Raw genomic sequence first — 56057 nt, 5'->3', positions numbered from 1 at the left:
AGTTGATCTTCGGTCTGGCCACCGGGGTGTCGCGGTTCACGCCGGTCGACCAGATCGTCAGCCTGCTGCCGATCTTGGTTCTGGTGTTCGCGATGCAGTCCGTGTTCGCGATCGGTGAGGAGTTCGGCTGGCGCGGCTGGTTGGTCGACCGCGCCGCGCACTGGGGGTTCTGGCGCCTCTCGTTGATCTTCATCCCGGTGTGGATGATCTGGCACCTGCCGGTCCTCGGGACCCTGACCGACGAGACCGTGGGCGAGAAGTTGATCTACTTCCTGGGCATGGGGGCCTGGGCGCCGTTGCTGTTCGCGCTGCGACTGCGCTCCGGCTCGGTCTGGCCGGCGGTGCTGGCCCACGGCGCGATCAACAGCGTCCGGGTCTATCTGCTGCAGTCGGTGCCGCAGAGTCCCGTCAATCAACTGGCGGGCGAGATCCTCAGCTGGGTGCTGCTCATCGCCGCCGCCGCGTGGCTGATGCGGCCGTCGGTCCGCGGGACGATTCCCGAGCTGCGCCCGGCAGTCACGACTTAACGGTTCGCGGTGACTCGGCGGGCGTACCAGAATGGGCGAATGCCTGAGTTGATCGCGCCCCTGACCAGGGTCCACCGTTCATTCCTCGAAGCCATGGCCGAGTTCCAGTCCGAGGGTCGCGGTGGGACGGATGACAACACCATGGTCGGCAGCGAGATCCGTACCTACTCGGACCGTTGGGCCACCCCCGAGGCGTTCGAGCAGTACGTCACCGAACTCCGCGCCGACGCCGAGGAGGACTCGCCGCGGCCGGTCGGCTACGTCCCCGGGACGACCCTCTGGTACGTCGACGGCGATCACTACCTGGGCCGGCTGGCGATCCGGCACCGGCTGACGCCGAAGCTGCTCGAGTGGGGCGGTCACATCGGCTACGACGTACGACCGAGTGCCCGGCGGCGCGGACACGCCACCGCGATGCTGCTGGCCGCGCTGCCGATCGCGTTCCGGCTCGGCATCGATCCGGTGTTGATCACCTGCGACGAGGACAACGTCGCCTCGGAGAAGGTGATCAGGAAGGGTGGCGGTGTCTACGAGGACACCCGGAAGGGCAAGAAGCGGTTCTGGGCGCCGACCCGGCCGCTGTCATGATCACGACGCTGGCCGTCGAGGGCTACCGGTCGCTGCGCGACGTGGTGGTCGGACTGGGCCGGCTGACCGTGATCACCGGGGCCAACGGCACCGGGAAATCCAACCTGTACCGGGCGATCCGGCTGCTTGCCGACGCCGGGCACGGCCAGCTGATCGGCAGTCTGGCCCGGTCCGGCGGGCTCGATTCGGTGCGCTGGGCCGGGCCGGAGAAGATCTCGAAGGGGATGCGGTCCGGTGAGGTGCCGGTGCAGGGCACCGTCCGCACCGGGCCGGTCCGGTTGCGGCTCGGCGTGGCCGGCGACAGCTTCGGGTACGGAATCGATCTTGGTCTGCCGACTCCGGCCGAGGCAGGCGTGTTCCCGTACGACCCGAAGATCAAGGCCGAGGCGATCTGGTCCGGACCGATCCTGCGGCCGGCGGCGACCTTGATCGACCGGGCCGGACCGCTGGTCCGGATGCGGGACGGCCGGTCCTGGGCCGAACTGAGCCGGACCCTGGCTGGCTCGGAGTCGCTGCTCACCGAATACGCCGGCGCCTCGCCCGAGATCGCCGCGGTACGGGAGCGGCTGCGCGGCTGGCGCTGTTACGACCAGCTGCGGACCGACCCGGAGGCGCCGGCCCGGGCGGCCCGGATTCCGACCCGGACCCCGGTGCTGGGCCACGACGGCGGCGACGTCGCGGCGGCACTGGCGACGATCCAGGAGGTCGGCGACTCCCGGCTGCTGGCCGCGACGATCGCCGAGGCGTTCGACGGGTCGAGCCTGGTCTTCGGTGGTGCCGACCTGGCGCTGGCCCTGCGGCAGCCCGGGATGCTGCGGCCGATCGGGGTCGCCGAGCTGTCCGACGGCACGTTGCGCTACCTGATGCTGGTCGCCGCGCTGCTGTCGCCGCGGCCGCCGGAGCTGCTGGTGCTGAACGAGCCGGAGGTCAGCCTGCACCCGGACCTCTACCCGAGCCTGGCCCGGCTGGTCGTCGCCGCGGCCGAGCGGTCGCAGGTGATCATCGTCAGTCACGCGCCGGGGTTGGTGGACAAGATCATCGCGGAGCATGCGGATGATCTGGTCCGGATCGAGTTGATCAAGGAGCTCGGCGAGACCATGATCGCGGGCCAGGGCCGGTTCGAGCGCCCGTCCTGGCAGTGGCCGAGCCGCTAGTGTCGTGCGTCCCTAGTTCCTTAACAGTTGGCGACGCCCAGGCACGCACCTCGCGGCGTTCTCCTCGGTCGATATATGACCCGATATGTCTTCCTCGTCGGCCTGGCGATGCACGCACCTGGACGCCGCCACCTGTCAAGGAACTAGGGACGCACGACACTAGCGCTTCCGGCCGACCACCATCCGGAACAGATTGGCCTTGATCACCCGGCCGTCGTAGCGATCGTCGATCAAGTCACGGATGCAGCCGAGCAAGCCGTCGAGGCGCTCGGGCGGCAGGGCCAGGTGGCCGGAGAAGGTCTGCAGCAGGTCGAGATAGCTCTCGGTGTCGTACGGGACCTCGACCACCTCGCGCGCCGTGCCGACCCGCTCGAAGAATCCGCCCGGCGTGACGTCGAAGTCGTCCTTGATCGACTCCGCCTTCGCCAGCCGGAGATCGGGCCTGGTGTGCTCGGGATCCCAACGCTCGTAGCATTTCTGGACCTCGACGAAGAACTCGCTGCTGCCGCCGTCGACGTGTGCGGTGCCGATGATCGCCAGGGCGCCGCCCGGCCGAAGCGCCGCGGCCGTCTTGGTGAACTGGACCGCCGGGTCGATCCAGTGGAACGACGTCGCGGCGGCCACCGCGGCGAACGGTTCGTCCGGCAACGGCCACTGCTCGAAGTCGCCGGTGATCACCTCGGCCTCGGGAACGTTACGCCGGGCCACCGCGGCCAGGTCCTCGGACAGCTCGACCGCGGTGACCCGGTAACCGCGGGCGACCAGCGACCGGGTCAGCTGGCCGGTCCCGCAGCCGATCTCCAGCACCCGGTCTCCGGGCGCCAGCCCGCCGAGCTCGGCCAGCCGGTCCAGCATCACGCCGGGATAGGAGGGCCGAGTCCGGTCGTACCGCTCGGCCGCCGCGCCGAAGGTCTGCCGGAGCCGCTCACGCTCATCGTCCGATCGCATTCCCCCGACCTTAACGACCCCTAACCCCCCACCCCCAAGAAACGCCGACCAGTCACCAAAGCAGGCGTTTCTACGGCGTGTCGCTGCAGAGTTGACCGGTCGGCGGGGCGCGGATGGGGATGGTCACCGTGCGGGAAGGTACGGGCCGGCAGCGGTGGGCGACGATGGGGCAGGCCGGGGACGGCGAAGGTGCCGGTCGGCAGCGCCGGGTCGGTCGGCAGGCCGGGGGTTGGTGTCGGTCGGCGGTGCCGGGGAGGGTGCGGGCCGGGTCCGGGGAGGGTGGTGCGGGTCGGCGGTGCCGGGGGATGGTGCGGGCCGGGTCGGGGAGGATGGTGCGGGTCGGCGGTCCCGGGGGATGGTGCGGGTCGGCAGAGCGGGGGTTGGTGTCGGTCGGCGGCGCCGGGGATGGTGCGGGCCGGATCCGGGGAGGATGGTGCGGATCGGCGGCGCGGGGGATGGTGCGGGCCGGCGGCTGCGGGGATGGTGCGTGCCGGGGTCCGGGGAGAATGGTGTGGATCGGCGGCGCGGGGAGATGATGTCGGTCGGCAGCGCGGGGATGGCGCGGGCCGCGCAGGGTTGGAGAAGACACGTGCGGGGACAGCAATGGTTGCGATCTCCGGCATAAGACCGAACCCGAACCCGAGATCCTGACGACCCGTTACAAGCGCAGCGACACGTCGCAGCGGTCTCACGCCCGTGAGTCCTCACGGTGGATCTGTTTGGGCTCGACAGCCGTTGGCGTTGTCCGGTGAGGGGCAGCCCGATGGCCCGACCGGAGGAGTCGTGCTGGGCGGACCTACACGCCCGTTGTTGACCGGCCTTGCCCTGCGCGACCCGGACCCGCCGGTTCAGGATCGACGGCACGGCGAAGCCGCTTCCGAGCCAGCGCCGCACCGGTACGGAGCTGATTACCGACTCGGCGCCGATCGATCCCACCGGCTACGGCCCGGGCTCGGATCCGCGGGCCCGGCTTGGCCGCCCGGACAGTGGCGGTAACTCTGTTGGTCTTGCCCGTTCTCCGGCCCGCAGGCGACGTCGTCGCGATCAGGTGACGACGCGGGCTGCGTCCGCGCGCCTGGTGCGGCTTCGTCGTTGTTCCCGGGCTCGATGTCGCGATTTCTCTTCACATCAGAGGGTGCAACGTTGAAATCGGCTCGAGCCCTTCATCAGCAGTGATTTCGCGACAGGTACCGGCCCACGCGTGGACGGTACGGCGAGGGTGCATCTCACACTGGGCCGAGGCCGGCTGGGTCGAGCGATCTGGCTGCAGGGCGGCGGCGGATTCGGTCGCCCGTCGATCGGGCCCGCGCCGCTCGGGGCCGGACGCCCACCTCGTTCGCGCCAGACCGGATCGAGGATCTTGGTCAGCCAGGGGTCGGGGCGGGAGGACCCGCGGGTCTTCGGTCAGCCCGGTGGGGCGTGAGGTTCGTGGATCTTCGGTCAGCTGCGGATCGGACGGGAAGCATCGCGGGGAGTTCGGGCCGCCCGGGCGGGTCGGGTGGGTCGGCTGTGGGTCTTCGGTCAGCTCGGGTGGGGCGTGAGGGTTCGTGGATCTTCGGTCAGTTACGGATCGGACGGGAAGCATCGCGGGGAGTTCGGGCCGCCCGGGCGGGTCGGGTGGGTCGGCTGTGGGTCTTCGGTCAGCTCGGGTGGGGCGTGAGGGTTCGTGGATCTTCGGTCAGCTGCGGATCGGACGGGAAGCATCGCGGGGAGTTCGGGCCGCCCAGGCGGGTCGGGTGGGTCGGCTGCGGGTCTTCGGTCAGCTCGGGTTTGGCGGACGTGATCGCACGTGATCATCGGTCAACTCGGGTGGAGATCCCGAGGTCTTTGGTCGGCGGGGGCGGGCGAGAAGGATCCCGGTCCGCTGCCAGCCCGATCGGACGACGCCCAGCCCTTCCGCACACCGACCAGTCACTAACGCAGCGACACGCCGCCAAAACGCCTGCTTTTGTGACCGGTCGGCGGGTCTTTAGCGGGCGAAGGGGAAGATGGCGGGGGTCCAGCCGAGGTAGCGGCCGAGGGTGTCGTGGGCGATCACGCCGATCCGGCCGTCGACGCCGGGGCCGATCACCTGGCCGTCGCCGAGGCTGCCGCGGACGGTCACCCTGCCGCCGACCTCGAACCAGGCGAGGGCGCCGCGCGGGGGCGTTCCGTCGGAGACCAGATCATGCTCGGTGAACCAGGCGAGTCCCTCGGAGCAGTGCCGCCAGCCCGCCTCGGACGCGTAGCCGAAGGCCAACCGCTGGAACCGCAACGCCCAGCCCTCCCAGGCCGAGCTGCCGATCCGGCGCAGCTGCCAGCGCAGGGCCTCCTCGGCCGAGCGTGGTGTGGCATCGGTGATCATCACCGCAACCCCCGACGTGTGCTGTGAGTCCTGACGTGGAAGGTCCATGGACTGCTCGGCACGTGGCGCACCCGCTGATTCCCCCTGGATCTCCCGCATGGGCTCAATCTGGACCGGCGTCGTACATTTCTGGCACATCCCGCCCGCTACCGAACCGCCTCGCGATCGCCCGCGGCGATGTCCTGGCCGCGCCGCTCGGCCCGCTCGGCCTCGGCCTGCAGGCCGCAGACCTGCCACTGGCGGGCCGCCCGCCGATACAGCCGGATCGCCTCGTTGCGCCGACCGGCGAGCAGGCTGACCTCGCCGAGCGACTCGAGGATGAGCGCTTGATCGTCCAGCTCACCGGCCCGCTCGGCCGAGCCGAGGGCCCGGTTCAGCTCCCGCCGGGCCGTCGCCAGGTCACCGGTCTTGGTCAGCACGATGCCGAACGTGACCCGCGTCTGGGTGGCGCAGCGGTCGTCGCTCAACGCGTCGAAGATCGCCAGCGCCTCGGTCATCGCCGCCCGCCCGGCCGGGTAGTCCTCCCGCGCGTGATGCAGCGCGGCGAGCCGGCGGAGCACGGTCGCGACGCGATGTTGATCACCGATCCGGGCCGCCAGGTCGCGGGCCCGGAGCAGCCAGGATTCGGCCTGGTCCTTGCGATCCGCGGCGATGTGGATCGCAGCCATCGCGCTCATCGCGGTCGCCTTGAGATGGTTCTCCGCGGGCGTACGGAAGCAGTCGAGCGCCGCCTTGGCGTGTTGTTCGGCGATGTCGAACCGGCGCATCATCCGGTGCGTCGTGGCCAGGCCGATCTCGGTGACGCCGACCCCGGGCAGGTGCTCCAGCTGCTGGAACAGGGCCCGGCTGCGACGGAACTTGTCCGCGGCCAGATCAAGATCAGCGCGGTACAGATCGATCTGGGCCAGGTCGCGCAGCACTGTCGCCTCACCCAGCGGATCGTCCAGGCCGTTCGAGGACGGCAGCACGGCCGTCAGCGCGTGATGCCAGAGCTGGGTGTGCCCGCGCAGGTCGAAGTACGCCGACCAGGTGCAGACCAGCCGCCAGGCCAGGTCGTCCGCCCCGTACCGCCGGGCGGTCGCGACCAGGTCGATCAGCCGGCCCTGCTCGCCGGCGAACCAGTCCTCGGCCGTCGCATCGGGCGGCGGGTCCGGGGCCTCGTCCGGCATCGGGAACGCGACTCCGAGAAACTCGAACGGCAGCGCGGCGGCGGCCTCGCGGGCTCGGACCAGCCAGCCCAGCAGCACCCGCCGTACGCCCTCGACCGTCTCGGCCCGATGCTCGGCGCCCCATTCGCGGGCGTGCCAGCGGAGCAGGTCGTGCATCCGGAACTCGGCCGTCCCGGCCTGGCCGCGGCTGACCAGCTGGAGCAGGTTCTCCTCGAGCAGGTTGTCCGCGGTACGGGAGGAGCCGCTGGCCAGTTCGACCACCCAGCCCGGGAACTCGGTCGCCTCCAGCGCTCCGAGCACCCGGTACGCGGTCGCGTCGGCCGGACCGAGCGAGCGGGCGCTGAGGTCGGCGCTGGACCGGAACGCGGTCTCGCCCAGGGTGAGCTCGTTCAGTGCCTGGTCGGGGTCGGAGAGCCGGCGCACCAGCTCGGCGACGCTGAGGTCTGGTCGCCGGCTGAGCCGGGCCGCCGCGATCCGCAGTGCCAACGGGTGCCGGCCGCAGGCGGCGGCCAGCCGGCGCCGGTCGGCCGCGTCCCGACCGGGGGCGATCTCCTCGATCAGCGCCTCCGCCTCTGCCGGCTCCAGTTCGCCGAGTTCGAGCGACCGGATGCCGGCGATCTCGGTGAGCCGGCGCCGGCTGGTCAGCAGGGTCACCGTGTCCCCGGTGCCGGGCAGCAGCTCCTCGACCTGGCTCGCCGTACCGACGTCGTCGATGATCAACAACACTCGGCGGCTGGCCAGCTCGGACCGGAGCAGGGCGGCGGCCCGGTCCAGGCGTTCCGGCACCGTCTGCACCCCGAGTGCGGTGAGCGCCTCCGCCACCGCGTAGGTGGGGTCGACGTGGCGGTCGCCGTGCAGGCTCAGAAAGATCTGGCCGTCCAGGAACGAGTCGCGGACCAGATGCCCGATCCGGATCGCGAGCGCGGTCTTGCCGATGCCCGGCGGGCCGGAGATCGCGACGACCAGCGGCCGGTCCGCGGTCCGGGTCCGCAGCGACTCGACCAGTTCCGCCAGGTGCACCTCGCGGCCGGTGAAGTCCGCCACGTCCATCGGCAGCTGGGTCGGCACCTCGCGCCGGAACGGCGGATCGCCGGTGTCGCTGCGGTCGGAGACCGGCGGTTCCGCGGCGCGGTCCGGCTTCGCCGGCTCGTCCGGCTGACGGCGGGGGACCGGGGTCAGCGTGCGCCGGGCCGGCATGGCCCGGGCCTCGGCCGCCAGCGCGGCGAAGTCCGGCCCCGGCGCCACGCCGAGCTCCTCGGCGAACAGCTTCTCGCCCTCGTCGGCGGCCTGCCGGGCGAAGGCGGGCTGGTCGGCGGCCAGGAAGCAGCGCAGCAAGAGGCACCAGAGGTCTTCGTTGTACGGGTCCCGGTCCAGCGCCTCCCGGACCAGCTGAGCCGCGCGCCGCGGATCGCCGTGCTCGATCTGCAGCCCGATCGCGTCGTCCAGCATCTCGGCCCGGGCCAGGTCCCAACGGGTCAGCTGCGGCTGCCAGGCCAGGCACACCGGTACGTCCTCGAGCAGTGATCCCCGCCACAGATCCAGCGCCGTGTCCAGCAGCACCAGGGCACTGGCGTAGTCGCCGACCGTGGTCAGATGCCGGACCTCGGACCGCATCGCCTCGACCCGCGAGGTGTCGACGTCGTCGGTGCCCACCATCAGCGCGTACCCGCCGGGCCGGGTCTCGATGGTGGCGCTGACCCCGCGCTCCTGCAGCGTGGTGCGCAGCTTGCGGATGTAGCTGCGCAGGTTGGCGCCGGCCGAGCCAGGCGGTTCGCCGTCCCACAGGCTGTCCGCCATGTGGTCGGTGGAGACGAACCGGTTGGCGTGCAGCAGCAGCAGACCGAGAAGTTGGCGCGGCTTCGTACCCGGAATGAAGCGCGCTGCTGCCTCACCGGTGATCAGCATCGGTCCCAGGATCTGGAAGATCACGCCGTATCGGTCCTTGGTCGGGTTCCGGACTCCTGAGTCCGGCATGCACATTGTGCCCCGGAAGGGGCGAAACGGCGGGAGAATACCCGGCCATATCGCATGCCGAAGGCCGGATGTACGACGGATGTACGCCTGCCTGGAATGGTTCAACACGGCAGCCGCAACGGACCCGATGCTGGGGGCTCCTCGGGATCCGGGCGGCGCCGAAGTGAAGGAGGAACGGCCGAGCCGGTCCTCGCAAGACTTCCGCGGTCGGGGAATGCGGGCCCCGACCGCGGTATTTTTGTCCCGCCCACTGTTGTTTTCGTGCGGTCCTAAATTCTACGGGCGCGTTGACATCCCCGTGACCCCAACCTACGGTGGGGTCTGATCAACCGGCATGCGGGGACGATGCCAGCTGGATCACTCGGGGAGGTGGCTTTGCCACGCCCCGGGCCGACGCGACAGGACGGGGTATGAACCAGGCGCTCTCAGGCGGCAACGCCCGCCTCGCGCTGACGCGAACCCTCCGGCGAGGCTCACTCGCAGTGTTGGCCTCCACCATCCTCTGCTGCGGCGCGACGGCACTGCCGGCCGCCGCCGATCCAGGCGGCGCGGCCGTGATCAAGGGTTACGTGTACGCCGACGCCGGCAACGACGGTTATTTCGACGTCAACGACACTCCGCTCGCCGGAGTCGCGGTCACCCTGGAATCGGGCGGCGTCAAGGTCGCCACGATGACCACGGACGAGTCCGGCCTGTTCGCCTTCGAGGGGCTCGCGTCGGGAACGTACCGACTGCTGGAGCACCAGCCGAAGGCCTACCGCGACGGCGTCGAGGTGGCCGGCAACGGCGCTGTCCTGGTCGACAACGACACCATCGAGGTCGTCGTCGCCGAGGACGAGGTCTCCAGCGGCAACCTGTTCGCCGAGGTGCCAGCCGAGCCCGGCGTGACCAATCCCGACTTCCCGGTCGCGGTCTCGGGCCAGCCGCTGGTCTTCGACCCGCTGGCCAACGACGGCGTCCTGGACGCCGATTCCGGCTTCGATCCGGCCTCGGTACGGCTGCTCGACCCGATGACCGGCCTGCCGGTGTCGGAGTTGATCGTGCCCGGGCAGGCGAGCTATCGGGTGATCGAGGACGGCCGGGTCGAGGTGCTGCCGGCACCCGGGTTCGTCGGCTGGGTGGCCGAGGTCGGCTACGAGGCGAAGACGTTCGACGGCCGGCACTCGACGTCGGTGATCGGCCTCGAGATACGCCAGCGGCTGACGTCGGGCCCCAGCGGACGGCAGCCCGGACCCTCCTGAGCGGCCGAACCGGTTCACCGGTTCTTGATCGAATCTTGAGACGCCACTGAGCCAAAACGTGTCGGCCACTGAATCCTCTGGTCCAAGATGATTCGTGTCGGGCCGGGTGTGGCCGGCGTCGTAGACCCGCAGCTATGACGTGCCTGTTGCCGCCCCGGCCTGACCATGTCTATCAAGGTCGGATGCCTGATCTTCACGGTCAGCGGTTCAGCGAGGGAGAAGGTGTCCCAGACCCCATCGTCACCGCACCGAGCCGGCCGTCACGAACGCGCCGGACTTCAGGACACGACGGGACCATGGCCAGCCGAAAACTACGGGCGACAGGCGATCCGACCATGAGCAGCGTTCCGGAGCCCGAGGTCACCGGGCCCTACGCACCGCCGGCCGTTCCGGCAGCCAAGCCGCGGCGCGCCAGCCAGGACCGCGCCGCCGAGGTGGCCGCCGTGCCGGGTCCCTCGAAGCCGCGCCGGGCCAAGGCCGATGCCGGTTCCGGACCGGCCCTGCTCGAGTTGACCGCCGAGGTCGGCGGCGACACGGCCGTCGTGTGGCAGTTCGTCAGCGACTATCTCGATCTGCTGGAGCACCGGGTCACGGCGGTGACCTCTGCGGTCTCCGCCGGCAACGCCGAACGGGCCGAGGTCGCCCTGCTCAGCTTGGAGAGCACCAGCCTGATGGTGGGTGCCGACGCGATCGTCCGCGCGGTCCGGCCGATCCGGGCCGCCGTCAACGGAGTCGACTTCGGTGCCGCGCGGTCGAAGCTGCCGGCGCTGCGCCGGGCCCAGTCGACCGACCGGGGCCGGTTGGAACGGGCTCGGGCCGCGCACGACTCCGAACATTGATCGCTACGACTGCGGCTGCCGGGTCGCCAGGCGGTAGCCGACGCCGCGCACGGTCTCGATGAACCGTGGGGCGTTGACCGGGTCGTTGAGCTTGCGCCGGACATTGGCCAGATGCACCTCGACGGCGCGGCGGTCGGATTCGCTGACGTAACCGCCGGTGCTGTGGTCGCCGCGCAGTTCCAGGGACAGCGTGTCCTTCGAGACCACCCTGCGCTTGCCGTTCATGATCGCCTGCAGCAGATCGAACTCGCTCCGGGTCAACGTCACCGGCGAGCCGTCCAGCTCGCACAGCCGCATCTCCGGATGGATCCGCAGACCGTTGTGACTCAGCCAGCCGTCGCCGTCACCGGACGCCGTGGCCGGTTCCGCGGCGCCGGGCTCGCCGGCCGGGCGTTCCCCGGGCCCGGTCCCGTCACCGGCGTAGAGGTTGCGGCGCCGCATCATCGCCTCGACCCGGGCCCGCAGTTCGCGCGGCCGGAACGGCTTGGTCAGGTAGTCGTCCGCTCCCGCATCCAGCCCCATCAACGTGTCCACCTCTTCGGTGCGGGCGGACAGGATGATGATGTAGGTGTCGCTGAAGTGCCGGATCTGGCGCGCGACCTCGAAGCCGTCGATGCCGGGCAGGCTGATGTCCAGGGTCGTCAGAATCGGCTGATGGTCCCGTACCGCAGCGACGCCGTCCGCTCCCTCCGACACGGCATGCGTCGTGAATCCCGCCTGGGCAAGGATGGCCTCCAGCAGGTTTCTGATGTCGGCGTCGTCCTCGATGATCACCGCCACGCGATCTGGCATGGCGGTAGCGTACCTAACCGGTTCAGGTCAGGTGCGGCGGCTGACCGTCAGCCCTGGTCGAGGTCGGCGAGAAAGTACGTCTGCTCGTCGATGACCTCGACCTCGGCACGTGCCCGTCGCTTGATGAAGCGGGCCAGATTGTCGGCATAGTTCATCTCGTCCCGGTGGTACGCACTGACGTCGTACCCACAGATTCCGCGAGCCTCGACGATCGTGGCGATCGCCGAGGAGATCATCGCGACATAGGCACCGGACTGTCGTCGGCCCGGCGCCGTCAAGGTGATCCCGAGGTAGAAGATCGCGTTCCGCGCGGCGTGTTCGGGGAACCTGGCCGTGAAGTACTGCGGACTGATCCAGGGCACCGTCTCGAGGTGCCGGGTCAGCGTGCTCAACCCGATCACCTCGTCCCCGTCCCAGGCGAGGTACTTGTCGACCCGAGGATCCGTCATCTCGGCCCGGAATTCCTCGGCGGTCAGCACCTGCCGGGCCGCCGAGCGGGTCAGCAGCGGTTCGAACGCGACTTGGTACAACGCCCAGAACTGATCGACGGTCGCGTCCGATAGCTCGGTCTCGACGGTCACTCGGACGGAATCGGCCATCTCATGCCTCCGCTACGGCTGTGTCAGGGTCTGGATGGAGTAGCTCGCGACGACGATGGCGCAGACCGGGTGGTCGACGCAACGTGCGGAACTCAACATCCGTCCCTGATGCGGGAAGTCACCGACGCGGTTTCGAGTGAGGTCGGCGAGGCTCGCCCGCAGATCGCGCTCGACCAGTGCTTGGGAGATGCCGCTGTGCTCGACGAAGACGCCGGAGCCGGAGAGTTGGTTCTCCGTCTCGTCGCCCGGCGCGGGCTCGACTTCCGCCCGCTGCGCCCAGGCGACTCCGGCCCAGGCCTCCTCGCCGGGTGTGCTGGCGTAGGAGTCCGCGTACACGCAGTAGAGCACGTCCCCGATCCGACCCTGCAGCTGTTCGGAGCCCTGGACCTCGCGGATGACTCCCCTCGGCGGAATCACCGAGGAGAGCCGAACTAAGTTGAAGTCGGCGACGCCGGCGTCGCGTAACGCCGCGTCGAAAGCGGAGAGTCGAGTCAAGCCAATCCCCCGGCCGGCGCTGACTCGGATCTCGAGCGCGCCGACATTGCCCTGCGTCATGTCGTCCCTTCGCGGTTCCGCACGGCCGGATGCTTTCCCTGGCGCAGCACAGCCTGTGAGTGTGCGGTGTTTTCCGGCCACATTCTCCCTTAGACAGTCGTCAAGTACCGCATCGGGAGATCATGATTGGTCATGGATTTGTGGTCGTCACATCAAGCGCCCGGCGCGGGCGCGGTGCCTCCACCTCCTCACCGTCGTCCCGGTCCAGGTCGGAGGGGTCCATCGGCGCCGCCCTGGCGGGCGTACCACTGCCGGCGTCCAGCAACTCGATGACGGAATCCTCGAGTTGCTGCGCCGAAACCGGCACCGTGGTCAGGAAGACGGCTCGGCCGCCGGGCAAGGCGGCGTGGCCGTTGAGTTCGCCTTCGGCCGTGCCGTAGCCGACGACCGAGAGGCCCTGGGCACCTCGCTGCCGCAGCACGGTCAGCAGGTCGCCGCCTGCCCCGTCCCGCAGCTTGAGGTCGATCACGACGACCGACGGGCTGCCGCGCTCGAAGTAGCCGAGCCCGTCCGAGACCGACGGTGCTTGGTGCACCGTCAGCCCACGCCGCTCCAGCAGACTGGTGACGTTCGATGCCAGGTCGTCGTCGTCCTCGACGACCAGCACCGTGTTCTCCGCCGGCTTGTCGGCCAGCACGCTCCGGACGGTGTGGGCCAGCCGTTCCTCGTCGATCGGCTTCACCAGCCAGCCCGCCACCTTCGCGGCGATCTCCGGGCTGCCGGTCGGGCTCAGTCCGGAGACGACGACGACCGGCAGCCTGCGGGTTGCGCTGTGCCGGCCGAGCGCCGCGATCACGTCCGCGCCGGACGTCCCCGGCATCGCCAGGTCGAGGACGACGACGTCCGGAGGGTCGGTCAGGGCGCGCTCGATCGCCGCCTGCCCGTCGGTGACACCGACGGCGTGATAGCCGCGGGCCTCCAGCAGTCGGCACATCACCTCGACCGCGTAGTCGTCGTCGTCGCAGACCAGAACGGTCGGGTGGTCCTCCTGGCCTGCGGGGACCGACCGCTCGGCCCGGGGCAGCGTGAAGGTGAAGATGGTGCCGCGATCGGGGTCGCTGCGGGCCCAGATCCGGCCGCCGAGCCGCTCGACGATGCTGCGGCTGATCGCCAGGCCCAGGCCGCTGCCGCCCTTCTCCCGGGAGTCGGACGAGTCGACCTGCTCGAACCGGTTGAAGATGGAGTCCAGCTTGTCCGGCGGGATCCCGCGGCCGTGGTCGGTGATGCTGAACTCGACGAACCCGCCCCGTGGCACGGCGGCGATCAGCACCTCGTCGCCGGCCTTGGAGAACTTCACCGCGTTGCTGATCAGGTTGATCAGGGCCTGCAGCACCCGGTCGGCATCGGCGACGACGATCCCGTCGGCGCGGCCGATCCGGAGCCGGACCTCGGCATCGGCGGCGACCAGGTCGACCTGGCGAATGGCGGAGGCGATCAGCTCGGGGGCCCGGTGCTCGCCGATCTCCATCGGGATGGTGCCGGACTCGAACCGCTCGATGTCCAGGATGTCGTTGATCAGCCGGGTCAGCCGTTCACAGCTCTGCTGGGCGATGGTGATCAGTTGGTCGGCCCGCTCCGGCAGGTCACCGAGCGCGCCGCCGGCCAGGAGCCCGAGGGATCCGCGGATCGAGGTCAGCGGGGTCCGCAGTTCGTGGCTCACCATCGAGACGAACTCGTTCTTGATCCGGTCGACCTCGCGGCGCTGGGTGATGTCGCGGAACACGACGACGGCGCCGCGGGTGGACGCGGACTGGCCGTTCTGGGTGGCGCCGCCGATGGTCAGCGGGGTCGCGGTCACCTCGACCGGGATGTGGCGGCCGTCGGCCCGGACGTAGGTGTCCTCCTCCGCCATGGCGGCGAAGCCGTCCCGCACCGCCTCGGTGACGTAGCACTGGCTCTCCGACGTCCGGGTGCCGTCGGGATGGGGCGCATGAAAGGTACGGTGAGCGCTGCGGCCGATCAGCTCGGCCGGCGGATAACCGAGCACCCTGGCGGCCGCCGGGTTGAGGAAGGTGATCCGCCCGCTGGTGTCCACGCCGTAGATGCCGTCACCCACCGACTTCAGCAGCAGTTCGCTCTGCTCGGTCAGCCGACGCAGGTCCCGGGTCCGTTCCGCGACCCGCCGTTCCAGGTCTCGACGGAGGGCGTGGTTGTCGATGATCAACAGAATCTGTCGCGCGGCGACAGCGACCAGGACGATCAGCCACAGCGCATTGGTCGCCGGATTGATCGCGCCGAGCTGCCCGACGAATGCGGCGGCGATGAAGATCGTGAACATGATCACCGTGCCGGCGACCGGGGACGCTTCGCGCGGCGACTGGTGCGACGTCGGCTGTGCCGCGGCCGGATGCCTGGCGGCGAGAGCAATTAGCGCGTAACCGCCGATCCAGCCAAGATCAACCCACGATCCGAAGCTGAAGGTGCCCTGCGCGGTGAGCAGTGCGAAGGTGAGGTCCGACGCCGCGTACAACGCGAAGCCGAAGCCGACCAGCACCAGGGACGGCCGGTCGGTCCCGCTGCTCCGCATGATCAACAACACGGCAAGGGTCGCCACGATCACGTCGCCGACGGACACGACGAGCAGGCCGACTTCGTTGGGTTCCGAGAGCGACGCCGTGCTGAGCAGCGGCGGGTAGATCATGACCGCGGTGAAGAAGAGGATCGAGCCACCGACGACGACTCCGTCGAGCATCATCCTCGCGAGGTCGGTGCCGCGCCGCCTGGAGGGCGGGAAGCTGATCATGGCCAGAATCCCGAACACCAGGCCGATCGCGAGTCCGATGTTGCCGATCGCGGTGGTGGTCCTCGTGCTGTTGAACGATTCGATCAACTCGTACAGGTTGGCCGCAGCGCAGATCACTCCAGCCAGGGCGAGCATCAGCCAGGCGCGGGACCGTCGTTCCGACAGGCTGCGGATGCGTTGACCGGCACTCAGGCCGACGATCAGGCCCCCCGCCGTGAGGAGAAGATGGGCGCTGAACACCTTGGTCGACTCGGGCAGCGGGCTGGTGAGCACGGCAAGCTCGGCGAGCAGACAGGCGGCGGCCAGAACGCACCAAGCGGTGAACCGCCGGAAAGCTCGGGTGCGGGACTGCCGGGAGTTCGATCCGGGGTCCCCAGCCGACTCCGTCATGCAGAGGACGCTATCACCGGAAGCTGCCTGGCACCCGTGTGTATCAGCCTCGGCAGACGCTCTCCAGGGCCGGTGTGGACAGGGCAGACCGGGCCCCGGCCAGGCACATCCGGATTCATAACGCTACGATGACGACCGACTGTTGAATCTGCGGGCAGGTCAATTCGGTCGTGCTTCCCGGGGCTGGGGAAGCGGGGCCGCCGGGGTTGGCGCGTGCTCGCGTATCGGCTCCCCGGCAGTAGGGCGACTGAACGGGGCGGTTGGAGGTGGACCTGGTGACTGAGGCGGATTATACGGGCAGGTCTGCGTACTGGCGTCCCCGTGAAGGCTGATCGATGACGGACCGTCACATTCTGGTCGTCGACGACGACAGCTCGATTCGTGAGGTCGCCCACCTTGCGCTCGAGCTCGTCGGCGGCTGGAAGGTCACCACGGCAAGCTCAGGTACGGAAGGTTGGCAGCTTGCCGTCGCCGAGCGTCCGGACGCGATCCTGCTCGACGTCATGATGCCGGGCATGGACGGGCCGACCGCCCTGCGCCAGCTCCGCGAGCACGAGGAGACCCGCGAGCTTCCGGTCATCTTTCTCACCGCGAAACTCGGCGGATTCGATAACCGGTTCCCCGGCGACGGTCAACCGGCCGGGGTGATCTCCAAGCCCTTCGACCCGATGACGCTCGCCGATGAGGTCGCGGCGTTACTGGGATGGGCGCGATGACCGACTCCGATCGCCCGTCGCCATCGCCCGAAGCGGTGTTCGACTCGATCAGCGCTCAGGCGCAGGAGACCAATCGGATTCGTGTGGAGGCTTTGGCCGAGGTGATTCTCCGGTCCGACCCGACCGGCCTCAGCGAGGACGACCGGCGCCAAGCCAAGGATCTGGCCCACCAGATCGCCGGGTCGGCGGGCACGTTCGGGTTCGATCTCGCCTCCGAGGTGGCGCGGCAGGTGGAGCAGTTGCTCCTGCGCGAGCCCGACTCCGCACAGCTCGCCGAACTCGAACAGCAGGTCGTCGAACTGCGCTCAGCGCTGGCCTGAACCCAGCCCGGATCGCGGCTCGACGAGCTCAGTCGGAGCCGCGGGGGACGACGAAGTCGGAGAGTTCGGCGGTGCCGGGGTCGACGTCGGCCCAGTCGTGGTCGCTGTGCAGGATGGCCAGGCCGCTGGTCGGGAACTTCGCCTCCAGGCGGGTCCAGGCCTTCTTCTTGCCGCGCCGGCCGGCGAGCAGGCGGACCAGGTCGGGGATGCCGGGGGAGTGGCCGATCAGCAGGACGGTCTCGGCGTCCTCGGGCAGCCGGCGGACGAGCTTCACCAGCGCGCCGGACCAGGCCTCGTAGATCCGGTCGTCGTAGCGGACGTCCCGCGCGACGGCGCCGCCGGCGACGGCCCGTTCCCAGGTCTGCCGGGCTCGGGTCGCGGTCGAGCTGATCACGACGTCAGGCTTGTAGCCGTTGCCGGTCAGGAACTCGCCGATGGCGACACCGTCCCGCCGTCCGCGACCGGACAGCGGCCGGTCGTGGTCGTCGACATCGAGGCCCCATTTGGACTTCGCATGCCGGGCCAGCAGCAGGGTGCGCCGAGGCGGGTCGTTCGGCGAGGTCATGATTCGAGATTAGGTGCGAAAAGCGAGCCGAAGGTTACGTGGAGACATCCGGCAGGTAGCCGATGGCTCAGCGTACGCGCAGCATCATCGCCAGCCATCCGGCAGTTCGGCGGCGGTCGGGACCCAGCCGCCCTCGGCCAGCCGGCGCTGTTCGCGGTCCCGCCGCTCGGCGATCACGGCGGCCAGGAAGTCCCGGGCCGGCAGCGCGACCGGCGGTGCCGGGGCGGTCCGGGCGGCCACCTGGCGGGCGAGTTCCTGGGCCAACTGCTCCTTCGGGTACGGAAGCAGGCCGTCATGCCGCTGCACCAGCTGCCGGGACGCCGTGACCAGCTCGTCGGACAACCCGCTCAATTGCAGCTGCGAGGTCCAGCCGGTCAACTCGGCCGGCACCGGCGGGATCGGCTGCGGCCGTCGCGGCGACCGGACCCGGACCATCAGGGTGCCGGCGGCAAGATCGCCGATCCGTTTCGACTGCGGGTGGATCGAGGCGCAGATCAGGCCGCCGCAGAAGCCGGTCCAGGGCGCGAAGTCGGCGAACCAGAACCCCATCCCGCGCAGCAGCGCCTGCCGGAACCGGATCGCGCCGCCGTCGTCGCGGACCACCCGCAGCCCGAGCGCCCAGCTGCCGAGGGTACGGCCGCGGGTCGCGGTCTCGCTGGCGATCGGGTAGCCGAAGCCGAACACGATCGCGCCGATCATGGTCATCGTCTGCTCGCGATACTCGTACCCGCCGGCGACGACGGAGATCACGTACCCGAACAAGGACGTGGCCAGCGAGATCACCGCGAGGTCGACGACGGCGGCGAGCAGCATGCTCGGGACCCGGGCGGGGCGCAGGTCGAGGACGACCGCGTCTCCGGTCACGATCTGGCTCACCCGGTCAGTCTGGCACGGCCGGGGCGCGGCGACACGGGTCGCCAATAGGCTGACCGGCATGGACCTGGACTCCTACATCGTGCGGCACAGCCCGCAGTGGGACCGGCTGACCGAGCTGACCGAGCGTCCCGGCCGGCTGACCGGGGCGGAGGCCGACGAGCTGGTCGATCTGTACCAGCGGGTGTCGACCCACCTCTCGGTGGTCCGCAGTACGGCCTCGGACGCGGTCCTGGAAGCCAGGCTGTCGGCGCTGGTGGCTCGCGCGCGGGCCGTCGTGACCGGGACGACGACGCCGTTGTGGCGCTCCATCGGACGCTTCTTCACGACGGTCTTCCCGGCGGCCGTCTACCGGGCCCGCTGGTGGTGGGGGATCACCGCGGTGATCAACGTGATCATCGCGACCGTCGTCGCCTGGCGAGTGATCAACGTCCCCGGGCTCGGCGAGTCGCTGCTCGGCGACGAGCAGGCCAGGCAGCTCGTCGAATACGATTTCGCCCAGTACTACTTCGAGAATCCGGCGTTCGACTTCTTCCTGCACGTCTGGGTCAACAACGCCCGGGTGGCGGCGAGCTGCCTGCTGCTCGGGATCTTGATCGTTCCGGTGTTGATCTTGCTCTGGAGCAACATCTTCAACGTCGGCGCGATCGCCGGTTACATGATCGACGCGGGCCGGTCCGACATCTTCTGGGGATTGCTGCTGCCGCACGGGATGCTCGAGCTGACCGTGGTCTTCGTCGCGGCCGGTGCCGGGCTGCGGCTCGGCTGGTGCTGGATCGCGCCGGGTCGCCGGAGCCGGGCCCAAGCGCTCGCCGAGGAAGGCCGGGCGGCCGGCGCGATCGCGCTCGGGCTCGCCGTGTGGCTGTTGATCTCCGGCCTGCTGGAGGGGTTCATCACACCGTCGACGCTGCCGCCGTGGGCCCGGCTGGCGATCGGCGGGCTGGCGCTCGCGGCCTTCCTCACGTACGTCTTCACGCTCGGCCGCTGGGCGGCGAACGCGGGCGAGACCGGCGACGTCGGCGGCGAGGAACTCATCGCCGAGGTGCCGGCCGAAGTGCCCTGACCGGCCGGCTCAGTCGTTGCCGGCCGGGACGTCGTCCTTGAGGCTCTCCCAGATCTCCTTGCACTCCGGGCAGACCGGGAACCGCTGCGGGTCGCGACTCGGCACCCAGACCTTGCCGCAGAGGGCCACCACCGGGGTACCCATGACCATCGCCTCGGTCAGCTTGTCCTTCGGTACGTAATGCGAGAAGCGTTCGTGATCGCCTTCGTCGGGCCGGAAGTCGGTCCGTTCATCGACGATCGTCTCCGCTCCGGGACTCAGTTGCTGGCTCACTCGGGTCAGTCTAGTGACCTGTTCACCAAGTCCGGATAACCCGATTGACCTCAACCCGGGTCGAGGTGATGGGGTGTCCGGGTGAATCCTCCGGTGTCTCGCCGCGCCCTGGCCATCGGGCTGTGCACGGTGGTGGTGGCCGTGGCGTTCGAGTCGATCGCGGTCGCGACGGCGATGCCGGTGGCGGCGCAGGACCTGAACGGGCTCGCGGTCTATGCCTGGGCCTTCTCCTTGTTCTTGATCGGGATGTTGCTGGCGACGGTCGTGGCGGGCCGGCTGTGCGATCGGGTCGGTCCGGTGCGGCCGTTCCTGGCCGGCGTGGCGATCTTCGCCGCCGGCCTGGTCGTGGCGGCGACCGCGGAGACCATGGCGCAGCTGATCGGGGCCCGGCTGGTGCAGGGCCTCGGCGGTGGCGTGATGAACGTCGCAACGTTCGTCTGCATCGCCCAAGCCTTCGACGAGCGGTCCCGGCCGCGGATGTTCTCCTACATCTCGACCGCCTGGGTGGTGCCGTCCTTCGTCGGTCCGCCGGTCTCGGCCTGGCTGACCCACCAGCTGAGTTGGCACTGGGTGTTCTGGAGTGTGCTGCCGCTGGTCGGCCTCGGTACGGCCTTCGTGCTGCCCTCGCTGGTTCGGCTGCACCGGTCGCGCAGCGCCGAACCGAGCCCCGAGCCTGGCGCAGGGCCGGAGGAGCGCCGGCCGGCACCGCTCTGGGCGGCCGTCGTGGTCGCGGCGTCTGCGGCGGCGATCCAGCTGGCCGGGCAGCGGCTCGACCTGGTCGCGATCGGGCTGGCCGTCGCCGGCCTGGCCGGGCTCGCGATCGCGCTGCCGCCGCTGATGCCGCCTGGCTTCCTCCGGCTGCGCCGCGGGCTGCCGATGGTGATCATGAGCCGGGCCCTGCTGCCCGGCGCGTTCTTCGGCGCCGAGGTCTTCGTACCGCTGATGCTGGTGGAGCAGCGGGGCATCCCGCTGATCCTGGCCGGCGCGGTGCTGACCTGCGGCGCCGTCGGCTGGACCACCGGCGCCTGGATCCAGTCCCGGGACCGGATCGAGCTGCCGCGGTCCCGGCTGATCCTGGCCGGCACCGTCTGCGTCGCCGCCGGGCTGGTGCTGGTGGCGGCGACCGCGCTGCTGCCGTGGCTCTGGGTCGGCCTGGTCGCGGTCGGCTGGGTGATCGGCGGGTTCGGCATGGGCCTCGGCATCGCGTCCACCTCGATCGCGGCGATGTCGCTCGCCCCGGACGACCAGCAGGGCCGGATCGCCTCGTCGCTGCAGTTGGGCGACTCGCTGGGCGCGGCCCTGTTCGCCGGGGTGAGCGGGTCGATCTTCGCCGCGTTGCGCGGCTCCGGCGACCACGTGCTGACGTTCGGTGCGGTGATGACGGCCATGGTGGTGGTCGGCCTGCTCGGTGTCGGCGCGGCCGCGCGCATTCCCCAGGGCGCGCGACACCCGGCGTCCGGTCGCTGAGGCGTCACCGGGAGTCACTACAATCTCGCCAGTGACTGCCGGACAACCCGATATCAAGACCACTGGTCTTCCACCGGCGTTCCCGGATCGGGCGGCATGGGGCACGGCGACCAAGCTGCGGGCCTGGCAGGCGGCGGCGCTGACGCAGTATTTTGAGACCCATCCCAAGGATTTCCTGGCCACAGCCACGCCGGGCGCCGGCAAGACGTCGTTCGCGCTCACCCTGGCCGCGAACCTGCTGGACCGGCGGATCATCGATCGGATCATCATCGTCGCGCCGACCGAGCACCTGAAGACGCAGTGGGCCGAGGCCGCGCACAAGATCAACATCGGGATCGACCCGAACTTCGGGGTCAAGCAGGGCAAGACCAGCCGCGACTTCGCCGGCATCGCGCTCACCTACGCCGGGGTGGCCCAGAACACGCTCGGCCTGCGGATCCGTACCGAGGGCTTCAAGACGTTGGTGATCTTGGACGAGGTGCACCACGCCGGCGACGCACTGAGCTGGGGCGAGGCGGTACGGGAAGCGTTCGAACCGGCCACCCGGCGGCTGATGCTGACCGGGACCCCGTTCCGGTCCGACGCCAACCCGATCCCGTTCGTCACCTACGAGCCGGAGCCCGGCGGCGGCATGCGGTCCAAGCCCGACTATTCCTACGGGTACGGGCAGGCGCTGGCCGACTCGATCGTCCGGCCGGTGCTCTTCCTGGCGTACTCCGGCGACCTGCACTGGCGGACCAGCGCAGGCGACGAGGTCGCGGCCCGGCTCGGCGAGCCGATGACCCGGGACCTGGCCGGCCAGGCGCTGCGGACGGCCCTCGACCCGCAGGGCGCCTGGATCCCGGCCGTGCTCAAGGCCGCCGACACCCGGCTCACCGAGGTCCGCGGCCACGTGCCGGACGCCGGCGGGCTGGTGATCGCGACCGACCAGAACTCGGCCCGGGCCTACGCCGACCTGCTGCACGCGATCACCAAGCGCAAGCCGACCCTGGTCCTCAGCGACGACCCGCAGGCCAGCAAGAAGATCACCAAGTTCGCCGAGAGTGACGACCGCTGGATGGTCGCGGTGCGGATGGTGTCGGAGGGCGTGGACGTGCCGCGGCTCGCGGTCGGGGTGTACGCGACGTCCACCGCGACGCCGCTCTTCTTCGCCCAGGCCGTCGGCCGGTTCGTCCGGGCCCGGGCGCGCGGCGAGACCGCGTCGGTGTTCCTGCCCAGCGTGCCCAACCTGCTCGGCTTCGCCGCCGAGCTGGAACGGGAACGTGATCACGTTCTGAAGGCGCCGTCGACCCCGGACGAGGCGCAGCTGCTGGCCGACGCCGAGCGGACCGAGACCGAGCCGGACGGCGACGACGAGGAGCGCGGCGGGTTCGCGGCGCTGGAGAGCAACGCCGACTTCGACCGGGTCGTCTTCGACGGCGCCGACTTCGGGCTGGCCGCGCAGGTCGGCAGCGACGAGGAGCAGGACTATCTCGGGCTGCCCGGGCTGCTCGAACCCGATCAGGTACGCGAGCTGCTGCGCCGCAGGCAGGCCGAGCAGGTGGCCCGTGGGCCGCGCGTGGTCGCGCCGGAACAGAGCGCGCACGCCCGGCTGCGGGAGTTGCGCAAGGAACTGAACGGGCTGGTCGCCGCCTGGCACCACCGGACCAACCGGCCGCACGGCGTGATCCACACCGAGCTGCGCAACGCCTGCGGCGGTCCGCCCAGCGCGATCGCCAGCGCGGACGAGCTGCAGCAGCGGATCGACCTGATCCGGGAGTGGGCGATCACCGGCCGGAGTTGATCATCCGCCGAAGTTGATCAAGGCTGCGGCCAGCCGAAGATCGGCGCCAGCACGAAGCTGTAGAGCAGGTAGCCGATCACGACCACGCCGAAGAACACGGCCGTGCCCCAGCCGCCGCGGCGGAGCCGACGACCGCTTGCGGCGACGGCGTTGGTGGCCCCCACCGGCCGGCCCGTCCCGTCGTTGGCGAACACCGGGTCATGATCATCAGGCCGGGACGTCTCGAGACCCACCCGGTCGTCGGTGTAGCGCTCGGTCCGCCGGACGGTCCGGGTGATCACGGTCTCGACGAGCTCCTGCAGCCAGTCGTAGGTACGCGGGTCGAGCAGGTCGAACCGGTTGCCGTACACGAACATCGTGTCGTCGATGATCTCCACGTCGAACGTTCCGAGCCGGTCGACGAACAGCGCCATCAGGTCCGGCGCGAAGATGTAGAAGGCGTCCCGGCCGTAGTCGCTCGGCGCGTAGAGGGTGAACTTGTCGTCGAACTCGCCGCCGAGCGAGAGCCGCTGGTCCCTTGCCAGACCGACGGGAAGGTTGGAGGTCCGGATCCCGAACACGCTCCGGTTGTCGTTGTCCTTGGCGTCCAGCAGCAGATGCGGCAAGCGCCGGTCGAGCGTGATCGCGACGTAGCCCCAGTGGCACACCTGGGTGCTCCGCTCGTGCCGGATCGTGTACCGGTAGTTGCCGATCTCGATCCGCCGGCCGGTGGTCGTGGTCAGTCGTCGTTCGGCTACTCGTTCGCTGCCCGTACCGAAGATCAGGCCGGGGTAGCTGAGCGGGTCGTCGTGACCGTAGCGGAGGCCGTTCGCACCGGCGAACCGGACCAGCCGGAACGCGGCCTCCCACCACCAGCGCGGCGTGATCAGCGACAAGATCATCCGAATCAGTGCGACGGCGGCGGCGAGCACGCCGAGCAAGATCAACGCGACGAACGCGATGATCACCAGGTTGAGCGGGAACGGTGCCTCCAGGGTGAACCGGCCGACCGTCTCGATCAGCGACCAGCCGCCCGTGATCAGCACGAAGCCGAGCCCGGCGAGGGGGATCACCACCGGTACGAGTTGTCCGATCAGGTCGCTCACCCCGGGCCGGCGCAGGCCGGTGGTCATCCGCCGCCAGGGCAGGTCCTTCGCCTTCGACTCGGCGACGAACGCGGCCAGTTCGCTCCGGTCGATCGGCTCGGTCAGGGCCGTCCGGTCGGGCACGCTGTACGGCAGGTACTCCTGCGTCGATTCGGTCACGGCCATCTCCGTCGGTGCGCGTCGTCGCCGACATTGTCACCCATCGGGCGGCACTACAGTCGGACTATGGAAGATCTCGAGCTCACCAGGGCACAACTCGTTGATCATTTCGGCCGGGTCCGGGAACTCGTCACCGGTCTCACCGACGGGCTGAGCGAGCAGGTCGCGACGCACCGGATCGATCCGGAGGCCAACACGATCGGCTGGCTGCTCTGGCATCAGACCCGGGTCCACGATGATCATGTGGCGGACCTGGCCGGCACCGAGCAGGTGTGGCCGCGGTGGCGGGACCGGTTCGGCCTCCCGTTCGACCCGGATGCGACCGGTTATGCGCAGAGCAGCGCCGATGTCGCGGCGGTACGGGTGCCGGCCGAGCTGCTGGCCGGCTACGACGAGGAGGTGCACGCCGCGACCGCCGACTACTTGGACCGGCTCACCGCGGACGAACTCGGCCGCGTGGTGGACACCCACTGGGATCCCCCGGTCACGGCCGCGGTGCGCCTGGTCAGCGTGATCGGCGACTGCCTGCAGCACCTCGGCCAGGCCGCCCTGATCCGCGGCTCCGCGGAGCGCGCCGGGCTGTCCTGAGCGTTGCGGCTCAAGTGAGCCGGAGCAGGCGACCGTCCGCGAAGTTGATCTTGTGGTCGCTGCCACCCCAGGCCAGGATCGTGCCCACGCCGCCGATCACGGTCGCCCCGACCCGATCGATCATGGGCGACTCCGGGATCCGGGTCCAGTGCCGGCTCACGGGCTCCAACAGGTGCCCGCCGACCGTGATCAGGCCGTCCACCGTGAGCAGGGCGCCGCCGAGGCCGTCGCCGGCCGGCGGGTCGGGCAGCGCGGTCCAGCCACCGGTCGCCGGGTCGAGGATGCCGCCGTAGGGATAGTGACGTCCCCAGTTGTTGACCTTGCCGCCGTCCGCCGACCCGGTCATCGGCCACACCACCCGATCGCCGACCCGCAGCGCGCCGCCGCCGATCAGCTCCGTGTCGGGACCGAGAGCCCACCTGTCGGAGCTCGGGTCCCAGGTGGCCAGCCGGACCAGTGACGGTCGTTCCGAGCCGGGGGAATCGACCAGGTCCATCGCCGTCAGCAGCAGCCGGTCGCCCAGCCAGACCCCGGCCCGATCGAAGCTCGGACCGAGCGGGTCGTCCGGCAACCGGACCCAACGGCCCGCCTCCGGATCGAAGCGGTGATCCGCGACCGCGCCCCGCTCGTCCGATCCGCCGATCGCGATCAGGCCGGTTGGCTCGACGCCGACCAGGCCGACCTCGGTCACCGGCGGCAGCGGCAGCGTCGACCAGGCGCCCGGTCCGGCGTCATACGCGAGCATGGCATCGGGGCTGTCCGGTTGCCCGTTGTTCAAGGTCAGAACGTAAAGTCGATCCCCGACGACGGCCGTGCGGTACGGGTTCGAGATCGGCGTAGGCGCGTCCGGCAGTCGCTCCCAGCGGCCGGTCGCCGGGTCGAACGCGGCTCCGTCGCGCAGCGCGGGCACTTTGGGCGGCTGACAGTTGGCACCGGGCGGGCAGGGCAGCGTCGACTGTCCGCCGGTGATCACGAACCGCCCGGCCAGCCAGCCGCCGACCGCGTCGTAGCGCGGCTCCAGTGGCGGGTCCGGTATCGGGACCCACTCACCGATCGGGGTCGGTTTGCGGCCGGGCTCGACCGCGACCGGCCGGGCACAACCGGGGAGCAGGGCCGCACCGAGCAGCGCCGCGCCGAACTGGCGCCGAGTCACCATGGTTCATTGTGCGGCCGATCGTCGCCGGTGTCCGAAGAACTCCAGCAGGGAACATCGGGCCAGGCCGGTTCATGATCACCGCGCCCGACGATCCTCGGTGTCGTTATTTCTCCACGGACCACGCGCCCTGCGCGATTGCCACGTGGAAACACTCGAACCGTGGAGAAAAAGCGACACCGGCCAGCCGCTAGGGGCGACCGATCTCGAAGCGGAACTCGGCAGGGTAGGGCCCGTCGGCCTTGATCGTCGCGGTGCCGGACCGGGTGTCGGCAGGGATCCGAACCACGGTCTTGAAGCCCAGGTCGGGCCCTCCGGGCGTGTGCCGCCCGAGATTTCGCGTTTGACCGCCTGGAAGGGTCAAGGTCAGCTCCACGTCCGGGAGCGGTACCAGCGGATCGTTGCCGCCGGTGTCGTTGCAGGTGCTGGTGTACCAATGCCCGTAGACCTCGAGGGTCGACCCGGGCCGGACGGTCGGCGGCGGATCGCCGTAGCGGCCGCCGGGTGGCTGGGCGTCGAGATACGGGCCGACGCACGAATGCGCGACGCCCTGACCGCCGAGTCCCTGACACGCGACGAGGAGCGGGATCAGGACGATCAACCAGCAGGCGCGCCTCATGATCGGATTGTCGCTGAGCGACGGCGCGGAGCCGCGGAAATCGCCAGACGGCAATGCGATCGTGACGGACTCAGCAGTCGATCACGCGGGTCTGGGTGATGATCCGGCGGACCGGGCGGTCCCACTCCTGGGCCGGCAACTCGTTCAGCAGCTCGTCGTCGTTGATCAAGGTCCAGACCTCGGCGTCGTCGGGGAGCTCGGCGAGCGCCTGGTCGTACCAGCCGGCCCCTCGGCCGAGCCGCTGACCGGCCGGGTCGGCCGCCAGGGCGGGGCAGATGATCACTTCCGCTTCCCGTACCGCCTCCGGGCCGAGCACCTCGCCGGTCGGTTCGAGGATCGACTTGCGGCCGGTACGCAGCGCGTCCGGGCCGGTGTACCAGGCCCAGGCCGGACCCGGCAGCAGTCCGCCGTCGCCGTCGGTGAGCACCGGGAGCAGGACCTCGACCCCCTGTGCGGCCAGCCAGGCGACCAGTTGCAGGGTGCCCGGCTCGGTGTCCGACGACAGGTAGCAGGCCAGCTTGTCCAGCGGCCCGCGGTCCAGCAGCGTCCGCTGGATCAGGCCGAAGCGGGCCTCGTCGTTGGCGCGTCGCTCCTCGTCGGACCGGGTGTCCCGGCGCAGCAGGACGGCGTTGCGCAGTACGGCCTTCGCGCCGTTGAGCGCCTCGACATCACCAGCCTGGGGCATCGCGCCAGTCTATGCAGGGACACCACCACTAGTGTGTCGTGCATGCCTTTGTTCGGTCGGAAGAGGAAGGACGAACCGGAGTTCGTCGCCGAGCCACCGGCCCCGCTCGCCGAACCGCCCCAGGTCGACGAGAACGGGTTGCGGTCGATGGCGGACCACCGTGACTACCTGCTCAGCCAAGTCGAGGAACTGCCGCCGTTCGGGCAGCAGCTGCTGGATGCGGTCGGGCTCAGTCTGTGCGAGGACATCGTCACCACGATCAGCCTGCCCGGCTTCGACAATTCCGCGATGGACGGCTACGCGGTGATGGCCGAGGACGTCGCCGCCGCGTCCGAGGATCGGCCGGTGACGCTGCCGGTGGTCGGCGAGGTCGCCGCCGGACAGGCCGCCCAGCACCCGCTGTCGCCGGGCACCGCGATGAAGATCATGACCGGCGCGCCGCTGCCCGAGCAGGCCGACGCCGTCGTTCCGTACGAGAACACCGATCGCGGGGCCGACGACGTCCGGGTGTTCGAGCCGTCCGACCGCGGCCGGCACATCCGGCGGACCGGCGAGGACGTCTCCGCCGGCGAACTCGTGCTGGCGGCCGGCGACCGGCTGGACGCCCGCCGGATCGGGCTGCTCGCTGCGATCGGCAAGGACAAGGTGCTGGTACGGCCTCGGCCGCGGGTCGTCGTGCTGGCCACCGGCTCGGAACTGGTCGACCCGGGCCTGGACCTGCCCAGCGAGCAGCACATCTACGACTCCAACTCGTTCCTGCTCGCCGCCGCCGCGAAGGCCGCCGGCGCGCAGGTGTTCCGGGTCGGGCTGGTCGGCGACGATCCGGACCAGGTCCGGCAGGTGATCTCGGACCAGCTGATCCGGGCCGACCTGCTGCTCACCTCGGGCGGGGTGAGCCAGGGTGATCATGACGTGGTCAAGCAGGTGATGCCGGAGCTCGGCTCCTGCGATTTCGCGGCTGTCGCGATGCAGCCCGGCAAGCCGCAGGGCTTCGGCCTGATCGGCGACGACCGGACGCCGATGATCATGGTCCCGGGCAACCCGGTCAGTGCCTTCGTGTCGTTCGAGACGTTCGTCCGGCCGGTGATCCGCAAGCTGATGGGCGTGACGCCGTACACCCGGCCGGTGTTGCGCTGCCGCGCCGCCAAGGCGATCCATGGCAGCTTCGGCCGGATGAACTTCGCCCGGGGTGTGGTCAGTGTCGACGCCGACGGTGGCTACCAGGTGGAGCTGGCCGGCGGGCACGGCTCGCATCTGATCGGCGACCTGTCCCGGGCGAACGCGCTGGTGATCATTCCGCGGGAGGTCGAGGAGATCCCGGCCGGTCACGAGGTCGACGTCTGGTTGCTCGACGATGACCAGTGAACCGCCGCCGACCGGGCTGACCCACCTGAACGCGTCCGGCGAGGCCCGGATGGTGGACGTGTCGGACAAGCCGGTGACCGCGCGGTCCGCTACCGCAGCCGGGCTGGTCCGGCTCAGCCCGACGGCCGTCGCCACGCTGCGGGACGGCATGGTGCCGAAGGGCGATGCGCTCGCGGTGGCCCGGATCGCCGGAATCCAAGGCGCCAAAAGAACTCCGGACCTGATCCCGCTCTGTCATCCGCTGGCGATCAGCGGCGTCGACGTGGACTGCGCGGTCGTCGACGAGGGCGTACGGATCACGGCGACGGTCCGCACCACGGACCGGACCGGGGTCGAGATGGAGGCGCTCACCGCCGTCGCGGTCGCGGGGCTGACCATGATCGACATGATCAAGGCGATCGACCGGGACGCCATGATCACCGAGGTCGCGGTGCTGGCCAAGGAAGGCGGCCGCAGCGGCAGGTACGTCCGGGCGGAGCCGGACCAGCCATGACGACGGAGGTGCCGACGGCGGCGGTGATCACCGTGTCCACGCGGGCCGCCGCCGGCGTGTACGAGGACCGGTCGGGACCCGTGATCATGGCTGCGCTCCGCGAACTGGGCTTCGAGGTCGCGGGGCCGTACCTGGTGCCGGACGGGGATCCGGTCGGGGCGATGCTGCGCGACCTGCTGGACGGCGCGCCGCTCGACGTGGTGATCACCACCGGCGGCACCGGGCTCAGCCCAACCGACCGGACGCCGGAACAGACCCGGCCGCTGCTCACCGCGGAACTCCCGCACCTCGCCGCCGCGATCGCCCGCTACGGCGTCGATCACGGCGTCCCGTCCGCCGTGCTGAGCCGCGGCCTGGCCGGCGTCGCGGACCGTACCATGATCATCAATTTGCCGGGATCCAGCGGCGGGGCGCGGGACGGAATGGCTGTCCTGAAGGAGGTGCTGCCGCATGCCGTCAGCCAACTACGGGGTACCGACCACGGCGGGTCCGGCTGAGATGCCCGGCGGCACGGGTGCGTCCGGCGACCAGGACGGTGGACCCGAGACCGGATCGCCGGGCCCGGCGCTGGAGTGGCCCCAGCCGGCCGGCCCCTCCATCCTGCAGCGGCACCGCTGGCCGGTGTCGCTGAGCCACGGCCCGGTGCTGCTGCGGCCGATGCGGCTGCGCGACCAGGCCGCCTGGGACCGGGTCCGCCGGGCCAACCAGGCCTGGCTGAAGCCGTGGGACGCGACCCGGCCGCCGGGCGCGGAGGACCGGCCGACCTCGTACGGGGCGCTGGTCCGGATGCTGCAGCGGCAGGCCCGGCAGGGCCGGATGCTGCCCTGGTTCGTCTGCTACGACTTCTCGGCCGAACGGGTCGCGGAGGGACGGCGGCCGACCGGCGGCCCGCAGCTCGCCGGGCAGCTGACCGTGAGCGGCATCGTCGGCGGTTCCGCGTCGTGCGGCCAGATCGGCTACTGGATCGATCAGCGGCTGGCCGGCCGGGGCATCATCCCGACCGCAGTGGCGCTGGCCACCGACTACTGCTTCTCGGTGATGCGGCTGCACCGGATCGAGATCGCGATCCGGCCGGAGAACGAACGCAGCCTGCGGGTGGTGCAGAAACTGGGGTTCCGGCCGGAGGGTCTGCGGCCGCGTTATCTCCACATCGACGGGGATTGGCGTGATCATCTCGTGTTCGCGCTGAACGCAGAGGAGGTGCCGGAGGGCATGCTCAACCGCTGGCTGGCCAGCCGGAAATGATCTTGATCACGTACCCCTCCGGGACGATACTTCGCGACACACCGACCCAGGTCGGACCCCGAGCAGGGTTCTGACCGTAACGTCACCTTGTGGGTACGACCGGGATCATCTTCGGCGCCATCGCGGTGGCGTGGTTGATCTACCTCGTCCCCATGTTCGTCCGCCGGGACGACGCGCCCGAGGTCGACGAGGAGGACCCGGCGAACCGGTTCTCGGATTCGATCCGGATCATCCGGCAGGGGATGGCCCCACTGCTCGACCAGGACCTCGCCGAGATTCCCTCCGTCGAGGTCTCCACCCCGCTGACCCGGCGCGCCGCGATCGCCGACCTGCGCCGCCTGGAACGGCTGGCCGCCCGCCGCCGGCTCCGGATGCTGGTGCTGCTGATGACGATCACCTCCGCGGTGGTCTCCGTCTGCGCGTTCGGGCTGATCCCGTGGTGGTCGGTGGCGATCCCCGGCGGCCTGCTGGTCGGCTTCGTCGTCGTCGCCCGGATCAGCGTCCGCGGCATGCGCCGCGACCTGGACGCCCGGTTCCAGTCGATCCGCCGCGGCAGCGACGAGAACACGATCTTCCTCAGCCCGAAGCACCAGCGCACCCCGGACGAGAAGACCGGTTCGCTCGCGCTCGGCGAGACCGCGCAGCCCGGCAAGCCCGGCGGACTGTGGGATCCAGTGCCGATCACCATGCCGACGTACGTGTCGAAGCCGCTCGCGCCGCGCACCGTACGCACGATCGATCTGTCCAGCCCCGACGTCACCAGCTCGGGGCGTCAGTCCGTACCCGTCACGGCCGATGCGCCGACGACGAAGAAGAAGGCCAAGGAGACCGACGGCGACACAGACCGTCGCGCCGCCTCCGCCTAGTTCGTCGGGATCAGCACGAACCGGGAGCCGTCCGGGTTGCGGAAGACGATCTCGAGGATGCCGGTCGAACCCGTCGGGACCACCTCGATCACTCCCGCTCCGACGACGGGCAGGACGCCGTCCTCCTGCCGCGTGGACCGGCGCCACATCGTGTCCGCCGACGGGACGCCGCCGCGGGTGACGATCTCGCGATCATCCGGCGTGGTCAGGACGACCTCCACGCTGATCACCGGAGCCGGGCCGTGTCGCCGGGCCTTCGCCAGCGTGTCGAACCTGGCCGGCCCCGCATACCGGTCCGGTGTGCTCCACCACCACACCCTTGACAGCACCGACCCGATCGGCGGCGATTCCATGATCACGGTTCCCGGCTGAGTTCGGTCAACGAACCGGTCGCGCGGCCAGATTGTGGAGCACGGCGTCGAGCAACCCGGGAAACAGCTCGTCCAGGTCGTCGCGCCGCAGCCGGATCAGCCTGGTCCGTCCCACCACCGTCGTGTGCGTGAGGCCGGCCTCGCGCAGGACCCGGTAGTGATGCGACAGCGTCGACTTGTGCAGCTCGATCCCGTCGCCGAGCGGTGCGCAGGTCTCGTCGCTCTCGGCCAGCCGGGCCACGATCTCCAGGCGCGCCTCGTCCGACAGCGCGTGCAGGACCTGGGCCAGCCGGATCGTGTCCGCCGGCGGGTGGGGCAGTTCGCGCATCGGATCCTCCTCCCGGAATCGGCGCCCTCAACCGTAGCCTTCATTTGATTGTTGGACAAACATCCAACCCTCGGATAGTTTTGCGATCATCCAACAGTCTGGAGGGACCGTGTACGCACGGCTGCTGCCCCTGGTGCTGGCCACGTTCGCGGTCGGTACCGACAACTTCGTCATCGCCGGCCTGTTGCCGGCGATCGCGGCGGATCTCGGCGTCACCATCCCGGCCGCTGGCCAGTTGGTGACCCTGTTCGCGTTGACGTTCGCGGTGTCGGCCCCCGTCCTCGGCGCGGCCACCAGCGGCCTGAACCGGCGGACCGCTCTGTTGCTGGCCCTGACGGTGTTCGTCGCCGGCAACGCCGCGACCGCACTGGGCACCGGACTACGGCTTCGTCCTGGCGGCCCGGATCGTCACCGCGGCCGGCGCCGGCATCATCACGTCCACCGCCGCGAGCACCGCCGTCGCGCTGCTGCCGCCCGAGCGGCGCGGCAAGGCGTTGGCCCTGGTCATGGGCGGGTTGAGCTCGTCCACCGCGCTCGGGCTGCCGCTCGGCACGCTGATCGGTGGCACCGACTGGCGCCTCACCCTGTGGGCCGTCGCGGGCGCCGGACTGGTCGCGGCCGTGGGCATCGTCGTCGGCCTGCCCGCGGTCACCCTGCCCGTCGCCGGGCTCCGGTCCCGGCTCGCCCCACTGCGCCAGCCGTGGGTGCTCGGCGTTCTGGTCGTCACGATGGCGGCGCTCGCGGGGTCGTACGTCCTCTATCCGTACGTGGCGACGGCGACCGACGGCGTGACCGGCGGCTCGGTGGCCACGCTGACGATCCTGTTGTTCGCCTGGGGTGCCGGAACCCTGACCGGGACCCTGCTCGCCGGCCCGTTGACCGATCGGTTCGGACCGGAGCGGGTCCTGACCGGGTCGCTGCTGGCGGCGACGCTGGTCCTGGCGATCAGCCCGGTGATGCTGACCGGGCCGGCGCCGGCGCTGGTGTGGGCCGCGCTGTGGGGACTGTGCATCGGCGTACCCGTCATCCCGCAACAACACCGACTGGTCGCCCACGCCCCGGCCGCCGCGCCGATCCTGCTCGGCCTCAACTCCGCCGCCGTCCAGGTCGGGATCGCGGCCGGCGGCGCCGTGGGCGGCCTGGCCCAGCACTGGCTCGCCCCGTCCCAACTCGGCTGGCCGGCGGCGGTGATCACGGCGCTGGCGTTCGCCCTGGCCGTGGTGACCACCCGTCGCCGGTCCGGCACCTCGCCCTCACTTCACCTGACCAGCAAGGAACGACGATGACCGAACCCACCATGATCAGCAACGGCGTGGCGACGACCGCTGCGACGTTCGATGTCATCGATCCCGCCACCGGCGAGGTCTTCGCGCAGGCACCGGACGCCGACCGCCGGCACCTGGACGCCGCGATGGAGGCCGCCGCCGAGGCCTATCGCCACTGGCGGCTCGACGAATCAGAGCGACGGCGCAGCCTGCTCGTCGCCGCCGAGACGATCGAGGCCGAGACCGACCGGCTCGCCCGGCTGATCACCCTGGAGCAGGGGCGGCCGTTGCGCGACGCACGGGCCGAGGTCGGTTGGGCCGTCGGTTGGCTGCGCTACTACGCCGGGCTGGAACTCCGGCGCGAGATCGTTCAGGACGACGAGTCCGGCTTCGCCGAGGTGGTACGGCGCCCGGGCGGCGTCGTGGCCGCGATCGCGCCGTGGAATCTGCCCCTCATCCTGGCGGTGTGGAAGTTCGCGCCGGCGTTGCTGGCGGGCAACACGGTCGTGCTCAAGCCGTCCCCTTTCACGCCGCTGGCCACCCTGGCGCTGGGCGAGCTGCTGCGCGACGTCTTCCCGCCCGGCGTGCTCAACATCGTCACCGGCCGAGACCCCCTCGGTGCCTGGATGACCGAGCACCCGACACCGTGGAAGATCAGCTTCACCGGCTCGGTCGCGACCGGGAAGAAGGTCGCGGCTGCGGCCGCTCGGGACCTCAAGCACGTCACCCTGGAGCTCGGCGGCAACGACCCGGCCCTCGTCCTCGACGACGCCGACCCGGGCCGGATCGCGGCTGACCTCTTCACCGGCGCGTTCATGAACAGCGGCCAGAACTGCATGGTGATCAAGCGGGTGTACGTACCCGAGCGACAGCACGCCGCGCTGGTCGAGGCGCTGGCGGAACGAGCAAACGCGGCCCGGGTCGGCAGCGGCCTCGACGACGACGTCGACCTGGGCCCGATCTCCACCCGCCCGCAGTTCGACCGCGTGTCCGAGCTGGTCGCCGACGCCCTCGCCCACGGAGCGGTCGCCGCGGCCGGCGGTCGGGCCCTCGACCGTCCCGGCTACTTCTTCGCGCCGACGATCCTGACCGGAGTGAGCGACGGCACCCGCATCGTGGACGAGGAGCAGTTCGGGCCCGCGTTGCCCGTGATCACCTACCGCGATCTGGACGAGGTGGTGAAGCGGGTCAACGACGGCCCGTACGGCCTGACCGCATCGGTGTGGTCCGGCGACCCGGCTCGCGCGGCGGCGGTGGCAGCGACGGCCCGTACGGCCTGACCGCATCGGTGTGGTCCGGCGACCCGGCTCGCGCGGCGGCGGTGGCAGCGCGGCTGGAGGCCGGACAGGTCACCGTGAATGCTCACGGCAACGGCCTGCGTCCCGACCTGCCCTTCGGGGGCCACAAGCAGAGCGGCATCGGCGTGACCAACGGACCCTGGGGCCTCGAGCGCTACACCGAGTTGCAGGTCCGCACCGCTCCCGCCTAGACCACCGTTACGGTGATCGTCGAGTTCTCGCAGTCGCCGGCCAGGTCCTCCAGCGCCGCCTTCTCGGTGGAATCGACCGCGAGGCTCCAGCGGATCTTCACCGCGACGAACTCGCGCAGGTAGCGACACTGCTGCTCCTCGGGCAGCCACTCCGCCGGATCCTGATCACCCTTCGCCTGGTTCACCGAATCCGTGACCCCGACCAGCGTCCGGTAGTCGCCCAGATCGTTCGCGTACGACTCCCGCCGGCTCGCCGACCAGTCATGGGCGCCCGAGTCCCAGGCCTCCGCTAGCGGCACCAGGTGATCGATGTCGATGTCCGAGGTCTGGGTGTGCGAGACCCCGTCGTAGTACGAATACCAGCGGCCGCCGCTCAGCGAGCAGCCCGAACCCACCGTCGGCGGATCGTCCGCCTCCGCGATCAACACCTCGTCCCGGGCGTCGCAGCCGTCGCCGTCCGCGTCGACCCAGTGATTGAACTTATCCCGGTCGTAGCCGTCGCGCTGCTCCGTGGCGACGTCCAGATGATCGATCGCCTCGCTCAGCGGCGCCGAGTAGCTCTCGGCGGCAGCGGCCGGGCCGGTGGTGAGGAAGGACGTCGCGGCCAGCGTGAGCAGGGCGGCGACGGCGGAGATCAGGGTGCGAACGCGGGTCTGGCTCATGGCAAGACACCTCTCGTGCGGGGTCACGGACACGTCCTTCCGTTCAGCCAACCCCACGCCGGCCGGGTGGGGCAACGAACGGGGAGCGACGTCGACGTGAACCGGTTCGAAGCACGGCGCGGCTGATGATAAAGTCTGCGTGCTGGTTGCGGCCCGAGGCCGTACCCGGGGCTATAGCTCAGTTGGTAGAGCGTCGCGTTCGCAATGCGAAGGTCAGGGGTTCGAATCCCCTTAGCTCCACCGGACTCAGGACGACCCTGCTCAGGTGCTTCGCACCTTTCGCCGGGTCGTCCGGTTTGTTTTCTGGGGGTGCAACCCCCAGGCCCCGCCCGGCGGGCTTCGCCCCGGACCCCCGGCCCGGACCCTGGCCCTGACCTCGGCCCAGACCCCCTGCGTTCCTGATGGCTTGCGTTGCTGCGGGGTCGGCTGGGCCGAAGCCCCTCAATCCTGGGTTCCTGAGGCTTGATTCGCTTCCGGATCTCCAGCCTGGACCCCGACCCCAGGCCTCGGAGCCAGGCCGCCGGTCCTTGGCACCCGCCCTCGGCTCCCACAGACGTTCCCGCGGGAACGCGACACTCGCCCTGCCGACGCCCGCGCCAACACGACCCGTGCGGAAGCGCGACCCGACCGACGTTTCCGCGGGAACGCGACTCGACCGCGCGGAAGCGTTCCCGCGGGTACGACTCGACCGCGCGGAAGCGTTCCCGCGGGAACGCGATCCCCGCCTCCGCCCCCTGCCGACGACCCCGCAAACACGACCTGTACGGAAGCGCGACCCGACCCTCGACCCCTGCCGACGCACCCCGCGCAAACACGATCCGTGCGGAAGCGCGACCCCGACCCTCGACCCCGCTGACGCCCCGCGGGAACGCGACTCGACTGCGCGGAAACGTTCCCGCGGGAACGCGACTCGACCCCGCAAAACGTTCCCGCGGGAACGTGACCTTCGACCCCTGCCGACGCACCCCGCGCAAACACCGATCCTTGCGGAAGCGCGACCCGACCCTGACCCCGCTGACGCCCGCGGGAACGCGACTCGACCGCGCGGAAACGTTCCCGCGGGAACGTGACCCCCGACCCCTGCCGACGCACCCCGCGCAAACACGATCCCAACGGAAGCGCGACCTGACCGACGTTCCCGCAGGAACGCAGACCCCCGGGGTCCGGACCCTGGGCCCCGGGGCCGGCCCTCGGACCTCCGGACCCCGACCCCGAACCCAGCCTCCGGCCCTGAGCACCCCGAACCCAGCCCCCGGCCCCGAGCACCCCGAACCCAGCGCCCCGAGCACCTCGGAACCAGCCCTCGGATCCCCGGCCCTCCGGACCCCGCACCGCTGAGTCGTGGGGGTTCAGCCTGCGGTCAGTTCTCCTCCGTCGGAGGCTCCTCCAGGACGTCGTACACCGCCTCCATCGCTTCGTACCTCCACTCGGCCGGCACCTCGGACAGGTAGCGCAGCACGGTGGTGGCGAGTTGCTCGTCGGTGCGAGGGGTGAGGCCGGGGAAGGTGGGTGGGTAGGGCAGGGTGTCGAGATCAGCCTGGTCCGGGTCACTCGGACCTCGGCCGGCGGCGGCCGTGGCCGCCTCCTCGACCGACCTGGCCACCGCGTCGAGCTCACGGATCACCTCGTCGGCGGCCGCCCGCGGCACGGCCTGCAGCGCGGCTACCGCTTCCTCGCCGAGGATGGACTCGGGAGGGACCCACGCGGTGTGGGTCACGCCGTTCTCATCGATCCACACGATGCCACCTCCGCCTTGTTCCAGACCGCCTTGTCCCAGACCGGTGCCACGTCACTGACCTCGGAAGATGAAGTGCCGGATGTGCTGGACCACACCGTTGCGCCGGTTGACGACGGTCACGTCACGAGCGTTCGGACCGTATCGCCCTTCTCGTACTCCGCCAACCCACACCGAGCGTTGGCGGAAGTTGCGTGGAATCTGAGCCTCAGAACTCGCCGTCGGCTCGCCAGGTCCAGCGGCCGGCGATCATGGTCGCGTGCACCGGCATGGTCCGGAGCTGCGGGGTTGTTGCGGTCAGCGGGTCCAGGTCGGTGATCACCAGGTCGGCGACGTCGCCGATCTCGGGGCGGGCCCGGCCGTTGGTGGACGCGTCCAGTGCGGCGGCGACGTCGATTTCCTGTTCGGGATGCCAGGACGGCCGGTCGTCGGCGCTGCGGTGTACGGCAGCGGCGATGGTCAGCCACGGGTCGAGCGGTGACACCGGGGCGTCCGAGCCCAGTCGGAGCGTCGCCCCGGCCGCCAGCAGATCCCGGAACGGGTACGCCCGCTCGGTCCGGTCCGGCCAGTGCCGGTCGGTCACGTCGCGGTCGACGACGGCATGGTCCGGCTGCACGCTGGCGATCATGCCCAGCCGGCCGAACCGCGGCAGGTCGCGCCGGGTGATCAACTGTGCGTGCTCGATCCGCCCCGAACAGCCGACCTTCTCGAAGGCGTCCAGCGTGATCGCGACGGCCCGATCGCCGATCGCGTGCACGGCGCACTCGAGCCCGGCCCCGGTCGCTTGCTGCAGCTGCTCGACCAGGTCGTCGAACGGCAGCAGCAGGATCCCGTGATCATGCTTCGGGTCGCCGGGCTCCGGATAGCGTTCGTGGCAGTAGGCGGTCCGAGTGTTCAGCGACCCGTCCATGAACAACTTGAGCGGTCCCATGGTGAGCAGTCCCTCGCCGCCGGGCACCGGATCACCCGTCCGCAGGCCCAACTCAAGCGCAGCGGGCAGTTCGGGAGTATTGACGCCGCATTCGACCCGCAGCGACCGGTTGCCGCCGGCCACCCGGCGGGCCCAGACGACCGGATTGAGCTGGCGTTCCAGTTCGACGATGCCGACCAGCCCGCGCGCCGCCGCCTCCGCGGCTGCTTCCCGGGCCCAGCGGTCCGCCTGCTCGTCCGGTGCCTTTTCGAGTCCCGCATAGACCGGTCCCGTGTCGTCCTCGCGCAGCATGCCGTCCTCGATCTCGGCGATGCCGAAGTGTCGGAACGCTGCGGTATTCAGCCAGCAGCAGTGCAGATCGTTGCTGGCCAGCACGACGGGTCGGTCCGGCGCCACCCGGTCCAGCGCCGCTCGGGTCGGCCGTTCCGGCCAGTTGGCGTCGCGGAACCCGTACCCGATGATCACGGGGTCCGGCGGCTGCTCGGCGAGCCGCTCCGCGACCGCGATGATCACGTCCGCCGCCGACCCGGTGCGGGTCAGGTCCAGCTGTCGCTGCATCGACGACGAGGAGCCGAAGTGGACGTGGCTGTCCCACAGCCCACGCAGCACGGTGCGGCCGTCCAGGTCGACCTCCCGGATCGGGCCGGCGGCCTGACCGGCCTCGCGACCCGGCCGGAGCACGCCGTCGATGATCAACAATTCGGTGGGTTCGCCGGATCCCAGCGGACGGACGTTGCGCAGCAGTACCTGTTCGGAGTCCACGCGTCCATTCTGAGACGCGGAGACGGGGATGCCGCGCGGATCGCGCGCGACATCCCCGTCGTTCCCCCGTCCCCGTCCAGAACGGCGAAGCCGCTCAGGCGGTGGTCAGGCCGCCAGGACCGGCTTGGGCTGGTAGTCCTTCAGCAGGCTGCTGATCCCTTCGACCAGCGGCGGCAGCACGATCGGCAGGAACTGCAGCCACTTCTCGTCCGGTACCGCCGGCGTCGCCGTCTTCTGGGCGGTCGGCTGGCCGTTGGACTGGTAGGCCTTGAACAACCCGCCGAGCACCGAGCCGAACAGGTCGCCGCCAGGCAGGCCCGGCAGACCGGGCAGGCTCGGCAGGCCGGGGAACGGGAAGAACTTGGCGTCTCCCGACCCGGTGGACGCCGGTTCGACCACCGTCGGCTGGTAGTTCTTGAACAAGGTCTCGATGATGCTGAGCGCCGGCGGAATCAGGTCCGGAAGCAGTTCCAGGAACTTCTCGTCCGGCACCGTGACGGCGGCCGCCTTCGGGGCGGGCGCAGCGACGGCGGGCTGATACTCCTTGAACAGGTTCCCGATGATGTTGACCGCCGGGCCGATCAGGGCCGGCAGCAGCTGGAGGAACTTCTCGTCGACCTGTCCGTTGGTCGATACAGTCGTGGTGGTCATGATCTTGTCCTTTCGTTGCTCTGTGAGCGCTTGTTCGATCGCCGCCCGGATTTGAGCGGCGAGGTCATGGGTGCTGGTGATCATCAGCGGTGTCTTCGCCTTGCCGAGGACGAATGAGGTCTCCGCCATCTCCGGGGCAGCCGGCGGTTCGAAGATCAACGGCCGCTGCTGGAACCCCAGTTCGGTGAGGATCCGTTCGGCCTCCCGATGAAGGTCCATCGGCGCCGCGTCGATGCCGAGGGCGTCCAGCGACTTGCCCAGCGCGTACGTGAACGCCGAGAGCCCCTTCGTGTCGCTGCGCCGGGCCGATGCGGTCTCGTCCTCCCGGCAGGCGGTGAGCAGCAGCGCGTTGAGCCGCGGCTGCCCTTCCTCGTCGTCGAAGGCTTTCGCGTCCTGATCTTGAACGTCGGCCGAGCCGAGCCCCTTCTCGGCCGCGGCGACCGGATTGGTGGTGATCATCTTCGCGCCGAACGGTGCGAACTTCTTCACCGTGCCGCTGGACAGGGCGGTGTTCAGGGCGATGGCTTGATCATCGGTGGGCAGCCAGACCTTGGCGCGGGTCACCTCGCCGCCGCCGGCCGTGACGAAGAACTTCTGCATCCCGCCGGAATGGCAGGAGTCGCTGATCACGGTGAGTACGGCCGGCGGCAGTCCCGCCGTTCGCTGACTCAGCTCGTCGTCGGTGAAGAAGCCGTCCCGAAGGACCAGCACCTCGGTGAGCGCGTCGTTCTCGGCGACCTGATAGCCGTGCCCGCTGTACATGAAGATCAGCCGATCTTCCGGACCGACGTCGGTGAACAGGGCGTCGAGGGCCGTCCGTACGTTCGCGAGCGTCGCCTCGGCATCGATGAGGGTCGTGATGTTCTCCGGCGGGAAGCCGTAGTCGCGCTCGAGCCGGGTGCGGACGTGCGCCACGTCGGCAACGCAGCTGTCGAGGTTGTTGCGTGGATCTCCGTAGTCGTCGATTCCGACCAGGAGCCCCTTGACGGTTGCCATGTCTCCTCCTTTCCAGGCGAGCCCTTGATCGGGCCCGACACGGATGAAGAAGCAGAACCGGCCGCGGAAATACGTCCCGTCGGCGATGTATCAGATCGAGATCGGCGTACTCCTGTCAGGGGAGGCCGATCCTCATTACAGTCGTCTCAACCACCCACCTCAGGAGCCCCCATGGAACCTCCGCCCGCTCCGCTGCGCACGCCCAACATCCCGGCGGGGACGTTGGGCCGGTACGGTGCGCGCGTGCTCGATCCGGCCACGGCGATTCAGACGCCGGACCAGCGGATCGCCCCGACGATCTATCTCCCGGACCGGCTGCTGGTCCGGGGCATGCCGACCCGACGGGCCGACGCCACGATCAATCGGCTGCAGGGCTGGAACGACCAGAACCAGACCGGGCTGACGGTGACCGTTTCGCAGCGCGACCAGGAATTCGTTGATCAACTCGACAACCCTGCCGACGCCGAGTTCTTCGACCAGACCTGGACGACCCAGGTCCGGCTGAGCAACAACACCGGCCGGCCGCAGGCGCCCCCGGATGCCTGGCAGATCCTTCAGCAGTTGCTGAAGGAGGATTCGGGCCTGGCCGAAGACGTCGCGCTGGACCACGTGATGAGTGCGGGACCGACGTGGGGTGGCGTCAGCGGCGTGTGGGGCGGTGTGAGCGGCGTGTGGGGTGGAGTCAGCGGGGTCTGGGGCGGCGTCGGCGGCTTGGCCGCGGCCTACGGCGGCCCCGGCCTCGGCGGCCGCACGCCGGTCGTGTGGAGTGCCCCTGACCCGCGGCTGACGGCGCCGGAGCCGGTCCGCGAACCGGTGATCGCGGTGCTGGACACCGGTCTGGGTACGCACCCGTGGTTCGATCCGGCGAGCGGCGGCTGCACCGAAACGATCATGTTCCGCGGGGCGCCGATCGGGGTGCCGACGACGGAGGCGACCGACCCCCGGGCGACGGGCGTGGTGAGCGATCCGTTGAACGGCCTGGTCGACCCGCTGGCCGGCCACGGGACGTTCGTCGCCGGCATCATCCGGCAGCGCTGTCCGAGTGCCTATCTGATGATGGTCCCGGTGCTCGCCGCCGACGGCACAGTGACCGAGCACGACGTCCTGACGGCCCTGAACCAACTGCTCTGGCTGCACCATCACGCCGAATTCGAGGGAGGGCGCTGCCTCGACGTGGTCAATCTCTCGATGGGCTACTACCACGAGACACCCGAGCACCGGACTGCCGGTGCACCGCTGAAGGCAGTGTTACAGGAGTACGCCAAGGCCGGGATCGCCGTGGTCGCCGCCGCGGGCAACGGGGCGACGTCGGAGCGGTTCCTGCCGGCCGGGCTGGCCGACAAGCTGTCGGGCGCGATGGGCTTGACCAGCGTCGGCGCGCTGAATCCGGACGGCCACACCGTCGCCCTGTTCTCCAACAACGGCTCCTGGGTGACCACGCACGCGCCCGGGGCCGCCGTGGTGAGCACCGTACCGACGACGCTGGCCGGAGGGCTCGGCCGTGCAGTCGCCGTGCAGCGCGACGATCCGCTGCCGAGGGCGACCATCGACGCCGACGACTATCGCAGTGGGTTCGCGATCTGGAGCGGCACCTCGTTCGCGGCACCGTGGATCACCGGGGAGATCGCCGCAGGCATTGCCGCCACCGGTGATCTTGCTGCTTCGGTACGGACCGTGCTCGACGACCAGAAGCAGACGCTGGCCACGGCGTTGCGGTCCCGATCATGACCGGCCTGCCGGAGTCCGACACCCGCGGCGCGGCGAGCCGGGCCGCCGAGGCGTTCACCGGCTACCGCGGTGGTCGGCTGGGCAGCATGGACGAACTCGTGCGTCTGGTGACGCCGCTGTTGTGGCACACGGCACGGGGAACCGGGCTCGACCGCGAGGCCGCCCGAGATGTGGTGCAGACCGCCTGGCTGCGCCTGGTCGAGCACGCGGACCGGATCGCGGACCCGCAGGCCGTGCTGGGCTGGTTGATCGTGACTGTCCGGCGCGAGGCGTGGCGGCGGGTGAGGTCGCAGCGGTCGGGCACCGAGGACCTGGACGCGATGCCGGAACGACCCGACCCGGACCCCGATCCCGGCGAAACGATCTTGCAGACCGACGAGCAGGAACGGCTCTGGCGGCATCTGGCCACGCTGACACCGAGATGTCAATGGTTGCTCAGAGTGATCGCCTTCAGTGATCGTCCCGATTACGCTGTGATCGCGGAGGCGCTCGGCATGCCGGTCGGCAGCATCGGGCCGACCCGAGGCCGGTGCCTGGCGAAGCTGTGGGCGAGACTGGTGGCCGATCCGACCTGGGGAGGTGTCCGATGAGCCGCGGCGACGAGACGCTTGATGATCTTGACCAGGAGATCCTGGCTGCGATCCGCGACCTGTACGCGGCGACCGATCCGATGCCGGATGATCTTCCGTTGGAGATCGAGTTCCAGCTCAGCGTTCAGGCCCTGCACGCGGAGGTTGCTGAACTCCAGCGGTCGTCCGCCGCGGCGAACGAGCCGGTGTGGCGGGATGACCAGGCGATCCGGACCGAGTCCCTCACCTTCTCCTGCGACCGACTCACCGCGATGATCACGATGACGAACCTCGACGCCTCGTCGGTACGGATCGACGGCTGGGTGACCGCACCGAACTGCCGGGTCGAGCTCCGGGTCCGCCGGGCCGATCCGGGTGCGGACCCGATCACGTACCCACTCCGCGCCGACCAGGACGGCCGGTTTGTGATCGAGCCGGTCGATCGCGGGATGGCCAGCTTCGTCTTCGTCGACGGCACCGACCGTCCCGTGATCACTCCGTACGTCGAGCTGTGACGAGGTGATGACGCCACGTCCGGTAGCCGCAGTCCCGACGCCGAAGCACTGACCGAGCTGGTCGACCGCGCCGTGCAGGCCAACTCGGCGAGTCGCCTTGCCCAGGCGCGGTCCCTGCTGCGCCGGGTGTTGCGCACGATCGGGACGGGTGAGGTGGCGCCGGATCTCGCTGCCGTACGAGGGCGGGCCAAGATCACGCTCGCCCTGGCGCAGTTCGAGTCGGGCCGCCGGGACGAGGCGTTCGCCTTGCTCGACGGAGCCGAGCAGGAGGCGTCCGGTCCGGGATCGGCGACCGTGCGTACCCTGGCGGCGATCCAGCGGTCCGGGCTGCACGCCCGGCTCGGGGAATGGGATGCGGCCCTGGCCGTGATGATCATGATCCGGGACGCGGCCGCAGCGGTCGGCCCGCGGGCCGCCGCGGTGGTGGCCCTCAATGCGGGACTGGCCCGGCAGCTGCTGGGTGACGTCGCCGGCAGTGCCGCCGAGCTGGCCCGGGCGGAACGGATCGCGTCCGCCGCCGGCATCGACGACATCGCCGCCGCCGCGACGCACAACCTCGGCCGCCTCGAGTTCGTCCGCGGCGATCTCAGCCGTTCGCTCGACCTGATGACCCGGGCGCGGGACATGAGTGACACCCTCCCGCGCGCTCAAGTCGATCTTGATCGCGCCCGGGTGTTGATCGAGGCCGGGCTGCTGGACGACGCGGTGCCGCTGCTGGCCGAGAGCGAGGCCGTCGCGCGGTCCGATCACCTGGTCCACTACGTCGGCGAGATCACCCTGGAGCGGGCCCGACTGGCTCTCGTCCTCGGTGATCATCGAGCGGCGCTCGACCTCGCTCGGACGGCGGCGCGATCCTTCGCCCGGCACCGGGAACCGGCCTGGCAGACCCAGGCCAAGCTGTTGGGCCTGCGGGCCGAGCTCGCGCTGGGCCGAGGATCGGCGGCAGCGGTACGGCGCGCCGTTGACCTGGCCGACGGCCCGGCCGCGGCGAGCGGCGTCCGTGCCGCGGCTCAGCTGCTGGCCGCCGAGGCGTTGGCGGACGCCGGGGAGGTCGAGGAGTCGGCACGGCGGCTGGCCGGCGTGCCGAGCGTCGCGAGGCTGGCCTTCCCGGACCGGCTGCACCGCTACCTCGTGGCGGTGACCGTAGCGGCCGCGCGGGGCGACCGGCCGGCGGTCCGGCGCCAGCTGCGCAAGGCAGTCGCCACCCTGGCCGCCGAACAAGGCCGCTATTCGGGACTGGACAGCCGGACCGCCGTCGCGTTGCACGGCCGGCGGTTGATCGAGATCGATCTTGATCATGCCGTAGGGCCGTCGGCGGTGTTCGACGCGTGCGAACGCTGGCGGGGAGTTTCGTACCGGCTGCCGCGGGTCAACCCCATCGACGATCCCATGATCAACCGTTTGCTGGTCGAGCTCCGGCAGGCCCGGCTCGAGTTGCGCGATGGCGGGCCGGAGCCGCCGATCCTGGCCAGGATCGCGCGGCTGGAGGCAGCGGTGCGGAGTCGCGACTGGGAGATCAGCGGGGTCGCCGGCCGCGGTGATGATCACCGTGCCGTGGCTCGGCCGATCCGGTTCGCCGAGGCACGCTCGGCCTTGAGCCGGCGCAGGGCCGGAATGATCAGCCTGTTCGTGTACCGCGGTGTGCTGAAGTCGGTGACGCTTTCGGCTGCCGGAGGCCGGGTCCGGGAACTCGGCGGGGCAGCCGACGCGGCCGAACACGCGCGGCGGATCGCGGCCGATGTCGTCGCGCTGAGCCGGGCCGTGGCGCGGCTGCGGCCGATCATCGCCCGGTCCCTGGCCCGCAGCATGGCCGCCCTGGGCCACCTGCTGGCTCCGGCGCTGCCGGACACCGAGCGAGTGATCATCCTGCCGACGCGGGTCCTCGCCTCCCTGCCCTGGCGGATGCTGCCCCAACTCGCGGGCCGGCCGGTGACCGTCGCCCCTTCGGCCACGTTCTGGTGCCGTGGTCTCGACGCCGTTCCGGCCGCGGGCCGGGCGATGGCGGCGGTCGCCGGTCCGGGTCTCGCCCGCGCGCAGGAGGAGGCCGAGGCTGTCGCGCGGCGCTGGCCCGCCGCGACGACCTTGTCGGGCGCCGCCGCGACCGGAGCGAACCTCGCCGCTGCGCTCAGGGATGCGGCGATCGTGCACGTCGCCGCGCACGGGTTCCATCATGATCAGAGTCCGCTGTTCTCCTTCGTACAGCTCGCCGACGGCCCCGTGTTCGCCCACGACCTGCAACGCTGCGGTGTCGGCGCCGGGCATGTCGTGCTGTCGGCCTGCGAGGCGGGCCGGGCCCGGGTTCGACCCGGAGAGGAATCGCTGGGGCTGACCTCGGCGCTGCTCGCGTGCGGCGTCCGGTCCGTCGTCGCCGCGGCCGCGCCGGTTCGCGATGATCTTGCTGCCCGCCTGATGAGCGAGTACCACGGGCTGCTGTCGGCCGGCATCGACGCGGCCGAAGCCTTGGAGCGCTCGAGTCGGGGCGACCCTGACTCGCGGCTGTTCTGCAACTACGGCAGTGACTGGGCGCCGGCGCAGAGTACGGCAGTGGCGGAAGCATGATCGCCGGAAGTCACCATCCTCGACGGCCTACTCGGGATCGTCGTGGGCGACGGTCGGCGCGTGGCGGAGCAGGACGGCGGCGGCGACGGCCAGGATCAACACCGCGATGGCCGCAGCCCCGGCGGTGAGTTGGAGTGCGGAGGTGAAGGCGGTCCGGGCGGCGGTCAGGACCGCGTCGCTGATGTCCGGCGCGAGCCCCCGGGTTGCCTGGACGGCGCCGAACAGGGAATCCACGGCGAGCGCCCGGGCCGCCTCGGTCAGGCCCGGCAGTGCGTGGTTCGCCATGATGGCCTGGTAGTACGCGATGCCGAGGCTGCCGAGAACCGCGATGCCGGAGGCGTTGCCGAGTTCGTTGCCGGTCTCGGATACGGCGGCGGCAGCCCCGGCTCGCTCGGCCGGTGCGGAACTGATGATCAGGTCCGGGCCGAGTGTGCCGGCCGGCCCGAAGCCGAGCGCGGTGAGGATCGAGCCGATCACGATCGGCGCGATGCCGCCGTCCGGGGTGACCTGGGTGAACGAGACCAGACCGGCGATCGCGATCGCCATGCCGCCGGTGATCAGGTACGCCGGCCGGATCCGGCGGGCAAGTCGCGCCGAGACCGTTGAGGAGATGATCAACGCGCCGGTCTGCGGCAGCAGCCAGAGCGCGGCGAGCAGGGCCGGCAGGCCGCTCACCAGCTGCAGATACTGCGCCGTGAACAGGTAGGTACCGGCCATCGTCATGCCGATCATCAGGTTCAGCCCGACCGCGGTGGAGAAGGCCGGGATCTTGAACAACGACAGGTCCAGCAACGGCTGGTCGGTGGTTCGCTGCCGCCGCATGAAGAGATAGCCCAGGACCAGGCCGGCCACGCCGATGCCGATCGCCGTCAGCGTGGGCCCGTCCTTGGCGAAGGTCTTCATGGCCAGCACGGCGGCGAGCACCGTGGCGGTGGCCAGGGCCGCGCCAGGCAGATCGAACCGGCCGGGGGAGGGATCCTTCGACTCAGGAAGGAGGACCGGAGCCAAGATCAACAACAGGACCATGATCGGAAGATTGACGAGGAAGACCGAACCCCACCAGAAGAACTGCAGCAGGATCCCGGCGAGCAGTGGTCCCAGCACGATCCCGACCGAGAAGCTGACCACCCAGATCGAGATCGCGAAGGCGCGCTCGTCCCGGCGGTGGAACAGCGATCTGATCAACGACAAGGTCGACGGCATCAAGGTCGCGCCGGCGACGCCCTGCACCGCACGGGCTGCGATCAACCATTCCGGGCTCGGTGCGAATGCCGCCAGAGTGCTCGCTGCCGCGAAAGCGGTCGCGCCGATCATGAGAAGGCGGCGTCGGCCGAGGCGATCGCCCAGGGTCCCCATCGTGATCAACGCACCGGCGATCAGGAAACCGTAGATGTCGGTGATCCAGAGGGCCTGGATTCCATCCGGCTGGAGGTCGGCTGACATCGACGGCAGGACCAGGATCAACACCGACAGGTCCATCGAGACGAGCAGCGTCGGCAGGGCGAGCACCGCGAGCCCGGCCCAGGTTCGTGGCCCGGCCTTGGCTGCCTCGCCGCCCACAGAGATGCGGTCCCTCGAATCGTGGCTGGACACCCTGCTCCTACGGTTGAGGTTTCGTTACGATCTGTATCGTAACAGAACCGCTAGAGTTGGGTCATGGCGAACTCGGCGGAATCGCGGCGCGGGGGTCGACCACGCAGCGCCGAGATCGGCGCGGCCGCGCTGGAGGTGACGCTCGCCCTCCTCGACGAGACCGGCTACCGGCGCCTGTCGATCGAGGAGGTCGCGCGCCGCGCCGGCACGTCGCGCCCGGCGCTGTATCGGCGCTGGCCGACCCGGCCGGCGCTGGTGCTCGCCGCGCTCGCCGGTCGGCTGGACGGAATCCAGATCCCGGACACCGGGTGCACGATGTGTGACCTGGGCGAGGCGATCGGGGTTTTCGTCGCCGCTTTTCGGCGGCTGCCGCCGGACGTGATCGGGCCGTTGCTGGCCGATTGCGCCGCCGACCCGGAGTTGCACACCCTGTTCATGGCCACGCTGTTCGACCCGCCGCGGCAGGCGGTCCGGCAGACCCTGGCGCGAGCCGTCGAGCGTGGCGACCTGCGCCGTGATCTTGATCTCGAACTCGCCGTCGACCTGCTCGGCTCGCTGGTCCACCACCGCGTGCTCTTCGGTCACGCGCCGTTCGGTGACACCGAGATCGAGACCGCGGTGGAGACCCTGCTCGGCGGCATCGCGGCCGACTATCCGGCCCTGCTCGAGCACAGCCGCCGGCAACTCGAGGCGCCCACGGTGCTCCACCACCTGCACGGCTGAGCCTGCGTCCGCTCACGCCACCCATTCACCCAGCGCGGGGATCAGGGCGACGGCGGCGGCGGTGAGGGCCAGCAGCAGGGCAGCGGTGACGGCTCGGCGGTGCGCCGTCACGCTCATCCTGGTAAAGAGGTAGCGGCCGAGGAGGAAGCCCGCGGCCGCGGCCGGCAGGCAGCGGGTCAAGCCTTCGGGAGGGTGCCACGATCCTGCGATGATCATGGTCGCGACACTGATCGGCAACCGGAGCAGCGACAGGGTGATCAAGGTGTCGCGTTGCTGCCAGCGGTCCAGGAGCCGGTCGCCGAGATAGACCGCGAGCGGCGGGCCGGCCAGGGTCGTCGAGGTGTTCAGCAGTCCGGAGGTGAGGCCGGCGACCGCTGCCGCGGCGCGGCCGAGGCGGAGCCGGAACCGGCTGCCGATCAAGCGCTGCAGGACCACGGCCAGGATGATCATGATCATGGCGAGTCTCAGGTACGAAGCCGGCAGCACGGCCAGGGCGATCGCGCCCAGGGCGAGGCCGGGCAGGCTCCACAGGAAGAGCCTGATCACCTCGCTCCAGACGGGTGCCGGACGGCGGCCGCCGAGGGCGACCAGTCCGACGTCGACCAGCAGGCCGGAGACCATGATCAACGAGACGGCCTCGGCCGGGCCGAACAGCCAGGCCAGGACCGGCGCGCTCACGATCGCGTACCCGAAACCGGTGCAGGCCTGGATGACGGCGCTCGCGAGCAGGATGATCGCGGCGACCAGGACCGGGTCCACCCCGGCACGGTAGGCAGCAGGACGCCCCGTGGTCTGTATCCACGGCTACAGACGGCCCGGCCGCCCGGAACCTAGGCTCCACACCGTGCCCGACGAACGCCCGTGGTGGCAGACCGCCGTCTTCTATCAGCTCTATCCGCGCTCCTTCGCCGACTCCGACGGCGACGGCGTCGGCGACCTGGCCGGGGCGATCGGAAGGCTGCCGTACCTGCGCCGGCTCGGTGTCGACGCCGTCTGGGTCTGCCCGTTCTACCCGTCGCCGCAGCGCGATTTCGGCTATGACGTCACCGATCACCGGGGCGTCGATCCCGTCTTCGGTACGGTCGCGGACGCCGAACGCCTGATCCGGACCGCCCACGATCTCGGCCTCCGGGTCGTGATCGACTTCATCCCGAACCACACCTCCGACGAGCACCCGTGGTTCGTCGAGTCCCGTGATCATGCCGATGGCCCGAAGCGGGACTGGTACTACTGGCGCGACGGCTCGGCGGGGCGGCCGCCGACCAACTGGCTGTCGCTCTTCGGCGGCTCTGCCTGGACCTGGGACGCCGGGACGCGGCAGTACTACCTGCACAGCTATCTCGAGGAACAGCCGGACCTCAATTGGCGCAACCCCGCGGTGCGTGCGGCCATGGACGACGTGCTCCGCTGCTGGCTCGACCGCGGCGTCGACGGCTTCCGGATCGACGCCTTCCGGCAGCTTCTCAAGGATCCGCACTGGCGCGACAACCCGGTGAACCCGGACTGGCCGGCCGACGGCGACCCGTACCACCGCCTGGTCCCGCTCCGGTCCACCGATCAGGACGACATCGTCATGATCATCGACGAGTTGCGCGGGCTGCTCCGTGATCACCCGCGGCCGCCCGGCGGCTGTCATCCTGGCGACCGGGTCCTGCTGGCGGAGGCGTACCTGCCGATCCCGAAGTTGGTCCGCTATCACGGGACCGATGGCGACGGGCTGCAGCTGCCGTCCAACATGAACCTGCTCACCTGTCCGTGGCAGCCGCGCGCGGTCGCCGCTCTGATCGAGGAGTACGAGGAGCTGCTGCCGCCCGGCGGCTGGCCCAACTGGCTGCTCGGGAACCATGATCGTTCCCGGGTCGCCACCCGGCTCGGCCATGATCAACAACGGATCGCGGCGCTGCTGCTGCTCACCCTGCGCGGCACGCCGATCCTCTACTACGGCGAGGAACTGGGCCTGCCGGACGTCGACGTACCCGAAGCTCAGGTCCGCGACCCGGTGGCCCTGCGGACCGGGCGGGCCTGGCTCGGCCGGGACCCGGCCCGGATGCCGATGCCCTGGACCCGCGCCGCCCGGGCCGGCTTCTGCGCCGAGGACATCGAGCCGTGGCTGCCGCTGCGCCCCGACGCCGCCGAGCTCAGCGTCGAGTCCCAGCAGGACGATCCGGCGTCGACCCTGACCCTCTATCGCCGGATCCTCGCACTCCGGCGCGGCGTGCCGGCCCTGTCCGCCGGCAGCTACAGCACCCTGCGGGCCGACGACCGGTTGCTCAGCTTCCGTCGCGGCCACGAGGCGGGTGACGCGGTCGTGGCCCTGAACTTCTCGGATCAGCCCGTCCGGTACGACCTCCCGGCCGATCGGTCCTGGCGGCTCGAGTTGGCCAGTCAGCACGGCGGCACGAGTCGGCTCCTGCGGCCGCACGAGGGCCACCTGCTGCTGTCAGGGCAGAATGGCAAGGCGTGACCAGTGCCCGACCTGAACCGGAAGCCCGTGACCCCGATCTTCGTCGGATCCCCCTCTTCGCCGGCCTCACCGAACCGGCCCTCGCTCTCGTCGCCGCCCGGACCGCGGCGACCAGCGTCCCGGCCGGCACGGTCCTGGCCCTCGAGGGCTCGCCCTGCGACCCGCTCCACGTCGTCGAGTCCGGCCGGGTCGCCGCCTCCCGTACCTCGGCGGCGGGACGTCACGCGCGGATCCGGGTCGACGATCCGCCGGTCGCGATCGACAAGGCGACCGCGCTGGCCGGGACCGAGCACCTCTATACCTGGACCACGCTGAGCCACTGCCGGATCCGCCGGCTGCCGCGCCGGCTCTTCCTGCACCTGGTCGAGACCGAGCCGTCGGTGGCCTTGCAGACCGCCCGCCACCTCGCCACCCAGTCCAACCGGGCCCGCGGCGACTTCCTCGACGCCGTCGTCCACGACCCGCTGCACCGGACCCTGCGCCGGCTCACCGAGCTCGCCGACGCCGACGGGGTCGCCGCCCTGGTGGACGGCCAGCAGGGCCTGGCCGACGAACTCGGGCTGTCCCGGGTCACGGTGAACCGGGCCCTGCAGCAACTGGTCCGGCGGGGCGACATCCGGCTCACGCGCGGCCGCGTCGAACTCACCCGTCAGGAGCGTCTGCCTGTCGCCGTTCTCGGAGGACCGTCGTCAACGCCAGCAGGAGCAGGGCGCCGCTGATCAGGTGGAGGCCGAGTTCGCCGACGTCCAGCAGGCCGTACGCCAGCGTGTGCACGTCGTCGCCCTGGCCCCGAATGGGATCGAGGCCGAGGAACACCCGGGAGCCGATGGCGCTCACGAACGGGAGCAGACAACCGATGAGGACGAGCACCCGGACTCGTCGGTCGGCCAGGCGGGCGACCAGGGCAACGACCATTCCGGCGAGGAACGGAGTGAAGTCGAGGTACAGGTTCACGACGGTCAGCGCCCTGTGTGCCACCTTCATCAGCGCACACCTCCGGCGCTCTGCCGATGGATCGGTCGCGGCCGGCCGGCTTCCACGAACATGGCCACGAGGACGAACGCCCAGCCGACGGCTCCGACGAGGCTGATGACGTGATCGAGGCTCAGCAGGCCGAGGTCCAGGGCCTGCCACTGCTCGCGGGTCGGGCCACCGAGCCCACCTTGCGTGGGAGGGAATCGTGGATAGAACCTGAAGATCACGGCGCTGAGCAGCATGTCCGCGAGGATGCAGAGCAGGCCGGTGACAGCAAACAGGGCAGCTGTCGGCCGGGCGCTTCGGGGGAGGCGCACCGTCACCAAACCCGCCAGCACGACCAAGGCCGAAAGCCCGTTCACCACCCAGTTCGCAGTGGGCATCCAGGTTGGCCCGGCCCGAGGAGCGGATTCAGCTACGGAGATCCAGGGTCGTCGGGTGGGCGTGGCCGAAGGACTCGTGGAGGTGGAGCGGATCGGGGAGCCGGCGCCAGGTGCCCGGGCCGAGGGCGTACTCCTCGTCGGTCAGTTCGCAGCTCGCCAGCAGGGCGTCGATCCGGTCCGGTCGCAGGTTCTCGCCGGTGAACGCGAGCCAGCAGCCGCGGTCGCCGAGCTCGGGGTCCCAGTTCAGGATGCCTTCGGTGTCCAGCGTGCCGGAGCAGCGCTCCGGGCGGTCGGCCAGCCACCTGCCGCCGTTGCACAGGCTGAACTGCGGGCCGATGCTGGTCCAGGCGATCTTGCGGTCGGGGACCGAGGACACCCAGACGCGGCCTCGGGTCCAGACGCAGTCCCGGATGATCGCGCCGAGGGCCCGCTTCAGCCGGCCGGGGTGCAGCGGGCGGCGGGTGTGCGCCAGGTGGGTACGGATCCGGCCGCGGCCGTCGTCGTGGGCGACCGCGACCGATCCCGGCGACGTACGCCAGCCGACCTCGACCGGGTCGTAACCGTCGCGACCGGCATCGGGCGGCGGCAGGATCGACGGGCCCTCCCCGAGCATCGTGGCCCAGCCGTGCGGTGCGACGTGTCGGGCCAGCTCGAGCCCGAGTACGAAATCGGCGGTCGAGCCGGGGCCGCCGACCAGGATGTAGCAGTCGCTGTACAGGAGTTCCTCGATCAGGAAGCCGCCGCACGCCTGGTCGCCGTGCCCGATCCGGATCCCGCGGCTGGACAGCGGTTCCGCGGACTCGAGGTCGGCCGGCAGCGTGACCGGGTCGAGGGCGGTGATCAAGGAACCGAGCTCGAGTCGCTCCTGGACCAGCGGAGGCAGCGAGCCGAGGGCGTCCAGCACGACCCAGCCCGGGATCGCCGGCGGCAACATGATCAACAGGCCCTCACACCAGGTGGCAGCCGAGTACTCGCCGAGGACGTGGGCCAGGTCGGTCAGCACCGTGCACGGGACACAGCGCTGCCCGCAGTGCAGCGTCGTCGAGTCGAGCCCGCCGCAGCCGTCGCCGAGCGAGCGGACCAACCGGTCCTGACCGTCGGTCCGGTAGTCGAGCGTGGGCAGCCGGTGCCCGGCCAGGTGTTGTCGGGCCACGGCCAACGGGCCCGGATCCAGGCCGGTCAGGACGACGATCCGCACGTCGGAACCCTCTCCTTGGTCAGTTAGGTAACCCTAATCTAACTGACGCGGACACCGAGTGAGTGAGCCGGGTCGCCCCGAAATCTTGCAGCCCGCCCCGGACTCGACAACCAGTTCTTCGGCCTGGCCCGGCGCTGGGTAGGGTGGGGATGGTGGCTGCGGCAGTGAAGACTTCGGGGTGGGCCACCGCTCGGCGTGGGGTTCGGGTGGTGGCCTCATTGATCATGTTCTTGTTGGTGAGTGTGCTCGCCGGAGCCCTCGTTGCCGGGCTGTTCATCCCGGTCGCGGGCCTGGCCGGCGTGACCGGGCAGGCCGCGGCCGAGGAGGTGGCGGACCTGCCGGCCGAGCTGGACACACCACCGCAGGCGGAGCGGTCGAAGGTGCTGCTCGGCAACGGCGAAGTGCTGACGTACTTCTATGCTCAGAACCGGGTCTACGTGCCGCTGGACAAGATCGCGCCGGTGATGATCCAGGCCCAGCTCGCGATCGAAGATCACCGCTTCTACGAGCACGGCGCGATGGACCTGACCGGCACCCTGCGCGCCTTCCTGCGGACCTCCAGCGGCGACACCCAGGGCGGCTCCTCGATCAGTCAGCAGTACGTGAAGATGGTGCTGGTCGAGTCCTGTGATCTTGATCAGGCCTGCATCGCCCAGGTCACCCAGGCCAGCGGCACCGCCGGCATCCAGCGCAAGATCCGCGAGCTCCGCTACGCGATCGCGCTGGAGGAGAAGTTCAGCAAGGACGAGATCCTCGAGCGCTACCTCAACATCGCCTACTACGGCCAGGGCGCGTACGGCGTCCAGGCGGCGGCCCGGCACTACTTCGGGACGACGGCGGACCAGCTGACCCTCCCGCAGGCGGCGATGCTGGCCGGCCTGGTGCAGAACCCGAATCAGGTCAACCCGGTCTCGTCACCGGATGCGGCGATCGAGCGGCGCGACTTCGTGATCAACCGGATGGCCGAGCTGCGGATGATCAACGCCAAGCAGGTGCGCGAGGCGAAGGCGACCAAGTTCGACGAGAGCCAGGTGCAGAAGACCCGGAACGGCTGCGTCGGCTCGCGCTATCCGTTCATCTGCGATTACGTACGGCGCACGCTGCTGCAGTCACCGAGCCTCGGCAAGACCGAGAAGGAGCGGGAGCACACGCTGCTGCGGGGCGGTCTGACGATCGAGACCGCGATCGACCCGGACGTGCAGGACATGGCGCAGAAGCGACTGAGCAAGGTCGTCTCGCCGACGGATCCGATCATCTCGACGATGAACATGATCCAGCCCGGCACCGGATTGATCTTGGCCATGGCGCAGAGCCGGCCGGTGATGGGGACCAACTCCAAGAAGGGCGAGACCTACTACAACTACTCGGTGTCGCCGTCGCTCGGCGGCGCGGAGGGCTACCAGGCGGGCTCGACGTTCAAGGCGTTCACGGCCGCGGCGGCGTTGGAGCGGGGCATTCCGATGTCGAAGACGTACGACGCCAAGAAGACGATCAACCTCAAGGACCGCAGCTTCCGTACCTGTGAGGGCCGGTCCAAGATCGGCAAGTGGAAGGTCTCGAACTCCACCAACGCCAACGGCAAGATGGACATGAACAAGGCCATCCAGATGTCGGTGAACACCTACTTCGCCCAGTTGGTGCTGCAGGTCGGACTCTGCCGGACCACCGAGATGGCCGAGAAGCTGGGCATCGAGAGCACCGGCAAGGACGAGCGTGAGGGTCACGAGGGCGAGATCCGTGACCTGGTCGACTACTACCAGTACAACCCGTCGTTCACGCTCGGCTCGGTGGAGATCTCGCCGATCTCGATGGCCGAGGCGTACGCGACGTTCGCCGCCCGTGGCATCCACTGCGACCCGACGATCATCAAGAAGGTGACCAACCCGGCTCGCAAGGAACTGGAGGTGCCGGACGGGAACTGCAAGCGGGTGCTGGACAAGGATGTCGCCGACGGGATGAACCGGCTGCTGTCCAGCGTGATCACCAAGGGCACCGGCAAGCGGGCCGCGATCAAGGACGGCCGGCCGCAGGCGGGCAAGACCGGCACCATCGACAGCAACGAGGCCGTCTGGTTCGCCGGCTACACGCCCGAGGCCGCGGGCGTCGCGATGATCGCGATCGACAAGCGGCAGAAGCCGTTCATCCGGGGCAAGAAGGGGTTCCGCTCGCGTGGCGTGAAGGGCTTCAAGCTGGAGAGCGGCGAGCGGCTGGAGGGCTCGGGCAGCGGCGACGCCGGCCAGGAGATCTGGAAGCCGACCATGGAGCGCTACCTCAAGGACGAGCCGAAGACCAAGTTCAAGAAGCCGCCGAAGAAGCTGATCGGCGAGAAGAAGAAGCCGCCGAAAGAGGAGAAGAAGCCCGAGCGCGACTGAGGTTCGGCCACGATTCGGAATCACCCTGGCGCCCGGTCTGGGCAAGCGTGCCGCTCCTGTGAGAGGTTTGGGGAGAAAGTGTCGCGACAAAACAAACTCGCGGCGACCCAGCCAAACTGGATGAACCAGGACGGACCAGCTGCAGTGGAAGGGCCAAGGATGGATGCCTCCCAGATCTCTCGACGTGCGTTTCTCTACGGATCGGCGGCGTTGGCCGGCGGCGCTGCGCTCAGCGCCTGTAGCGGTGGTGGCGGCGACCCCGGCGGCGGCACCGAGACTTCGGGCGGCGGGTCGACGGCCAAGGGGTCGGTGACCGAGCCGCTGCCCAAGCCGGCGAAGTTCCAGCAGGCGCCGAACATCGACAGCAGCCTGCCGCCGGTGGAGGAGCGGTTGCCGGAGAATCCGTACGTCGTCCCGCACCGGTGGGTCGAACCGGGCAACTACGGCGGCCGGCTGAACATGAACGTGTTCGGCACCACGGGTGCAGGGATGGCCAACTCCGACCGGGAGTTCTTCTACGGCCACTCGATCCTGCGCTACCTCAATGACGGTCAGGACGTCGGACCGGGTCTGGCCGAGAGTTGGGAATCCAACGACGACGCCTCGG

At 70.3% G+C, this 56057-nt stretch carries 53 protein-coding genes and 1 tRNA gene (2 of these 54 cut by a window edge); 29 read left to right on the top strand and 25 right to left on the bottom strand.

What is annotated here, in order from left to right:
- The 3 genes in view from BKA15_RS09670 to BKA15_RS09660 are tightly spaced (at most 39 nt apart) and all read left to right on the top strand, a layout consistent with a single transcriptional unit that may run on beyond the window.
- A protein-coding gene (locus BKA15_RS09670; RefSeq protein ID WP_179750237.1) for a CPBP family intramembrane glutamic endopeptidase crosses the window boundary here: on the top strand, positions 1-527 show its 3' portion. 337 nt of this gene lie to the left of the window's left edge; 527 of the gene's 864 nt are visible here — the last part of the coding sequence; its start codon lies beyond the left edge, outside the window; the stop codon is at positions 525-527.
- A 39-nt stretch (positions 528-566) separates the two neighbouring features.
- Positions 567-1115 (top strand): GNAT family N-acetyltransferase, encoded by a 549-nt coding sequence (locus tag BKA15_RS09665; RefSeq protein ID WP_179750235.1) that lies wholly within the window; start codon positions 567-569, stop codon positions 1113-1115.
- Positions 1112-2269: an AAA family ATPase gene (locus tag BKA15_RS09660; RefSeq protein WP_179750233.1), complete on the top strand. Its 1158-nt coding sequence runs from the start codon at positions 1112-1114 to the stop codon at positions 2267-2269. The genes BKA15_RS09665 and BKA15_RS09660 overlap by 4 nt, the downstream gene beginning before the upstream one ends.
- Before the next feature lie 159 nt (positions 2270-2428).
- Here BKA15_RS09660 and BKA15_RS09655 read toward each other — a convergent pair whose 3' ends face one another.
- The 3 genes from BKA15_RS09655 to BKA15_RS09645 all read right to left on the bottom strand — a co-directional run bounded on the left by BKA15_RS09655 (position 2429) and on the right by BKA15_RS09645 (position 8704).
- Complete coding sequence (locus BKA15_RS09655; protein WP_179750231.1) at positions 2429-3217, bottom strand: class I SAM-dependent methyltransferase; 789 nt, start codon at positions 3215-3217, stop codon at positions 2429-2431.
- Positions 3218-5186: 1969 nt separating this feature from the next.
- Positions 5187-5561, bottom strand: a complete 375-nt coding sequence (locus BKA15_RS09650; RefSeq protein ID WP_179750229.1) for a hypothetical protein — start codon at positions 5559-5561, stop codon at positions 5187-5189.
- 146 nt (positions 5562-5707) lie between these two features.
- Positions 5708-8704 carry an AfsR/SARP family transcriptional regulator gene (locus BKA15_RS09645; protein ID WP_179750227.1) on the bottom strand — a complete coding sequence of 999 codons (2997 nt, stop codon included), beginning with the start codon at positions 8702-8704 and terminating at the stop codon, positions 5708-5710.
- A 485-nt stretch (positions 8705-9189) separates the two neighbouring features.
- Here BKA15_RS09645 and BKA15_RS09640 point away from each other — a divergent pair, with 485 nt between their 5' ends.
- Positions 9190-9945, top strand: a complete 756-nt coding sequence (locus BKA15_RS09640; RefSeq protein ID WP_179750225.1) for an SdrD B-like domain-containing protein — start codon at positions 9190-9192, stop codon at positions 9943-9945.
- Positions 9946-10280: 335 nt separating this feature from the next.
- Positions 10281-10784 carry a hypothetical protein gene (locus BKA15_RS09635; RefSeq protein ID WP_179750223.1) on the top strand — a complete coding sequence of 168 codons (504 nt, stop codon included), beginning with the start codon at positions 10281-10283 and terminating at the stop codon, positions 10782-10784.
- Positions 10785-10787: 3 nt separating this feature from the next.
- On the opposite strand, the gene BKA15_RS09630 is transcribed toward BKA15_RS09635, so the two are convergent.
- The 4 genes from BKA15_RS09630 to BKA15_RS09615 all read right to left on the bottom strand — a co-directional run bounded on the left by BKA15_RS09630 (position 10788) and on the right by BKA15_RS09615 (position 15863).
- Complete coding sequence (locus tag BKA15_RS09630) at positions 10788-11576, bottom strand: response regulator transcription factor (RefSeq protein WP_179750221.1); 789 nt, start codon at positions 11574-11576, stop codon at positions 10788-10790.
- A 47-nt stretch (positions 11577-11623) separates the two neighbouring features.
- Positions 11624-12175 carry a hypothetical protein gene (locus BKA15_RS09625; protein ID WP_179750219.1) on the bottom strand — a complete coding sequence of 184 codons (552 nt, stop codon included), beginning with the start codon at positions 12173-12175 and terminating at the stop codon, positions 11624-11626.
- Positions 12176-12187: 12 nt separating this feature from the next.
- Positions 12188-12730: a pyruvoyl-dependent arginine decarboxylase gene (locus BKA15_RS09620; protein WP_179750217.1), complete on the bottom strand. Its 543-nt coding sequence runs from the start codon at positions 12728-12730 to the stop codon at positions 12188-12190.
- 130 nt (positions 12731-12860) lie between these two features.
- Positions 12861-15863 (bottom strand): ATP-binding protein, encoded by a 3003-nt coding sequence (locus tag BKA15_RS09615; protein WP_179750216.1) that lies wholly within the window; start codon positions 15861-15863, stop codon positions 12861-12863.
- Between the two features lie 335 nt (positions 15864-16198).
- On the opposite strand from BKA15_RS09615, the gene BKA15_RS09610 reads away from it, so the two are divergent.
- A complete protein-coding gene (locus BKA15_RS09610) occupies positions 16199-16579 on the top strand; it encodes a response regulator (protein ID WP_179750214.1) in 381 nt (126 codons plus the stop codon).
- Positions 16567-16899: an Hpt domain-containing protein gene (locus BKA15_RS09605; protein WP_179750212.1), complete on the top strand. Its 333-nt coding sequence runs from the start codon at positions 16567-16569 to the stop codon at positions 16897-16899. The genes BKA15_RS09610 and BKA15_RS09605 overlap by 13 nt, the downstream gene beginning before the upstream one ends.
- A 28-nt stretch (positions 16900-16927) precedes the next feature.
- On the opposite strand, the gene BKA15_RS09600 is transcribed toward BKA15_RS09605, so the two are convergent.
- On the bottom strand, positions 16928-17464 hold the full coding sequence (locus BKA15_RS09600; RefSeq protein WP_179750210.1) for a SixA phosphatase family protein: 537 nt from the start codon (positions 17462-17464) through the stop codon (positions 16928-16930).
- An 84-nt stretch (positions 17465-17548) separates the two neighbouring features.
- A complete protein-coding gene (locus tag BKA15_RS09595) occupies positions 17549-18340 on the bottom strand; it encodes an RDD family protein (protein ID WP_179750208.1) in 792 nt (263 codons plus the stop codon).
- 58 nt (positions 18341-18398) lie between these two features.
- On the opposite strand from BKA15_RS09595, the gene BKA15_RS09590 reads away from it, so the two are divergent.
- Positions 18399-19400 carry a stage II sporulation protein M gene (locus BKA15_RS09590; protein WP_179750206.1) on the top strand — a complete coding sequence of 334 codons (1002 nt, stop codon included), beginning with the start codon at positions 18399-18401 and terminating at the stop codon, positions 19398-19400.
- 9 nt (positions 19401-19409) lie between these two features.
- Here BKA15_RS09590 and BKA15_RS09585 read toward each other — a convergent pair whose 3' ends face one another.
- A complete protein-coding gene (locus BKA15_RS09585) occupies positions 19410-19673 on the bottom strand; it encodes a DUF3039 domain-containing protein (RefSeq protein ID WP_179750204.1) in 264 nt (87 codons plus the stop codon).
- An 81-nt stretch (positions 19674-19754) separates the two neighbouring features.
- On the opposite strand from BKA15_RS09585, the gene BKA15_RS09580 reads away from it, so the two are divergent.
- Both BKA15_RS09580 and BKA15_RS09575 read left to right on the top strand, forming a co-directional pair.
- The gene (locus BKA15_RS09580) at positions 19755-21140 is read left to right on the top strand and encodes an MFS transporter (protein ID WP_179750202.1); all 1386 of its coding nucleotides are present in this window, start codon (positions 19755-19757) and stop codon (positions 21138-21140) included.
- A gap of 31 nt (positions 21141-21171) precedes the next feature.
- The gene (locus tag BKA15_RS09575; protein ID WP_179750200.1) at positions 21172-22923 is read left to right on the top strand and encodes a DEAD/DEAH box helicase; all 1752 of its coding nucleotides are present in this window, start codon (positions 21172-21174) and stop codon (positions 22921-22923) included.
- A gap of 17 nt (positions 22924-22940) precedes the next feature.
- Here BKA15_RS09575 and BKA15_RS09570 read toward each other — a convergent pair whose 3' ends face one another.
- Entirely contained in the window at positions 22941-24167 is a 1227-nt protein-coding gene (locus BKA15_RS09570) for a hypothetical protein (protein ID WP_179750198.1), read from the bottom strand.
- Positions 24168-24233: 66 nt separating this feature from the next.
- Here BKA15_RS09570 and BKA15_RS09565 point away from each other — a divergent pair, with 66 nt between their 5' ends.
- Positions 24234-24755, top strand: coding sequence for a mycothiol transferase (locus BKA15_RS09565; protein WP_179750196.1), 522 nt, complete (start codon positions 24234-24236; stop codon positions 24753-24755).
- A gap of 10 nt (positions 24756-24765) precedes the next feature.
- Here the strand turns inward: BKA15_RS09565 and BKA15_RS09560 are convergent, their stop codons facing one another.
- The 3 genes from BKA15_RS09560 to BKA15_RS09550 all read right to left on the bottom strand — a co-directional run bounded on the left by BKA15_RS09560 (position 24766) and on the right by BKA15_RS09550 (position 27212).
- Positions 24766-25911 (bottom strand): Kelch repeat-containing protein, encoded by a 1146-nt coding sequence (locus tag BKA15_RS09560; protein WP_179750194.1) that lies wholly within the window; start codon positions 25909-25911, stop codon positions 24766-24768.
- Positions 25912-26098: 187 nt separating this feature from the next.
- Positions 26099-26509 carry a hypothetical protein gene (locus tag BKA15_RS09555; RefSeq protein WP_179750192.1) on the bottom strand — a complete coding sequence of 137 codons (411 nt, stop codon included), beginning with the start codon at positions 26507-26509 and terminating at the stop codon, positions 26099-26101.
- Between the two features lie 88 nt (positions 26510-26597).
- Positions 26598-27212 (bottom strand): 5-formyltetrahydrofolate cyclo-ligase, encoded by a 615-nt coding sequence (locus BKA15_RS09550; protein ID WP_179750190.1) that lies wholly within the window; start codon positions 27210-27212, stop codon positions 26598-26600.
- Between the two features lie 42 nt (positions 27213-27254).
- Here BKA15_RS09550 and glp point away from each other — a divergent pair, with 42 nt between their 5' ends.
- The 5 genes from glp to sepX all read left to right on the top strand — a co-directional run bounded on the left by glp (position 27255) and on the right by sepX (position 31181).
- Positions 27255-28577, top strand: a complete 1323-nt coding sequence (gene glp, locus BKA15_RS09545; RefSeq protein WP_179750189.1) for a molybdotransferase-like divisome protein Glp — start codon at positions 27255-27257, stop codon at positions 28575-28577.
- Entirely contained in the window at positions 28567-29070 is a 504-nt protein-coding gene (gene moaC / locus BKA15_RS09540) for a cyclic pyranopterin monophosphate synthase MoaC (protein ID WP_179750188.1), read from the top strand. The genes glp and moaC overlap by 11 nt, the downstream gene beginning before the upstream one ends.
- Entirely contained in the window at positions 29067-29567 is a 501-nt protein-coding gene (locus tag BKA15_RS09535; protein WP_179750187.1) for a MogA/MoaB family molybdenum cofactor biosynthesis protein, read from the top strand. The genes moaC and BKA15_RS09535 overlap by 4 nt, the downstream gene beginning before the upstream one ends.
- The gene (locus BKA15_RS09530; protein ID WP_281385208.1) at positions 29521-30315 is read left to right on the top strand and encodes a GNAT family N-acetyltransferase; all 795 of its coding nucleotides are present in this window, start codon (positions 29521-29523) and stop codon (positions 30313-30315) included. The genes BKA15_RS09535 and BKA15_RS09530 overlap by 47 nt, the downstream gene beginning before the upstream one ends.
- 89 nt (positions 30316-30404) lie before the next feature.
- The gene (gene sepX, locus BKA15_RS09525; RefSeq protein ID WP_179750186.1) at positions 30405-31181 is read left to right on the top strand and encodes a divisome protein SepX/GlpR; all 777 of its coding nucleotides are present in this window, start codon (positions 30405-30407) and stop codon (positions 31179-31181) included.
- On the opposite strand, the gene BKA15_RS09520 is transcribed toward sepX, so the two are convergent.
- Both BKA15_RS09520 and BKA15_RS09515 read right to left on the bottom strand, forming a co-directional pair.
- Positions 31178-31540, bottom strand: coding sequence for a hypothetical protein (locus BKA15_RS09520; RefSeq protein ID WP_179750185.1), 363 nt, complete (start codon positions 31538-31540; stop codon positions 31178-31180). The two genes, sepX and BKA15_RS09520, sit on opposite strands and share 4 nt — an antisense overlap.
- A 19-nt stretch (positions 31541-31559) precedes the next feature.
- Positions 31560-31880 carry an ArsR/SmtB family transcription factor gene (locus BKA15_RS09515; RefSeq protein WP_179750184.1) on the bottom strand — a complete coding sequence of 107 codons (321 nt, stop codon included), beginning with the start codon at positions 31878-31880 and terminating at the stop codon, positions 31560-31562.
- A gap of 392 nt (positions 31881-32272) precedes the next feature.
- Between BKA15_RS09515 and BKA15_RS09510 the strand changes: the two genes are divergently transcribed.
- Genes BKA15_RS09510 through BKA15_RS34790 form a run of 3 tightly spaced genes read left to right on the top strand, consistent with a single transcriptional unit; the run spans position 32273 to position 34634 of the window.
- Positions 32273-33166: an MFS transporter gene (locus tag BKA15_RS09510; protein ID WP_218871954.1), complete on the top strand. Its 894-nt coding sequence runs from the start codon at positions 32273-32275 to the stop codon at positions 33164-33166.
- Positions 33163-34425, top strand: a complete 1263-nt coding sequence (locus BKA15_RS09505; protein WP_218871172.1) for an aldehyde dehydrogenase family protein — start codon at positions 33163-33165, stop codon at positions 34423-34425. The genes BKA15_RS09510 and BKA15_RS09505 overlap by 4 nt, the downstream gene beginning before the upstream one ends.
- Positions 34368-34634, top strand: a complete 267-nt coding sequence (locus BKA15_RS34790; RefSeq protein WP_218871170.1) for an aldehyde dehydrogenase family protein — start codon at positions 34368-34370, stop codon at positions 34632-34634. The genes BKA15_RS09505 and BKA15_RS34790 overlap by 58 nt, the downstream gene beginning before the upstream one ends.
- Here the strand turns inward: BKA15_RS34790 and BKA15_RS09500 are convergent.
- Positions 34631-35296: an HNH endonuclease family protein gene (locus BKA15_RS09500; protein WP_179750183.1), complete on the bottom strand. Its 666-nt coding sequence runs from the start codon at positions 35294-35296 to the stop codon at positions 34631-34633. The genes BKA15_RS34790 and BKA15_RS09500 overlap by 4 nt on opposite strands.
- Before the next feature lie 167 nt (positions 35297-35463).
- On the opposite strand from BKA15_RS09500, the gene BKA15_RS09495 reads away from it, so the two are divergent.
- Positions 35464-35536 (top strand) — tRNA-Ala (locus tag BKA15_RS09495).
- Between the two features lie 1120 nt (positions 35537-36656).
- Here the strand turns inward: BKA15_RS09495 and BKA15_RS09490 are convergent.
- The 3 genes from BKA15_RS09490 to BKA15_RS09480 all read right to left on the bottom strand — a co-directional run bounded on the left by BKA15_RS09490 (position 36657) and on the right by BKA15_RS09480 (position 40371).
- Complete coding sequence (locus BKA15_RS09490; protein ID WP_179750182.1) at positions 36657-37034, bottom strand: hypothetical protein; 378 nt, start codon at positions 37032-37034, stop codon at positions 36657-36659.
- Positions 37035-37239: 205 nt separating this feature from the next.
- Complete coding sequence (locus tag BKA15_RS09485; RefSeq protein ID WP_179750181.1) at positions 37240-38724, bottom strand: amidohydrolase; 1485 nt, start codon at positions 38722-38724, stop codon at positions 37240-37242.
- A gap of 105 nt (positions 38725-38829) precedes the next feature.
- Positions 38830-40371: a caspase family protein gene (locus tag BKA15_RS09480; RefSeq protein WP_179750180.1), complete on the bottom strand. Its 1542-nt coding sequence runs from the start codon at positions 40369-40371 to the stop codon at positions 38830-38832.
- Positions 40372-40542: 171 nt separating this feature from the next.
- On the opposite strand from BKA15_RS09480, the gene BKA15_RS09475 reads away from it, so the two are divergent.
- The 4 genes from BKA15_RS09475 (at position 40543) to BKA15_RS36805 (ending at position 45742) form a co-directional block, all read left to right on the top strand.
- Complete coding sequence (locus tag BKA15_RS09475; RefSeq protein WP_179750179.1) at positions 40543-42099, top strand: S8/S53 family peptidase; 1557 nt, start codon at positions 40543-40545, stop codon at positions 42097-42099.
- Positions 42096-42689: an RNA polymerase sigma factor gene (locus BKA15_RS09470; RefSeq protein ID WP_179750178.1), complete on the top strand. Its 594-nt coding sequence runs from the start codon at positions 42096-42098 to the stop codon at positions 42687-42689. The genes BKA15_RS09475 and BKA15_RS09470 overlap by 4 nt, the downstream gene beginning before the upstream one ends.
- The gene (locus BKA15_RS09465; protein WP_179750177.1) at positions 42686-43183 is read left to right on the top strand and encodes a hypothetical protein; all 498 of its coding nucleotides are present in this window, start codon (positions 42686-42688) and stop codon (positions 43181-43183) included. The genes BKA15_RS09470 and BKA15_RS09465 overlap by 4 nt, the downstream gene beginning before the upstream one ends.
- A gap of 72 nt (positions 43184-43255) precedes the next feature.
- Positions 43256-45742 carry a CHAT domain-containing protein gene (locus BKA15_RS36805; RefSeq protein WP_179750176.1) on the top strand — a complete coding sequence of 829 codons (2487 nt, stop codon included), beginning with the start codon at positions 43256-43258 and terminating at the stop codon, positions 45740-45742.
- A 27-nt stretch (positions 45743-45769) separates the two neighbouring features.
- On the opposite strand, the gene BKA15_RS09455 is transcribed toward BKA15_RS36805, so the two are convergent.
- Positions 45770-47302: an MFS transporter gene (locus BKA15_RS09455; RefSeq protein ID WP_218871168.1), complete on the bottom strand. Its 1533-nt coding sequence runs from the start codon at positions 47300-47302 to the stop codon at positions 45770-45772.
- A 96-nt stretch (positions 47303-47398) separates the two neighbouring features.
- Here BKA15_RS09455 and BKA15_RS09450 point away from each other — a divergent pair, with 96 nt between their 5' ends.
- Positions 47399-48058, top strand: a complete 660-nt coding sequence (locus tag BKA15_RS09450; protein ID WP_179750175.1) for a TetR/AcrR family transcriptional regulator — start codon at positions 47399-47401, stop codon at positions 48056-48058.
- A gap of 12 nt (positions 48059-48070) precedes the next feature.
- On the opposite strand, the gene BKA15_RS09445 is transcribed toward BKA15_RS09450, so the two are convergent.
- A complete protein-coding gene (locus BKA15_RS09445) occupies positions 48071-48817 on the bottom strand; it encodes a sulfite exporter TauE/SafE family protein (protein ID WP_179750173.1) in 747 nt (248 codons plus the stop codon).
- An 85-nt stretch (positions 48818-48902) separates the two neighbouring features.
- Here BKA15_RS09445 and BKA15_RS09440 point away from each other — a divergent pair, with 85 nt between their 5' ends.
- Both BKA15_RS09440 and BKA15_RS09435 read left to right on the top strand, forming a co-directional pair.
- Positions 48903-50522 carry an alpha-amylase family glycosyl hydrolase gene (locus BKA15_RS09440; RefSeq protein ID WP_179750171.1) on the top strand — a complete coding sequence of 540 codons (1620 nt, stop codon included), beginning with the start codon at positions 48903-48905 and terminating at the stop codon, positions 50520-50522.
- Positions 50519-51241 carry a Crp/Fnr family transcriptional regulator gene (locus tag BKA15_RS09435; RefSeq protein WP_179750169.1) on the top strand — a complete coding sequence of 241 codons (723 nt, stop codon included), beginning with the start codon at positions 50519-50521 and terminating at the stop codon, positions 51239-51241. The genes BKA15_RS09440 and BKA15_RS09435 overlap by 4 nt, the downstream gene beginning before the upstream one ends.
- Here the strand turns inward: BKA15_RS09435 and BKA15_RS09430 are convergent.
- Genes BKA15_RS09430 through BKA15_RS36800 form a run of 3 tightly spaced genes read right to left on the bottom strand, consistent with a single transcriptional unit; the run spans position 51165 to position 53078 of the window.
- Complete coding sequence (locus BKA15_RS09430) at positions 51165-51506, bottom strand: hypothetical protein (protein WP_179750168.1); 342 nt, start codon at positions 51504-51506, stop codon at positions 51165-51167. The genes BKA15_RS09435 and BKA15_RS09430 overlap by 77 nt on opposite strands.
- Positions 51506-51880, bottom strand: coding sequence for a hypothetical protein (locus BKA15_RS09425; protein ID WP_179750166.1), 375 nt, complete (start codon positions 51878-51880; stop codon positions 51506-51508). Before BKA15_RS09425 ends, BKA15_RS09430 begins: the two co-directional genes overlap by 1 nt.
- Positions 51881-51908: 28 nt before the next feature.
- Entirely contained in the window at positions 51909-53078 is a 1170-nt protein-coding gene (locus BKA15_RS36800; protein WP_179750164.1) for a GTP-binding protein, read from the bottom strand.
- A 224-nt stretch (positions 53079-53302) separates the two neighbouring features.
- Between BKA15_RS36800 and BKA15_RS09415 the strand changes: the two genes are divergently transcribed.
- Together BKA15_RS09415 and BKA15_RS09410 are read left to right on the top strand one after the other, a co-directional pair.
- Positions 53303-55450, top strand: coding sequence for a transglycosylase domain-containing protein (locus BKA15_RS09415; protein ID WP_246322742.1), 2148 nt, complete (start codon positions 53303-53305; stop codon positions 55448-55450).
- 159 nt (positions 55451-55609) lie between these two features.
- On the top strand, positions 55610-56057 hold the beginning of the coding sequence (locus tag BKA15_RS09410; RefSeq protein ID WP_179750160.1) for an ABC transporter substrate-binding protein. Its footprint extends 1673 nt past the window's final position; the window shows 448 of its 2121 coding nt (coding positions 1-448); the start codon lies at positions 55610-55612; the stop codon falls past the right edge of the window.

This window comes from Microlunatus parietis (assembly GCF_013407955.1).
GTDB lineage: Bacteria > Actinomycetota > Actinomycetes > Propionibacteriales > Propionibacteriaceae > Microlunatus > Microlunatus parietis.
This window is presented reverse-complemented; position numbering and strand designations above follow the sequence as displayed.

Excerpts from the sequence above, each read along its gene's own strand:
- BKA15_RS09465 (WP_179750177.1), top strand. The coding sequence starts at position 42,686 with ATGAGCCGCGGCGACGAGACGCTTGATGATCTTGACCAGGAGATCCTG.
- BKA15_RS09665 (WP_179750235.1), top strand. The coding sequence starts at position 567 with ATGCCTGAGTTGATCGCGCCCCTGACCAGGGTCCACCGTTCATTCCTC.
- BKA15_RS09600 (WP_179750210.1), bottom strand. The coding sequence starts at position 17,464 with ATGACCTCGCCGAACGACCCGCCTCGGCGCACCCTGCTGCTGGCCCGG.
- BKA15_RS09620 (WP_179750217.1), bottom strand. The coding sequence starts at position 12,730 with ATGACGCAGGGCAATGTCGGCGCGCTCGAGATCCGAGTCAGCGCCGGC.
- glp (WP_179750189.1), top strand. The coding sequence starts at position 27,255 with ATGCCTTTGTTCGGTCGGAAGAGGAAGGACGAACCGGAGTTCGTCGCC.
- BKA15_RS09505 (WP_218871172.1), top strand. The coding sequence starts at position 33,163 with ATGACCGAACCCACCATGATCAGCAACGGCGTGGCGACGACCGCTGCG.
- BKA15_RS09625 (WP_179750219.1), bottom strand. The coding sequence starts at position 12,175 with ATGGCCGATTCCGTCCGAGTGACCGTCGAGACCGAGCTATCGGACGCG.
- BKA15_RS09480 (WP_179750180.1), bottom strand. The coding sequence starts at position 40,371 with ATGGCAACCGTCAAGGGGCTCCTGGTCGGAATCGACGACTACGGAGAT.
- BKA15_RS09635 (WP_179750223.1), top strand. The coding sequence starts at position 10,281 with ATGAGCAGCGTTCCGGAGCCCGAGGTCACCGGGCCCTACGCACCGCCG.
- BKA15_RS09645 (WP_179750227.1), bottom strand. The coding sequence starts at position 8,704 with ATGCCGGACTCAGGAGTCCGGAACCCGACCAAGGACCGATACGGCGTG.
- BKA15_RS09415 (WP_246322742.1), top strand. The coding sequence starts at position 53,303 with ATGTTCTTGTTGGTGAGTGTGCTCGCCGGAGCCCTCGTTGCCGGGCTG.
- BKA15_RS09655 (WP_179750231.1), bottom strand. The coding sequence starts at position 3,217 with ATGCGATCGGACGATGAGCGTGAGCGGCTCCGGCAGACCTTCGGCGCG.
- BKA15_RS09475 (WP_179750179.1), top strand. The coding sequence starts at position 40,543 with ATGGAACCTCCGCCCGCTCCGCTGCGCACGCCCAACATCCCGGCGGGG.
- BKA15_RS09605 (WP_179750212.1), top strand. The coding sequence starts at position 16,567 with ATGGGCGCGATGACCGACTCCGATCGCCCGTCGCCATCGCCCGAAGCG.
- BKA15_RS09470 (WP_179750178.1), top strand. The coding sequence starts at position 42,096 with ATGACCGGCCTGCCGGAGTCCGACACCCGCGGCGCGGCGAGCCGGGCC.
- BKA15_RS09615 (WP_179750216.1), bottom strand. The coding sequence starts at position 15,863 with ATGACGGAGTCGGCTGGGGACCCCGGATCGAACTCCCGGCAGTCCCGC.
- BKA15_RS09500 (WP_179750183.1), bottom strand. The coding sequence starts at position 35,296 with ATGAGCCAGACCCGCGTTCGCACCCTGATCTCCGCCGTCGCCGCCCTG.
- BKA15_RS09650 (WP_179750229.1), bottom strand. The coding sequence starts at position 5,561 with ATGATCACCGATGCCACACCACGCTCGGCCGAGGAGGCCCTGCGCTGG.
- BKA15_RS09560 (WP_179750194.1), bottom strand. The coding sequence starts at position 25,911 with ATGGTGACTCGGCGCCAGTTCGGCGCGGCGCTGCTCGGTGCGGCCCTG.
- BKA15_RS09515 (WP_179750184.1), bottom strand. The coding sequence starts at position 31,880 with ATGCGCGAACTGCCCCACCCGCCGGCGGACACGATCCGGCTGGCCCAG.
- moaC (WP_179750188.1), top strand. The coding sequence starts at position 28,567 with ATGACCAGTGAACCGCCGCCGACCGGGCTGACCCACCTGAACGCGTCC.
- BKA15_RS09530 (WP_281385208.1), top strand. The coding sequence starts at position 29,521 with ATGCCGTCAGCCAACTACGGGGTACCGACCACGGCGGGTCCGGCTGAG.
- BKA15_RS09430 (WP_179750168.1), bottom strand. The coding sequence starts at position 51,506 with ATGAAGGTGGCACACAGGGCGCTGACCGTCGTGAACCTGTACCTCGAC.
- BKA15_RS09610 (WP_179750214.1), top strand. The coding sequence starts at position 16,199 with ATGACGGACCGTCACATTCTGGTCGTCGACGACGACAGCTCGATTCGT.
- BKA15_RS09550 (WP_179750190.1), bottom strand. The coding sequence starts at position 27,212 with ATGCCCCAGGCTGGTGATGTCGAGGCGCTCAACGGCGCGAAGGCCGTA.
- BKA15_RS09535 (WP_179750187.1), top strand. The coding sequence starts at position 29,067 with ATGACGACGGAGGTGCCGACGGCGGCGGTGATCACCGTGTCCACGCGG.
- BKA15_RS09590 (WP_179750206.1), top strand. The coding sequence starts at position 18,399 with ATGGACCTGGACTCCTACATCGTGCGGCACAGCCCGCAGTGGGACCGG.
- BKA15_RS09630 (WP_179750221.1), bottom strand. The coding sequence starts at position 11,576 with ATGCCAGATCGCGTGGCGGTGATCATCGAGGACGACGCCGACATCAGA.
- BKA15_RS09660 (WP_179750233.1), top strand. The coding sequence starts at position 1,112 with ATGATCACGACGCTGGCCGTCGAGGGCTACCGGTCGCTGCGCGACGTG.
- BKA15_RS09425 (WP_179750166.1), bottom strand. The coding sequence starts at position 51,880 with ATGCCCACTGCGAACTGGGTGGTGAACGGGCTTTCGGCCTTGGTCGTG.
- BKA15_RS09565 (WP_179750196.1), top strand. The coding sequence starts at position 24,234 with ATGGAAGATCTCGAGCTCACCAGGGCACAACTCGTTGATCATTTCGGC.
- BKA15_RS09450 (WP_179750175.1), top strand. The coding sequence starts at position 47,399 with ATGGCGAACTCGGCGGAATCGCGGCGCGGGGGTCGACCACGCAGCGCC.